The 55,354-nt window shown below is 75.0% G+C and carries 57 protein-coding genes and 1 tRNA gene (1 of these 58 running past the window's edge); 22 read left to right on the forward strand and 36 right to left on the reverse strand.

Annotated features, from left to right (window positions below; all coding sequences use genetic code 11):
- Window positions 1-157: 157 nt before the first annotated feature.
- Complete coding sequence (locus OF117_RS19475; protein WP_263554508.1) at window positions 158-2,773, forward strand: putative bifunctional diguanylate cyclase/phosphodiesterase; 2,616 nt, start codon at window positions 158-160, stop codon at window positions 2,771-2,773.
- A 27-nt stretch (window positions 2,774-2,800) separates the two neighbouring features.
- Here OF117_RS19475 and idi read toward each other — a convergent pair whose 3' ends face one another.
- The 6 genes from idi to paaA all read right to left on the reverse strand — a co-directional run bounded on the left by idi (window position 2,801) and on the right by paaA (window position 7,612).
- Window positions 2,801-3,343 (reverse strand): isopentenyl-diphosphate Delta-isomerase, encoded by a 543-nt coding sequence (idi, locus tag OF117_RS19480; protein WP_263554509.1) that lies wholly within the window; start codon window positions 3,341-3,343, stop codon window positions 2,801-2,803.
- A 273-nt stretch (window positions 3,344-3,616) separates the two neighbouring features.
- Window positions 3,617-4,693 (reverse strand): 1,2-phenylacetyl-CoA epoxidase subunit PaaE, encoded by a 1,077-nt coding sequence (gene paaE / locus OF117_RS19485; RefSeq protein WP_263554510.1) that lies wholly within the window; start codon window positions 4,691-4,693, stop codon window positions 3,617-3,619.
- 2 nt (window positions 4,694-4,695) lie between these two features.
- On the reverse strand, window positions 4,696-5,199 hold the full coding sequence (paaD, locus tag OF117_RS19490; RefSeq protein WP_263554511.1) for a 1,2-phenylacetyl-CoA epoxidase subunit PaaD: 504 nt from the start codon (window positions 5,197-5,199) through the stop codon (window positions 4,696-4,698).
- 5 nt (window positions 5,200-5,204) lie between these two features.
- On the reverse strand, window positions 5,205-6,116 hold the full coding sequence (paaC, locus tag OF117_RS19495; protein ID WP_263554512.1) for a 1,2-phenylacetyl-CoA epoxidase subunit PaaC: 912 nt from the start codon (window positions 6,114-6,116) through the stop codon (window positions 5,205-5,207).
- 126 nt (window positions 6,117-6,242) lie between these two features.
- Window positions 6,243-6,548 carry a 1,2-phenylacetyl-CoA epoxidase subunit PaaB gene (gene paaB / locus OF117_RS19500; protein ID WP_263554594.1) on the reverse strand — a complete coding sequence of 102 codons (306 nt, stop codon included), beginning with the start codon at window positions 6,546-6,548 and terminating at the stop codon, window positions 6,243-6,245.
- Between the two features lie 89 nt (window positions 6,549-6,637).
- Entirely contained in the window at window positions 6,638-7,612 is a 975-nt protein-coding gene (paaA, locus tag OF117_RS19505) for a 1,2-phenylacetyl-CoA epoxidase subunit PaaA (protein WP_263554513.1), read from the reverse strand.
- Between the two features lie 344 nt (window positions 7,613-7,956).
- Here paaA and paaK point away from each other — a divergent pair, with 344 nt between their 5' ends.
- Genes paaK through OF117_RS19525 form a run of 4 tightly spaced genes read left to right on the forward strand, consistent with a single transcriptional unit; the run spans window position 7,957 to window position 11,195 of the window.
- Complete coding sequence (gene paaK, locus OF117_RS19510) at window positions 7,957-9,291, forward strand: phenylacetate--CoA ligase PaaK (protein WP_263554514.1); 1,335 nt, start codon at window positions 7,957-7,959, stop codon at window positions 9,289-9,291.
- Entirely contained in the window at window positions 9,288-9,920 is a 633-nt protein-coding gene (locus OF117_RS19515) for a TetR/AcrR family transcriptional regulator (protein WP_263554515.1), read from the forward strand. The genes paaK and OF117_RS19515 overlap by 4 nt, the downstream gene beginning before the upstream one ends.
- Before the next feature lie 4 nt (window positions 9,921-9,924).
- Window positions 9,925-10,326 carry a thioesterase family protein gene (locus tag OF117_RS19520; protein WP_263554516.1) on the forward strand — a complete coding sequence of 134 codons (402 nt, stop codon included), beginning with the start codon at window positions 9,925-9,927 and terminating at the stop codon, window positions 10,324-10,326.
- A 38-nt stretch (window positions 10,327-10,364) separates the two neighbouring features.
- The gene (locus OF117_RS19525) at window positions 10,365-11,195 is read left to right on the forward strand and encodes an alpha/beta fold hydrolase (protein ID WP_263554517.1); all 831 of its coding nucleotides are present in this window, start codon (window positions 10,365-10,367) and stop codon (window positions 11,193-11,195) included.
- A 63-nt stretch (window positions 11,196-11,258) separates the two neighbouring features.
- Here the strand turns inward: OF117_RS19525 and OF117_RS19530 are convergent, their stop codons facing one another.
- The 4 genes from OF117_RS19530 to OF117_RS19545 all read right to left on the reverse strand — a co-directional run bounded on the left by OF117_RS19530 (window position 11,259) and on the right by OF117_RS19545 (window position 13,024).
- On the reverse strand, window positions 11,259-11,699 hold the full coding sequence (locus OF117_RS19530) for an SRPBCC domain-containing protein (protein ID WP_263554518.1): 441 nt from the start codon (window positions 11,697-11,699) through the stop codon (window positions 11,259-11,261).
- On the reverse strand, window positions 11,696-12,034 hold the full coding sequence (locus tag OF117_RS19535; RefSeq protein ID WP_263554519.1) for an ArsR/SmtB family transcription factor: 339 nt from the start codon (window positions 12,032-12,034) through the stop codon (window positions 11,696-11,698). The genes OF117_RS19530 and OF117_RS19535 overlap by 4 nt, the downstream gene beginning before the upstream one ends.
- Window positions 12,027-12,449 (reverse strand): SRPBCC domain-containing protein, encoded by a 423-nt coding sequence (locus OF117_RS19540; protein WP_263554520.1) that lies wholly within the window; start codon window positions 12,447-12,449, stop codon window positions 12,027-12,029. The genes OF117_RS19535 and OF117_RS19540 overlap by 8 nt, the downstream gene beginning before the upstream one ends.
- Before the next feature lie 119 nt (window positions 12,450-12,568).
- On the reverse strand, window positions 12,569-13,024 hold the full coding sequence (locus OF117_RS19545; RefSeq protein WP_263554521.1) for an ester cyclase: 456 nt from the start codon (window positions 13,022-13,024) through the stop codon (window positions 12,569-12,571).
- 100 nt (window positions 13,025-13,124) lie between these two features.
- On the opposite strand from OF117_RS19545, the gene OF117_RS19550 reads away from it, so the two are divergent.
- The 4 genes from OF117_RS19550 (at window position 13,125) to OF117_RS19565 (ending at window position 18,881) form a co-directional block, all read left to right on the forward strand.
- A complete protein-coding gene (locus OF117_RS19550) occupies window positions 13,125-14,495 on the forward strand; it encodes an MFS transporter (RefSeq protein WP_263554522.1) in 1,371 nt (456 codons plus the stop codon).
- 210 nt (window positions 14,496-14,705) lie between these two features.
- Window positions 14,706-15,812, forward strand: a complete 1,107-nt coding sequence (locus OF117_RS19555; protein WP_263554523.1) for an NAD-dependent epimerase/dehydratase family protein — start codon at window positions 14,706-14,708, stop codon at window positions 15,810-15,812.
- A 181-nt stretch (window positions 15,813-15,993) separates the two neighbouring features.
- The gene (locus OF117_RS19560) at window positions 15,994-17,019 is read left to right on the forward strand and encodes a chemotaxis protein CheB (protein ID WP_263554524.1); all 1,026 of its coding nucleotides are present in this window, start codon (window positions 15,994-15,996) and stop codon (window positions 17,017-17,019) included.
- Window positions 17,016-18,881 carry a CheR family methyltransferase gene (locus OF117_RS19565; RefSeq protein WP_263554525.1) on the forward strand — a complete coding sequence of 622 codons (1,866 nt, stop codon included), beginning with the start codon at window positions 17,016-17,018 and terminating at the stop codon, window positions 18,879-18,881. The genes OF117_RS19560 and OF117_RS19565 overlap by 4 nt, the downstream gene beginning before the upstream one ends.
- A gap of 7 nt (window positions 18,882-18,888) precedes the next feature.
- On the opposite strand, the gene OF117_RS19570 is transcribed toward OF117_RS19565, so the two are convergent.
- A complete protein-coding gene (locus tag OF117_RS19570; protein ID WP_263554526.1) occupies window positions 18,889-20,217 on the reverse strand; it encodes an ANTAR domain-containing protein in 1,329 nt (442 codons plus the stop codon).
- Between the two features lie 185 nt (window positions 20,218-20,402).
- Between OF117_RS19570 and OF117_RS19575 the strand changes: the two genes are divergently transcribed.
- Both OF117_RS19575 and OF117_RS19580 read left to right on the forward strand, forming a co-directional pair.
- A complete protein-coding gene (locus tag OF117_RS19575) occupies window positions 20,403-20,963 on the forward strand; it encodes an STAS domain-containing protein (protein WP_263554527.1) in 561 nt (186 codons plus the stop codon).
- 104 nt (window positions 20,964-21,067) lie between these two features.
- Window positions 21,068-21,661: a histidine phosphatase family protein gene (locus OF117_RS19580; protein ID WP_263554528.1), complete on the forward strand. Its 594-nt coding sequence runs from the start codon at window positions 21,068-21,070 to the stop codon at window positions 21,659-21,661.
- 17 nt (window positions 21,662-21,678) lie between these two features.
- Here OF117_RS19580 and OF117_RS19585 read toward each other — a convergent pair whose 3' ends face one another.
- On the reverse strand, window positions 21,679-22,791 hold the full coding sequence (locus OF117_RS19585; RefSeq protein ID WP_263554529.1) for an EAL domain-containing protein: 1,113 nt from the start codon (window positions 22,789-22,791) through the stop codon (window positions 21,679-21,681).
- 135 nt (window positions 22,792-22,926) lie between these two features.
- Between OF117_RS19585 and OF117_RS19590 the strand changes: the two genes are divergently transcribed.
- Window positions 22,927-23,547, forward strand: coding sequence for a TetR/AcrR family transcriptional regulator (locus OF117_RS19590; RefSeq protein WP_263554530.1), 621 nt, complete (start codon window positions 22,927-22,929; stop codon window positions 23,545-23,547).
- Window positions 23,548-23,585: 38 nt separating this feature from the next.
- Here the strand turns inward: OF117_RS19590 and OF117_RS19595 are convergent, their stop codons facing one another.
- Together OF117_RS19595 and OF117_RS19600 are read right to left on the reverse strand one after the other, a co-directional pair.
- Window positions 23,586-24,080: a DUF427 domain-containing protein gene (locus OF117_RS19595; protein ID WP_263554531.1), complete on the reverse strand. Its 495-nt coding sequence runs from the start codon at window positions 24,078-24,080 to the stop codon at window positions 23,586-23,588.
- 19 nt (window positions 24,081-24,099) lie between these two features.
- Complete coding sequence (locus tag OF117_RS19600) at window positions 24,100-24,330, reverse strand: DUF3618 domain-containing protein (protein ID WP_263554532.1); 231 nt, start codon at window positions 24,328-24,330, stop codon at window positions 24,100-24,102.
- An 86-nt stretch (window positions 24,331-24,416) separates the two neighbouring features.
- Between OF117_RS19600 and OF117_RS19605 the strand changes: the two genes are divergently transcribed.
- A tRNA-Leu gene (locus OF117_RS19605) sits at window positions 24,417-24,497 on the forward strand.
- A gap of 86 nt (window positions 24,498-24,583) precedes the next feature.
- Here the strand turns inward: OF117_RS19605 and OF117_RS19610 are convergent.
- Window positions 24,584-27,064: a serine/threonine protein kinase gene (locus OF117_RS19610; RefSeq protein ID WP_263554533.1), complete on the reverse strand. Its 2,481-nt coding sequence runs from the start codon at window positions 27,062-27,064 to the stop codon at window positions 24,584-24,586.
- Between the two features lie 133 nt (window positions 27,065-27,197).
- Window positions 27,198-29,492, reverse strand: a complete 2,295-nt coding sequence (locus OF117_RS19615; RefSeq protein ID WP_263554534.1) for an ATP-binding cassette domain-containing protein — start codon at window positions 29,490-29,492, stop codon at window positions 27,198-27,200.
- 386 nt (window positions 29,493-29,878) lie between these two features.
- Between OF117_RS19615 and OF117_RS19620 the strand changes: the two genes are divergently transcribed.
- On the forward strand, window positions 29,879-30,724 hold the full coding sequence (locus OF117_RS19620; RefSeq protein WP_263554535.1) for a neutral zinc metallopeptidase: 846 nt from the start codon (window positions 29,879-29,881) through the stop codon (window positions 30,722-30,724).
- A gap of 129 nt (window positions 30,725-30,853) precedes the next feature.
- Window positions 30,854-31,186, forward strand: coding sequence for a hypothetical protein (locus OF117_RS19625; protein ID WP_263554536.1), 333 nt, complete (start codon window positions 30,854-30,856; stop codon window positions 31,184-31,186).
- Window positions 31,187-31,204: 18 nt separating this feature from the next.
- On the opposite strand, the gene rdgB is transcribed toward OF117_RS19625, so the two are convergent.
- Entirely contained in the window at window positions 31,205-31,828 is a 624-nt protein-coding gene (gene rdgB, locus OF117_RS19630) for an RdgB/HAM1 family non-canonical purine NTP pyrophosphatase (protein ID WP_263554537.1), read from the reverse strand.
- Window positions 31,825-32,547, reverse strand: coding sequence for a ribonuclease PH (gene rph, locus OF117_RS19635; protein WP_263554538.1), 723 nt, complete (start codon window positions 32,545-32,547; stop codon window positions 31,825-31,827). Before rph ends, rdgB begins: the two co-directional genes overlap by 4 nt.
- A gap of 74 nt (window positions 32,548-32,621) precedes the next feature.
- Here rph and OF117_RS19640 point away from each other — a divergent pair, with 74 nt between their 5' ends.
- Complete coding sequence (locus tag OF117_RS19640) at window positions 32,622-33,026, forward strand: YjbQ family protein (protein WP_263554539.1); 405 nt, start codon at window positions 32,622-32,624, stop codon at window positions 33,024-33,026.
- A 119-nt stretch (window positions 33,027-33,145) separates the two neighbouring features.
- A complete protein-coding gene (gene bcp / locus OF117_RS19645) occupies window positions 33,146-33,643 on the forward strand; it encodes a thioredoxin-dependent thiol peroxidase (RefSeq protein WP_263554540.1) in 498 nt (165 codons plus the stop codon).
- A gap of 19 nt (window positions 33,644-33,662) precedes the next feature.
- Here bcp and nhaA read toward each other — a convergent pair whose 3' ends face one another.
- From nhaA to OF117_RS19685, 8 genes are all read right to left on the reverse strand, one after another.
- Complete coding sequence (gene nhaA, locus OF117_RS19650) at window positions 33,663-36,326, reverse strand: Na+/H+ antiporter NhaA (protein WP_263554541.1); 2,664 nt, start codon at window positions 36,324-36,326, stop codon at window positions 33,663-33,665.
- 183 nt (window positions 36,327-36,509) lie between these two features.
- Window positions 36,510-36,995 (reverse strand): DUF4262 domain-containing protein, encoded by a 486-nt coding sequence (locus OF117_RS19655; protein WP_263554542.1) that lies wholly within the window; start codon window positions 36,993-36,995, stop codon window positions 36,510-36,512.
- Between the two features lie 133 nt (window positions 36,996-37,128).
- Entirely contained in the window at window positions 37,129-38,091 is a 963-nt protein-coding gene (locus tag OF117_RS19660; protein WP_263554543.1) for a DNA polymerase domain-containing protein, read from the reverse strand.
- A 62-nt stretch (window positions 38,092-38,153) separates the two neighbouring features.
- Window positions 38,154-38,894 carry an MBL fold metallo-hydrolase gene (locus OF117_RS19665; protein WP_263554544.1) on the reverse strand — a complete coding sequence of 247 codons (741 nt, stop codon included), beginning with the start codon at window positions 38,892-38,894 and terminating at the stop codon, window positions 38,154-38,156.
- The gene (murI, locus tag OF117_RS19670; protein WP_263554545.1) at window positions 38,891-39,718 is read right to left on the reverse strand and encodes a glutamate racemase; all 828 of its coding nucleotides are present in this window, start codon (window positions 39,716-39,718) and stop codon (window positions 38,891-38,893) included. The genes OF117_RS19665 and murI overlap by 4 nt, the downstream gene beginning before the upstream one ends.
- Before the next feature lie 169 nt (window positions 39,719-39,887).
- Window positions 39,888-40,838, reverse strand: coding sequence for a PLP-dependent cysteine synthase family protein (locus tag OF117_RS19675; RefSeq protein WP_263554546.1), 951 nt, complete (start codon window positions 40,836-40,838; stop codon window positions 39,888-39,890).
- A gap of 49 nt (window positions 40,839-40,887) precedes the next feature.
- Window positions 40,888-41,166, reverse strand: a complete 279-nt coding sequence (locus OF117_RS19680; RefSeq protein WP_263554547.1) for a ubiquitin-like small modifier protein 1 — start codon at window positions 41,164-41,166, stop codon at window positions 40,888-40,890.
- A 222-nt stretch (window positions 41,167-41,388) separates the two neighbouring features.
- A complete protein-coding gene (locus tag OF117_RS19685; RefSeq protein ID WP_263554548.1) occupies window positions 41,389-41,862 on the reverse strand; it encodes a M67 family metallopeptidase in 474 nt (157 codons plus the stop codon).
- 101 nt (window positions 41,863-41,963) lie between these two features.
- On the opposite strand from OF117_RS19685, the gene OF117_RS19690 reads away from it, so the two are divergent.
- Window positions 41,964-42,317 carry a hypothetical protein gene (locus OF117_RS19690; protein ID WP_263554549.1) on the forward strand — a complete coding sequence of 118 codons (354 nt, stop codon included), beginning with the start codon at window positions 41,964-41,966 and terminating at the stop codon, window positions 42,315-42,317.
- A 27-nt stretch (window positions 42,318-42,344) separates the two neighbouring features.
- Here OF117_RS19690 and OF117_RS19695 read toward each other — a convergent pair whose 3' ends face one another.
- On the reverse strand, window positions 42,345-42,824 hold the full coding sequence (locus tag OF117_RS19695; protein WP_263554550.1) for a DUF2017 domain-containing protein: 480 nt from the start codon (window positions 42,822-42,824) through the stop codon (window positions 42,345-42,347).
- 11 nt (window positions 42,825-42,835) lie between these two features.
- The gene (gene clpS, locus OF117_RS19700; RefSeq protein WP_263554551.1) at window positions 42,836-43,132 is read right to left on the reverse strand and encodes an ATP-dependent Clp protease adapter ClpS; all 297 of its coding nucleotides are present in this window, start codon (window positions 43,130-43,132) and stop codon (window positions 42,836-42,838) included.
- A 24-nt stretch (window positions 43,133-43,156) separates the two neighbouring features.
- On the opposite strand from clpS, the gene OF117_RS19705 reads away from it, so the two are divergent.
- Window positions 43,157-44,452, forward strand: a complete 1,296-nt coding sequence (locus OF117_RS19705) for a nicotinate phosphoribosyltransferase (protein ID WP_263554552.1) — start codon at window positions 43,157-43,159, stop codon at window positions 44,450-44,452.
- Window positions 44,453-44,474: 22 nt separating this feature from the next.
- Window positions 44,475-45,047: an isochorismatase family protein gene (locus tag OF117_RS19710; RefSeq protein WP_263554553.1), complete on the forward strand. Its 573-nt coding sequence runs from the start codon at window positions 44,475-44,477 to the stop codon at window positions 45,045-45,047.
- Window positions 45,048-45,163: 116 nt separating this feature from the next.
- Here OF117_RS19710 and serB read toward each other — a convergent pair whose 3' ends face one another.
- From serB to OF117_RS19745, 7 genes are all read right to left on the reverse strand, one after another.
- On the reverse strand, window positions 45,164-46,549 hold the full coding sequence (gene serB, locus OF117_RS19715; protein ID WP_263554554.1) for a phosphoserine phosphatase SerB: 1,386 nt from the start codon (window positions 46,547-46,549) through the stop codon (window positions 45,164-45,166).
- 169 nt (window positions 46,550-46,718) lie between these two features.
- Window positions 46,719-48,476 (reverse strand): cytochrome c oxidase subunit I, encoded by a 1,758-nt coding sequence (ctaD, locus tag OF117_RS19720; RefSeq protein ID WP_263554555.1) that lies wholly within the window; start codon window positions 48,474-48,476, stop codon window positions 46,719-46,721.
- Window positions 48,477-48,581: 105 nt separating this feature from the next.
- Window positions 48,582-49,442, reverse strand: a complete 861-nt coding sequence (locus tag OF117_RS19725; RefSeq protein WP_263554556.1) for a putative RNA methyltransferase — start codon at window positions 49,440-49,442, stop codon at window positions 48,582-48,584.
- Between the two features lie 70 nt (window positions 49,443-49,512).
- The gene (locus OF117_RS19730) at window positions 49,513-50,031 is read right to left on the reverse strand and encodes a metallophosphoesterase family protein (RefSeq protein WP_263554557.1); all 519 of its coding nucleotides are present in this window, start codon (window positions 50,029-50,031) and stop codon (window positions 49,513-49,515) included.
- 34 nt (window positions 50,032-50,065) lie between these two features.
- Complete coding sequence (locus tag OF117_RS19735) at window positions 50,066-51,025, reverse strand: cytochrome c oxidase assembly protein (RefSeq protein WP_263554558.1); 960 nt, start codon at window positions 51,023-51,025, stop codon at window positions 50,066-50,068.
- Window positions 51,026-51,109: 84 nt separating this feature from the next.
- On the reverse strand, window positions 51,110-52,027 hold the full coding sequence (locus OF117_RS19740; protein WP_263554559.1) for a cation diffusion facilitator family transporter: 918 nt from the start codon (window positions 52,025-52,027) through the stop codon (window positions 51,110-51,112).
- Between the two features lie 135 nt (window positions 52,028-52,162).
- Window positions 52,163-53,188: a M23 family metallopeptidase gene (locus OF117_RS19745; RefSeq protein WP_263554560.1), complete on the reverse strand. Its 1,026-nt coding sequence runs from the start codon at window positions 53,186-53,188 to the stop codon at window positions 52,163-52,165.
- A gap of 285 nt (window positions 53,189-53,473) precedes the next feature.
- On the opposite strand from OF117_RS19745, the gene OF117_RS19750 reads away from it, so the two are divergent.
- On the forward strand, window positions 53,474-54,655 hold the full coding sequence (locus OF117_RS19750; protein WP_263554561.1) for an alcohol dehydrogenase catalytic domain-containing protein: 1,182 nt from the start codon (window positions 53,474-53,476) through the stop codon (window positions 54,653-54,655).
- A gap of 99 nt (window positions 54,656-54,754) precedes the next feature.
- Here OF117_RS19750 and OF117_RS19755 read toward each other — a convergent pair whose 3' ends face one another.
- Window positions 54,755-55,210 carry a MarR family winged helix-turn-helix transcriptional regulator gene (locus OF117_RS19755; RefSeq protein ID WP_263554562.1) on the reverse strand — a complete coding sequence of 152 codons (456 nt, stop codon included), beginning with the start codon at window positions 55,208-55,210 and terminating at the stop codon, window positions 54,755-54,757.
- A gap of 79 nt (window positions 55,211-55,289) precedes the next feature.
- Here OF117_RS19755 and OF117_RS19760 point away from each other — a divergent pair, with 79 nt between their 5' ends.
- Window positions 55,290-55,354, forward strand: the beginning of a protein-coding gene (locus OF117_RS19760; protein ID WP_263554563.1) for a cupin domain-containing protein. 430 nt of this gene lie beyond the right edge of the window; the window shows 65 of its 495 coding nt (coding positions 1-65); it begins with the start codon at window positions 55,290-55,292; its stop codon lies beyond the right edge, outside the window.

Raw genomic sequence — 55,354 nt, forward strand, 5'->3', positions numbered from 1 at the left:
CTCTCGTGGTCCGGTCTCAGCTGGTCCGGGCTGTCCTGGTCCGGGCTGTCCTGGAGCGGGCTGTCCTGGTCCGGCCTGAGCTGGAGCGGGCTCTCGTGGTCCGGTCTCAGCTGGTCCGGGCTGTCCTGGTCCGGGGCGACCTGGGCCTGACGCCGCCATGACGACGACGACGACGGACGGCGGCCTCGCAGGCCCCCGGCGCCTCCAGCTGGGCGTGTCCCAGCGGATCGCGCTGCTCACCGTGGCTGTTGCCGCGGCTGCGATGACGCTGTTCGTCGTCGTCGTCGAGCCACTGCCCGCAGCACCCACGGCCATGACCCTGCCGTGGGTGCTGTGGGCGGGGGTGTTCGCCGCCAGCGAGGTGCTGGTGGTGCACGTCCAGTGGAAGCGCGAGTCGCACACCTTCTCGCTGAGCGACCTCGTGCTCGCCGCCGGCCTGGTGCTGGCCGCCCCCGCGCAGCTGGTGCTCGCCCAGGTGGCCGGCGCCGCCGTCGCGCTGGTGCTGCACCGCCGCCAGCGCGGCCTCAAGCTCGCCTTCAACTCCGCGCAGTTCGCCCTGGCGGGCTGCATGGCGACGATCGTCTTCCACCTCCTGGGCGGCCCGCTGGGCGCGGAGTGGGCGTGGGTGGCCCAGCTGCTCGCCGTCTCGGTCTCCACGCTGACCGCGTCGGTCACGATCTTCGCGGTCATGACGATCGCCGAGGGCCGGGCCGACATCCGCCCGCTGCTCGGCATGCTGGGCTTCTCCCTGCCCTTCACCATCGGCGCCGCCGCCGTCGGCGTCGTGGTCGCCCGCACCTCGGTCAACGATCCGGCCGCGCTCGCGCTGCTCATGCTGCCGACGCTGCTGATCATCGGGGCCTACCGCGCCTACACCCATGCCCGCGAGCAGCAGGAGAACCTCAAGGTGCTGCACGAGGCGACCACGCTGCTGCACGGCGGCGACGTGGACGCCGCGCTCGGCGACTTCCTCGCGGCCGTGCGCACCGCCTTCCGCGCCGGCATGGCCGAGCTCGTGCTGGTCGGCGGGAGCAGCAGCGGACCGACCGTCAGCCGCGCCGCGGAGAGCGGGGAGCCGACGGTCATGGCGCCCCTGGACGACCACGTCGGCCAGCAGCGGCTGCTGCGGCTGGCCCGCTCCACCGGCGCGCTGGCCGCCCGCAAGGGCGGCGGCGGCAGCGGGCCGCTCGACCTCTACGCGGCCGACCACGGCTACAAGGACGCCATGATGGCGCCCCTGCGCACCGAGGACCGGGTGCACGGCCTGCTCCTGGTGGCGGGCCGGCTGGGTGACGTCAGCACCTTCAACCGCAGCGACGTCGCCCTCCTGGAGACCTTCGGCCGGCACGTGGCCACCTCGCTCGAACGCGGTCGCCTCGAGGAGACGCTGCGCCAGGTCACCGACCTCAAGGAACAGCTCCGCCACCAGACGCTGCACGACGCCCTCACCGGGCTGCCGAACCGGGTGCTGTTCCTCGACCGCGCCCGCCAGGCCGTCGAGGTGGCCGCCCGCACGCATGCCTGGCCCGCCGTCCTGTACATCGACCTCGACGGCTTCAAGCCGGTGAACGACCAGTACGGCCACGACGTCGGCGACGCCGTCCTGCGGACCGTCGCCGGCCGGCTGCGCGGCTGCCTGCGCCCGGCGGACACGGCCGCCCGCCTGGGCGGTGACGAGTTCGCCGTCCTGCTCGGCGGCCCGCTCGACCGGGAAGGCGTGCTGCGGGTCGTCGACCGCCTCCAGGCGCAGTTCGACGTCCCGGTCGACCTGGGCGACGGGCGGATCGCGGCGATCGGGGCCAGCATCGGCATCGCGCTCGGCGACCCGGACGTCGGCACGGCCGACGAGCTGATCCGGCAGGCCGACATCGCGATGTACGCCGCCAAGCGCGGCGGCGGCGGCGCGGTGTGGTACCAGCCCGGCATGGGCGACCCGACCTCGGCCCGCGAGGACGCGGTCGCCGAGCTGACCGCCGCCATCGCCGAGGGGCAGCTGCTGACCGTGTTCCAGCCGCTGGTCAACCTGCGCACGGGCCGCCCCAGCGGCGCGGAGGCGCTGGTGCGGTGGGCGCACCCGGACGGCATGCGCGGCCCCGACCGGTTCATCGCGTTGGCCGAGGAGACCGGGCTGATCGTGGAGATCGGCACGCTCGTCCTGCGCGAGGCGTGCCGCCAGGCGGCCCGCTGGGCGGAGGCGGAGCCGGACCGGCCGCTGACGGTGACCGTCAACCTCTCCGCCCGCCAGCTGGCCGACCCGGGCATCGTCGACGTGGTCACCGCGGCCCTGGCCGACGCCGGCCTCGACCCGCGCCGGCTGGTGCTGGAGATCACCGAGACCGTCCTCATGCAGGACCGCGACGCGGCGGCGGCGACGCTGTGGCAGCTCAAGGCGCTGGGCGTCCGGATCGCGATCGACGACTTCGGCACCGGGTACTCGTCGCTGGCCTACCTGCGCCGCTTCCCGATCGACATGCTGAAGATCGCGCGCGAGTTCGTCGACGGCCTGGGCCGGGACGAGCACGACGACGTCATCACCCGCGCCATCGTCGAGCTCGCCGGCACGCTGGGGTTGCTCACCGTTGCCGAGGGCATCGAGACCCACGACCAGCACACCATCGTCACCGCGCTGGGCTGCGACCTCGGCCAGGGGTACCTGTTCTCCAAGCCGGTGGGCGCCGAGGACGCGATGCGCGTGCTCACCGCCGAGCCGGCCGCTCCTCCGGCGCCGGTCGTGCGGGACGAGCCGCCGTCGCCGCTGCTGCGCGTGGTCTGACCGCGGTTCCCGGGCGCGGCGTCCGCGTCAGTTCCCCCGGTCGCCGTCGAGCAGGCCGGCCTCCTCGATCAGCCGCGCCTGCTCCCGGCACCACGGTGACCACGCCTCGCCCTCGGTCTCCTGGCGGTGGCGGAACCGGCTCCAGTCGAGCAGCTGCCACTCCCCCACCTCGGTCGGCTCGGGCGCGGGCGTGCCGGCGAAGCGGCCGAGGTAGACCGGGCAGACCTCGTTCTCCACCACCCCGCGGAACTCGGCGCGGTAGCGGTAGCCGGGCAGCGCCGGCCGCAGGTCGGAGACGCCGAGCCCCAGTTCGAAGGCGGCGCGCCGGGCGATGGCGGCGGCGTCGTCCTCGCCGGGCCCGGGGTGGCCGCAGACGGTGTTGGTCCACACGCCGGGAAACGTCTGCTTGCCCTCCGCCCGCCGGGTGACCAGCAGCCGCCCGCCGTCGTCGAACAGGTAGGCGGAGAAGGCGCGGTGCAGCGGGGTCTCGCCGTGGTGCACCAGCGGCTTGGGCATCGTGCCGATCGCCGTCCCGTCGTCGTCGACCAGGACGATCAGCTCCTCCGCCATCCCCCCATGGTGCCCTGCCGACCACGCCCCGGCACTCACGTGCGCCGCGTGCGATGTCGTCGTCCCGTCGCGGGGCCGGAGGCTCCCGACGGGACGGCGAGGACACGCTCAGCACGACCGGGGCACGGCACCCGGCCGCGGTACGGCGCGCGAGCCGCGTGCGATGTCGTCGTCCTGTCGCGGGGCCGGAGGCTCCCGACGGGACGGCGAGGACACGCTCAGCACGACCGGGGCACGGCACCTGGCCGCGGTGCGGTCCGGAGGACCGCCATGTCACTGGTCGAAGTCGACCGTCACCTCGTCGGTCACCGGCAGCGACTGGCAGGTGAGCACGTAGCCGGCCGCGACCTCCTTCTCGTCCAGCGCGTAGTTGCGCTGCATCCGCACCTCGCCGGCGGTCACCTTGGCCCGGCAGGTGCCGCACACGCCGCCCTTGCAGGCGAACGGCAGGTCGCCGCGCACCTTCTGCGCGGAGTCGAGCACCGGCACGTCCCGCGGCAGGGCGAGCGGGGTGGCCCGGCCGTCGAGGACGACGGTGACCTGGGCGGCGTCCCCGGGCACGGTCTCCTCGTCCCCGCGCACCGGTTCCGGCGGTACCTCGTCGACGTAGAAGAGCTCCTGGTGCACCTTCTCGCCCGGGACGCCGAGCTCGGCGAGCAGCGCCTTCGCGTCGACCACGAGCCCGTGCGGGCCGCACAGCCACCAGTGGTCGACGTGCACGACGTCGACGAAGGCGGAGATCAGCGTGCTCAGCCGCTCGCGGTCGAGCCGGCCGCTGAGCAGCTCGGCGTCGCGCGGCTCGCGGGAGAGCACGTGCACCAGCTGCAGCCGGGGCCCGTGGGCGTCCTTCAGGTCGGCCAGCTCGTCGGCGAACATCACCGTGTCGGTGCGCCGGTTGCCGTAGAAGACGGTCACCGTCGACTCGCCGTCGCGCAGCACGGTCGAGGCCAGCGACAGCGCCGGCGTGATGCCCGAGCCGGCGACGACGAACACGTGGTCGCCGGGCACGGACAGGTCGGCGGTGAAGGTGCCGGACGGCGGCAGCACCTCGATCGCGTCGCCCGGGCGCACCTGGTGCACGAGCCACGACGAGAAGAAGCCACCGGGCACCTCGCGCACGCCGACACGGGGCGGGCCGCCCACCGGCGCGCAGATCGAGTACGACCGCCGTTCGTCGCGCTCGCCCTCGACCCGGCGCAGCGTCAGCGCCTGGCCGGGACGGAACGCGTAGTCGTCGACCAGGTCGTCGGGGACGTCGAAGGTGACGGCCACGGCGTCGTCGGTGAGCTTCTCGACGCGGGCCACCGTGAGCGGGTGGAACCGCGGACGCCGGCGAGCGGGTGCGACCACGCTCAGATCTCCTTCACGTGCTCGAAGGGCTCCCGGCACGCCCGGCACCGCCGCAGCGCCTTGCACGCTGTCGCGCTGAACTCGCTGATCTCCTCGGTGTCGGGCGAGCCGCACAGCGGGCAGCTCGCCGTCCGCCGGGTCGGCCCCAGCGACAGCGGCAGCGGGCCGGCGTCGCGCACCGGCGCGGGGCCGGGCGGGGCGATGCCCGCCTCGCGCAGCTTGCGCCGGCCCTCGGCGGTGATCCAGTCGGTGCTCCACGGCGGCGACAGCACGGTGCGGACGTCGACGTCGCCGAAGCCCGCGGCGTGCAGCGCGTGCACGAGGTCGGCGCGCATCGTGCCCATCGCGGGGCACCCGGAGTAGGTCGGGGTGATCTCGACGACGACGGTGCCGTCGTCCGCGGTGCGGACGTCGCGCAGCACGCCGAGGTCGTCCAGGGTGAGCATCGGGAGTTCGGGATCGGTCACGGTCACCGCGACGCTGCGGGGATCCAGTGTGGTCGTCATCACATTCACCATGTCGAGGCGGGGTGCCGGCGCGCCAGCCCCTGCAGGGTGGACAGCAGTTCGGTCAGCGCCGGACCGTGCTCACCCGACCGGCCGGCGGGCTCGGCGTCCGGCGGCTCCGGCGGCGCGGTCAGGGTGCCCCGGGCGAGCACCTCGGCCAGGACCCGGCGCACCTCGTCCCGCACGGACGACGGGTCGACGGCCACCCCGGCCGCGACCAGCCGGCGCTCGACGCCGGTCGCGGTGAAGAGCTGCGCCGTGAGCGGCCAGATCGCGTCGACCGCCCGCTGCGCGCGGCGGTGCGACTCGTCGGTGCCGTCACCGAGGCGCAGCACCCAGCGGGCGGCGTGGTCGCGGTGGTAGGTGAGCTCGTTGACGCCCTTGGCCGCGATGGCGGCCACCACGGGGTCGCGCGAGCCGCGCAGGCGGGCGAGCACCGCGAGCCGGAACGACGACGCGACCAGCAGCCGGACCATGGCGTGCGCGAAGTCGCCGTCGGGCTCCTCGACCAGCGGCGTGCAGCGGAACTCGTCGGCGTCGCGGAAGTAGGCCAGCGCGTCCTCGTCCGGGACGGATCCCGTGGCAAGCGAGCGGGACCGGCCGAGCTCCCCCACCGACCCGGCGCGGGCCAGCAGCAGCCGGGCCTGGCCGAGCAGGTCGAGGGCGATGTTGCCGATCGCCACCTCCTCCTCGAGCTCGGGCGCGCGGGTGATCCACTCGGTGAGCCGCTGCGAGAGCACGAGCGCGTCGTCGCCGAGCATCAGGCAGTAGGCGCCGAGGTCGGCGCGGTCGACCCCCGGCGGCACGCTGGTGTCGACCCCGGCCAGCGGATCGTCGAAGCCGGTGCCGAAGACCCAGTGCCCCTCGTCGCCGTGGGCGTGGACCAGCGACTCGTAAGCCGTCTCCTCATGCACCACGACGGAACGCTCCTCGGACTCGGGACGGATGGCTGGAAGGCCGCCGTGCAGGGGCCCGCCGCGAGGGACGAGCGGTGGGGAGCACGAGGGTCCTTTCCGAGCGGCGGTGGGGGGAGAGGGGGTGTCTCACATGTGGGGGACGTCCTCGGGGATCTCGTAGAACGTCGGGTGGCGGTAGACCTTGTCGCCGCTCGGGCGGAACAGCGGGTCCTTCTCGTCGGGGCTCGACGCGGTGATGTCGGCGGCCCGCACCACCCAGATGCTCACGCCCTCGTTGCGCCGCGTGTAGAGGTCGCGGGCGGCGTGCACCGCCATCTCGTCGTCGGGGGCGTGCAGCGAGCCGACGTGCACGTGGTTGAGCCCGCGCTTGCCGCGGACGAACACCTCGTACAGCGGCCAGTCGCGCCGGGCGGCGCCCGGCTCCGGCTCCACCGGCACGTCCGGCCCCGTCGGGATCGCGCCGTGCCCGCCCTCGGCGGTGACCTCCGACGTCGCCGTCGTCCGGACGTCGTCGCCACCGGTCACGCCGCCGCCTCCCGCACGGCGTGCTTCCGGGCGTACGCGCTGGCCGCCTCGGTCACCCACGCGTTGTCGTCGCGGGCGGCCCGACGGCGGGCGATGCGGACGTCGTTCATCGGGCCCTGGCCGGAGATGACGCGCTTGAACTCGTCCCAGTCGACCGCGCCGAACCGCCAGTGCCCGGCGTCGGCGTCCCAGGCGAGCTCCGGGTCGGGCAACGCCACGCCGAGGAACTGCGCCTGCGGCACGGTCATGTCGACGAAGCGCTGGCGCAGCTCGTCGTTGGTGTGCCGCTTGATGCCCCACGCCATCGACTGCGCGGTGTTCGGGCTGTCGGCGTCCGGCGGGCCGAACATCATCAGCGACGGCCACCACCAGCGGTCGACGGCGTCCTGCACCATCGCCCGCTGCTCCTCGGTGCCCCGCATCATCGTCATCAGCAGCTCGTAGCCCTGCCGCTGGTGGAACGACTCCTCCTTGCAGATGCGGATCATCGCCCGGGCGTAGGGCCCGTACGACGACCGGCACAGCGGCACCTGGTTGCAGATCGCCGCCCCGTCGACGAGCCAGCCGATGACGCCGACGTCGGCGTAGCTCAGCGTCGGGTAGTTGAAGATCGAGCTGTATTTCTGCCGGCCTTCGATCAGCTTGTCGGTGAGGTCGGCCCGATCGGCCCCCAGGGTCTCGGTCGCCGAGTAGAGGTACAGCCCGTGGCCGGCCTCGTCCTGCACCTTGGCCAGGAGGATCGCCTTGCGCCGCAGGCTCGGCGCCGCCAGCAGCCAGTCGCCCTCGGGCTGCATGCCGATGATCTCCGAGTGCGCGTGCTGCGCGATCTGGCGCACCAGCGTCCTGCGGTACCCCTCGGGCATCCAGTCGCGCGGCTCGATGCGGTGCTCGGCGGCGATGGTCGCCTCGAAGTGCTCCTGCAGCGCGGTCTCGTCGGGCGCGGGCGGGCGGTCCGGCGTCGGCGCGGGCATGGCGGCTCCCTCGGACGGCGATCAATTACTGACCACTCGGTCGGTAATGCCGAGTGTGCCCCACACCCCACGCGGGCACAAGCGTCCGGCCCCACGTCCGCGGCGGCGCCTCGATCGCGGCCGGCGATCACGACGGAGGGTCGGCACTTGACAGCCACCGACGGCGCGAGTTCATTACTGACCGCACGGTCGGTATTCCGCCCGGCGGATGCGACGGGCCACGGCACCACGGACGGCGGAACGGGCGGTACACCGGCGGAACGGGCGGCACACCGGCGGGACCGTCGGCTCCCCGGCGGAACCGGCGGGGCACGACGGCGCGGTCGAGCGGACCGGAGGGATCCATGACCACCACGGCCAGCAGCGCGCGGCTCGGCGATGCACCCGAGCCCGGCCTCCTCGACCCCGAGGAGCGGATGGGCGTCGACGAGCTGCGCGCGCTCCAGCTCGACCGCCTCCGGCAGACGCTGCGGCACGTGCACGCGAACGTGCCGCACTACCGGCGGGCGTTCGACGCGGCGGGGGTGCACCCCGACGACTGCCGGGAGCCGGCCGACCTCGCGCGGTTCCCGTTCACCGGCAAGGCGGAACTGCGCGACAACTACCCGTTCGGCATGTTCGCCGTCCCCCGCGAGCAGGTGCGCCGGGTGCACGCGTCGTCCGGCACCACCGGGCGTCCGACCGTCGTCGGCTACACCGAGGCCGACCTCGACATCTGGGCCACCGTGGTGGCCCGGTCGATCCGCGCGGCCGGCGGCCGCGCCGGCGACGTGCTGCACAACGCCTACGGCTACGGCCTGTTCACCGGCGGCCTGGGGGCGCACTACGGCGCGGAGAAGCTGGGCTGCACGGTCGTGCCGGTGAGCGGCGGCATGACGCCGCGCCAGGTGCAGCTGATCACGGACTTCGGGCCGCGGATCATCATGGTCACGCCGACCTACATGCTCACCGTCATCGACGAGTTCGAGAAGCAGGGGCTCGACCCGCGGAGCAGCAGCCTGGAGATCGGCATCTTCGGCGCCGAGCCGTGGACCGAGCAGATGCGCCGCGAGATGGAGGAGCGCACCGGCATCCACGCCGTCGACATCTACGGCCTGTCGGAGGTCATCGGCCCGGGGGTGGCGCAGGAGTGCGTGGAGACCAAGGACGGCCTGCACGTCTGGGAGGACCACTTCTACCCCGAGGTGGTCGACCCGGTCACCGGCGACGTGCTCCCGGACGGCGAGGAGGGCGAGCTGGTCGTCACCTCGCTGACCAAGCAGGCGATGCCGGTCATCCGGTACCGCACCCGCGACCTCACCCGGCTGCTGCCCGGCACCGCCCGGCCGGGCATGCGCCGGATGCAGCGGATCACCGGCCGCACCGACGACATGATCATCCTGCGCGGGGTCAACCTCTTCCCCACGCAGATCGAGGAGATCGTGCTCCGCACCCCGGGGCTGTCCCCGCACTTCCGGCTGGTGCTGACCACCGAGGGCCGGCTGGACGCGATGACCGTGGAGGTCGAGGCGCGGCCCGACTGCCCGCCCGCCCGGCGGGCGGCCGCCGCCGAGGAGGTCGGCCGGGCGGTGAAGGACGGCATCGGCACGACCGTCGACGTCGTCGTCGTCGACCCGGACACGCTGCCGCGCTCGGTCGGCAAGCTCAAGCGGCTCGACGACCGGCGGCGGCGCGCATGACGACCGCGACCGGACGCCGCGGCCGCCCCGGCCACTCGCTGGAGACGCTGCTCGACGGGGCCGTGGCCGTGTTCAACGAGCGCGGCTACGAGGCGACGTCCATGGAGGAGCTGGCCGGCCGGCTCGGCATCACCAAGTCGGCGATCTACCACCACGTACCGAGCAAGGTGGAGCTGCTGCGGATGGCCCTCGACCGCGCCCTGGACGCGCTGTTCGCCGTCACCGCGGAGCCGGGTGCCACCTCCGGCCGGGCGATCGACCGGCTCGAGCACGTCGTCCGCGGTTCGGTGCGGGTGCTGGCCGCCGAGCTGCCCTTCGTCACGCTGCTGCTGCGGCTGCGCGGCAACAGCGACGTGGAGCGGTCGGCGCTGGAGCGGCGCCGCCGGTTCGACCGCATCGTCACCGACCTGGTCCGCGCGGCCGAGGAGGAGGGCGACGTGCGCCCCGACGTCGACCCCGCGCTGACCAGCCGGCTGCTGTTCGGCACGGTGAACTCGCTCACCGAGTGGTACCGCCCGGACGGCGACCTCTCCCCCGACGCGCTCGCCGACGCCGTCGTCGCCACCGCGTTCGGCGGCCTGCGCACGACGTCCCCCGCCGTGCCGGCCGCGGACGCGGCGGCCGGCTGAGCGCGTGCGCCCCCTGCCGGTCGGCGCCGAGGCCCGGCTCGACGTCGTCGTCACCGCGGCGATGACGGTGCGCTTCGCCGAGCTCGGCCCGGTGCACCCGGTGTACGCGACCTACGAGATGGCCCGCCACTTCGAGGAGGCCGGCCGCAAGCTGCTGCTGGCCCACCTCGACCACGGGGAGGCGGCCGTCGGCAGCGCGGTCGCGGTCGAGCACCGGGCACCCGCGCGCGTCGGGACCGCCGTCCGGGTGGTCGCCCGGTGCGCCGCGGTGCGCGGCAACCGGGTGCGGTGCGCCTGCACCGCGACCGACGGCGACGGCCGGCTGCTCGGCGAGGGCTCCACCGAACAGGTGGTGCTGAGCACCGACGCCCTCGCGCGCCTGACCGGAGTGGATCCGTGCGGGTGACATGCGCGTGACCGCCACGGATCCACTCCAATGGGGCGGTGGACACATATCGCCGTGACGGGTTGACCTTCGACGTCCGCGACGGCGGACCGCCGGACGGCGACACCGTCGTCCTGCTGCACGGCTTCCCGCAGGACTCGACCTCCTGGGACGGCGTCGCCCCGGCGCTCCACGCGCGCGGGCTGCGCACCCTCGCTCCCGACCAGCGCGGTTACTCGCCGGGTGCCCGCCCGCGCGGCCGCGCCGCCTACCGGATGCGCGAGCTCGTGGACGACGTCGTCGCCATGCTCGACACCGCCGGCCTCGAGCGGGCGCACGTCGTCGGGCACGACTGGGGCGCCGCGGTGGGCTGGGCGCTCGCCGCCGGGCGACCGGACCGCACCCGGTCGCTGACCGCCATCTCGGTGCCGCACCCGGCCGCGATGGCGCGGGCGATGGTGCGCAGCACGCAGGCCCTGCGGTCGTGGTACATGGGGCTGTACCAGCTGCCGGCGCTGCCCGAGCGGCTGCTGCTGGGCGGCGGGGGCGCGGGCCTGCGCCGGGGACTGGTGCGCAGCGGGCTGCCGGCGGCGGACGCCGACCGGTACGTGGCCCGGGTGCGCGAGCCCGGCGCGCTGACCGCGGCGCTGAACTGGTACCGCGGCATGCCGTGGAGCGCCGGGGAGCCGGTCGGGCGGGTCCGGGTGCCGACGCTGATGGTCTGGAGCACCGGCGACGCGTTCCTCGGGAGAGCCGCCGTCGAGGACACCGCCCGCTTCGTCGAGGGGCCGTACCGCCTGGAGGTGCTCGAGGCCCTGCCGCACTGGATCCCGGAGGTGGCGCCCGACCGCGTCGCCGAGCTCGTGTCCGCGCACGTCCGCACCACCTGACCGGGGGCGCGGCGAAGCGAGGGGCTTCCGCCCTACTGCGCCACCGCACGCCGGGTTTCCGTCCTACTGCGCCACCGCACGCCGGAAGTGGGGCAGCAGGGTCGTCCACCCGCCGAGGTTGCGCTCGCGCCAGGCCGCGCCGCGGCCGCCGAGCCGCTCCCAGCCCGCGTGCTCGATGTCGACCCGGGTGGCGCGCGCCCCGGTCGCGGTGAACCGGACGGTCACGTCGGTGGCGTCGGACCGGTCGGTGCGCAGGAACCAGAGGTAGCCGAGCGCGGACGGCGGCTGCCAGAGCACGACCTCGCCCCACTCGTGCTCCTCACCCGACGGGGTCCGCTCGTAGATCCGCCCGCCGGGCCGGCCCTCGAGCACGACCCGGCTACCGGGGTCGCCGGAGGCGGTGTGGTCGGCCGGCCACCAGGTGGCGATGCCCTCCGTCCAGACCGTGAACGCGTGCTCGACCGGGCAGGCGACCTCGAACGACAGCCGCAGCGGCTCGGTCACCGCCGCTCCCCGGGCGGGCGCTCCGGGAGGTTCCCGGCCGCCAGCCGGAACCGGGCCGCGGTGCCGCCCCAGACGCGCTCCAGGTAGTCCCGGACGGCGACGAGCCCCTCCTCCTGCAGCCGGTAGATGCGCCGGGTGCCCCGCGGCTCCTCGGTGACCAGCCCCGCCGACCTGAGCAGCCGCAGGTGCCGGGACACCGCCGGCCGGCTGACCGGCAGGGCGTCGGCGATCTCCCGGACCGAGCGGTCACCGGAGCCGAGCAGGCTCAGGATTCGCCGGCGGGTCGGGTCGCCGAGCGCCTCGAAGACCGCGTCCCCGCGCGCCGGCTCAGGCACCCGACTCGACGCGCCGCTTGAGCCCGGCGGCGAACTGGTCGAACGAGCCCTGCATGTCGGGCATCGAGCGCCAGACCAGCGGCAGCAGCGGGCCGGTGAACTCCTCGCGCATCCGGAACGTCGTCCCGCCGTCGGCCGGCGTGAGCGTGTAGGTGCGCACGCCGCGGAACAGGCCCAGCGGCATACCCCCGGTGAACGCGAAGCGGTGCGGCGGCTCGAAGTCGCTCACCCGCACCGGGAAGGCCCGCCCCGGCGCCAGCCTCGACCGGATCCGGACCTTCTCACCCGGCGCGATGCGGCCCTCGACCGCGTCGACGCCGGAGTCCCAGCGCGACCACCCGTCGCCGTCGACGAGCACGCGCCACACGTCGTCCGGCGCCGCCGCGATCGTCGTCGCCGCCTCGTAGTGCTCCACTCCGGACCTCCTCGGCCATCGGTAACTCGCGGGTTACCTTAGCGCCGCGGGGAGCGGTCTCGGCCCGGCGTCGGCACGACCGGGCGGCACGGCACCACCGCCGGTCAGGACGCGACCGCTCACGCCGGTCGGGACGGGACCGCTCCCAGCTGGCGCAGCAGCCCGAGCGCGTCGTACTCGGCCCAGGTCTCGACGATCCGGCCGTCCAGGATCCGCGCGATGCCGATCCCCGTCGCCGTCACCGCGGTGCCCGTTGGCGGGATGCCCTGGAAGCTGCCCGCGTGCCGACCGCGGCCGGTCACGCGGATCACCACGCGGTCGCCCTCGACGAGGACGTCCTCGACGGTCTCGGTCCAGTCCGGGAAGCCGGCCCAGAACGCCTGCAGCAAGGCGAGGTGCCCTGTCCGGTCCAGCCCGCCGGCAACGCCCGGGAAGTGCGCGACATAGTCCGGGGCCAGCAGCTCGTCCGCCCCGGCTGCGTCGCGACCGTTGACCACCTCCTCGAACCATCTCCGGTAGAGCGACGCGTTCCGCCGCGCGGCCTCCGGGTCCGCGGCCCCCACCCGTCCGGTCACGGCTCCTCCTCCCGTTCCGCGGTGTGTCGGGACGTGCTGACCTTCCCGCGGTGGCGGTCCACGTGACTACAGCCGGGGTCGCCGAGGTATGCCTGAGCGCATGAGCGACGACGGCCGGACAGAGGCCCGGCCGCTGCTGCGCCGCGCCGAGCGGCTCGACCGGCTGCCCTTCACCCGCGAGCACGGCCGGCTCGTGGTCGGCTCCGGCCTGGGCTGGGCGCTGGACGCCATGGACGTCGGCCTCATCTCCTTCGTCATGGCCGCGCTGGCCGTGCAGTGGGAGCTCACCCGCACCGAGCTGTCGTGGATCGGCTCGATCGGGTTCGTCGGCATGGCCCTGGGCGCCACGCTGGGCGGCCTGCTCGCCGACCGCTTCGGACGGCGCCAGGTCTTCGCCCTGACCCTGCTCGTGTTCGGTCTCGCAACCGGCGCCGCGGCGCTGTCCTGGTCGGTCGGGGCGCTCATCGTCTTCCGCTTCCTCATCGGCATCGGGCTCGGCGCCGAGCTGCCGGTCGCCTCGACGCTGGTCAGCGAGTTCGCGCCGGCGCGGGTGCGCGGCCGGGTCGTGGTCGCGCTGGAGGCCTTCTGGGCGGTCGGCTGGACGCTGGCGGCGCTGATCGGCTACCTGGTCGTCCCGCGCGGCGACGCGGGCTGGCGCTGGGCGCTCGCCCTCGGCGCGGCGCCCGCGCTGTACGCGGTCGTCATCCGGCGGGGCCTGCCCGAGTCGGTGCGCTTCCTCGAGCTGCGCGGGCGCTCCGAGGAGGCCGAGGTCGCCGTCCGCCGCTTCGAGCGGGCGGCCGGGGTCGACCCGGTGCCCTCTCCCCCGCCGGTCCGGACGACGGCGCCGAGCCCGCTGGCGCTCTGGGCGGCGGGCATCCGGCGGCGCACCGCCGCGCTGTGGACGGTGTGGTTCTGCATCAACTTCTCGTACTACGGCGCATTCATCTGGCTGCCGACCCTGCTGGTGGCGGAGGGCTTCTCGCTCGTCCGCTCGTTCGGGTTCACCCTGCTCATCACGCTGGCCCAGCTGCCGGGTTATGCGGCCGCGGCGTTCCTCATCGAGAGGTGGGGGCGCCGGCCCACGCTGGCCACCTTCCTCGTCGGCTCCGCGCTCGGCGCCGGGCTGTTCGCCGCGGCCGGCGGGGAGACCGCCGTGCTGGTCACCGGGATGGTGCTGTCGTTCTTCAACCTCGGCGCCTGGGGCGCGCTGTACGCGGTGACGCCGGAGGTCTACCCGACCGCGCTGCGGGCCACCGGGGCGGGCGCCGCCGCGGGCTTCGGCCGGATCGCGTCGATCCTGGCGCCGCTGTCGGTCCCGCCGCTGCTCGACCTGGCCGGCACCGGGCTGGTCTTCGGCACCTTCGCGGCCGTCTTCGTGGTCGGCGCGCTGGCCACCTGGGGGCTGCCCGAACGCCGGGGTGAGTCGCTGGACCAGGCCCCGGCCGTTCAGGTGCCGAACGCCATCGGGTGACGCGCTTCGTACAGCCCCACCCGGCCACCGCCGGGCAGCCCGATCGCGGTCAGCCGCCTCCGGCGTCGGCGTGCCGGAGCCCGAGCAGGTCCCGGAGGAAGGCGCGGTCGGCGTCGGCGTCGCAGCTGTAGAGGATGACGTGCGCCCCGGTGATCACGCGGTGCAACGTACGCGCGGGTTGGCCGGTCCCGGGACGGGTAGCGGCAGCCCATGGCCGAGACACCTCCCTCCCACCTGCGCGGGCTGAAGGTCGCCGTCACCGGCGCGAGCGGCAACGTGGGCACCGCGCTGCTGCGCCGGCTGACCGCGCCCGAGCACGGGGTGGCCGAGGTGCGCGGGCTGGCCCGCCGCCGGCCGCCGTCCGTCGCGCCCTACGACTCGGTGCAGTGGCACCTGGCCGACCTCGGGCAGAGCACCAGCGAGACGTTGCTGAGCTCGTTCGTCGAGGGCGTCGACGCCGTCGTCCACCTCGCCTGGGCGCTGCAGCCCGGGCGCGACCCGGAGCGGCTGGAGCGGGTGAACGTCGAGGGCACGCGGCGGGTGGTGCACGCCGCGACCGACGCGGGCGTGCAGCACGTCGTCCACATGTCGTCGCTGGGCACGTACGCCCCCGGCGCTCCCGGCCGGAAGGTGACCGAGGACTGGCCCGCCACCGGCGTCCCGTCCTCGCAGTACAGCCGGCAGAAGGCGGCCGCCGAGCGGATCGTGCGCGAGGTGCTCGCCCGGCACCCCGGCACGACGCTGACGATCGCCCGGCCCACGCTGGTGCTCCAGCCGGAGGCGAGCAGCGAGATCGCCCGCTACTTCCTGGGCCCGCTGCTGTTCGGCGCCGCGCGGGCGGTCCCCGCCGCGCTGGCGCGGCTGCTGCCCCTGCCGGCCCCCGGCATCGAGCTCGCCCTGGTGCACGCCGACGACGTCGCCGACGCGCTGACCCGCATGCTCGACCGGCGGGTGCCCGGGCCGTTCAACCTGGCCGCCGAGCCGCTCCTGGACGCCGCCGGCCTGGCCCGCGCGCTCCGCAGCCGGCGGGTCCCGGTGCCGCGGCGGCTGGTCCGGACGGGGCTGTCGGCGGCGTTCCACGCCCACCTCGTGCCCACCGAGCCCGGCTGGCTGGACCTGGGCATCGACTCGCCCGCCCTCGACAGCACCCGCGCCCGCACGCTGCTCGGCTGGGAGCCCGCGCACCGCGGCGACGAGGTGCTCGCCCAGTTCGTCGCCGCGCTCGGCCGCGGCGAGGGCGCGCCGGGTCCGCTGCTGGCCCCCGCGGGAGGCCGCACGCACGACCCGGCGGACAGTCCGGCCAACGTGCCCGACTGAGCCCGCGGAGGCGGACCGGGCTCCCTTCCCGGCGCCCGGGAAGGGAGGAGGCGTCACGGCTCCGCAGCCCCCGGGACGGAGGCCGGACGGAGCGGCCGACCCGGCGTGCAGCCGTCCTCGCCACGGTGGCGGAGAGGGAGGAGGGTGGAGGCCTGCATACCGGAACAGGATCGAGGCGGGCATGGCCCACAGGGACGTCGTCGTCGGCGGCGCCTCCGCCGGCGGCGTGGAGGCGCTGCGCGGCCTGGTCGCCGGGTTCCCGCCCGACCTACCCGCCGCCGTGCTGGTCGTGCTGCACCTGCCCTCCAGCGGTGGGAGCGCGCTGGCCCAGGTGCTCGACCGGGCCGGCCCGCTGCCGGCGCGTCCCGCCCGCGAAGGTGCTCCGCTGGAGCACGGGACCGTGTCGGTCGCCGTGCCCGACCGGCACCTGCTGCTGAGCGAGGGCGATCGGCTCACCCTGTCGATGGGACCGCGGGAGAACGGCCACCGGCCCGCGGTCGACGCGTTGTTCCGCTCCGCCGCGCACGTCGCCGGCGCCCGCGTCATCGGCGTCGTGCTGTCCGGGGCGCTGGACGACGGCGCCGCCGGCCTGGTGGCGGTCGCCGCGCGGGGCGGCGTCCCTGTGGTGCAGGACCCGGAGGAAGCCCTCTATCCGAGCATGCCGCGGTCGGCGGCCGCCGCCCTGAAGGTCGAGCACGTGCTGCCCGCCGCGGGGATCGGCGCGCTGCTGGGCCGGCTCAGCGTCGAGGAGGTCCCGGACGGCGGCGTCGCTCCGCTGCCACTACCGATGCGTCAGGAGAACGCAATGGCCGCGATGGACGACGACGCGATCGGCGGAGTGGAGCACCCGGGCTCCCCCGTGGCGATGACCTGTCCCGACTGCCACGGCCCGCTGTTCAGCATCCCCGACGAGTCGCTGCACCGGTACCGCTGCCTCGTGGGGCACGGCTGGTCGGCCGAGTCGCTGGCCATCCAGCAGAACAGCGCCGTCGAGGGGGCGCTGTGGATGGCCCTGCGCAGCCTCGAGGAGAAGGCGCAGCTCGCGCGGACCATGGGAGACCGGGCACGCGCATCCGGGCACGCGCTGACCGGCGAGCGCTTCGACGAGCGGGCCGCCGACGCGCACCGCGCCGCGCTGCTGATCCGCGACCTGCTCGAGCGCGCCACGCTGGGCGTCACCGACGAGCCCGCGGACGGCGTGGCATGAGCACCGGCGAGTACACGGACGACTCGGCGCTCACCGCGGTCGACCCCGACTTCGAGGAGCTGCTCGCCTGGCTGAAGGAGAGCCGCGGTTTCGACTTCACCGGCTACAAGCGGCCGAGTCTGCTGCGCCGGATCACCCGCCGGATGCACGACGTCGGCCTGGACTCCTTCACCGGGTACCGCGACCACCTGGAGCTGCACCAGGAGGAGTTCGTCGCGCTGTTCAACACCATCCTGATCAACGTCACCTCGTTCTTCCGCGACCCCGACACGTGGGCCTACCTCGCCGATCACGTGCTGCCCGAGCTCGTCACCCGCGGCCGGCCGATCCGCGCCTGGAGCGCCGGGTGCGCGTCCGGGCAGGAGGCCTACTCGTTGGCGATGCTGCTCGCCGAGCAGCTCGGTCACGAGGAGTACCGGCGCCGGGTCAAGATCTACGCCACCGACGTCGACGAGGAGGCGCTCACGGCCGCCCGGCTGGCGACCTACACCGAGGCCGAGCTCAAGGGCATCAGCCCGGAGCGGCTGGAACGCTTCTTCGAACGGGAGGGGACCCGCGCCGCGTTCCGCAAGGACCTGCGCCGAGGGGTCATCTTCGGTCGCAACGACCTGGTGCAGGACGCGCCCATCTCGCACGTCGACCTGCTCCTGTGCCGCAACACCCTCATGTACTTCAACGCCGACACCCAGCACCAGGTGGCCGAGCGGCTGCACTTCGCCCTCGAGCCGCACGGGGTGCTCGTGCTGGGCAAGGCCGAGCTGCTGCTGTCGCACTCGGCGCTGTTCGCGCCGGTCGACCTCTCGCGGCGGCTGTTCCGCAGGCGGCAGGACTTCGGCGGGAACGGACGGCGCGGCCGCGTCTTCCTCGCCGCCCGGACCGCGAACCACGAGGTCCGTCGCCCGGACGAACGGCTCCGGGAGCAGGCACTGCTCGCCGCGCCGTCGGCCCAGGTGGTCCTCGATGCCGCGGGCGTGCTGGCGCTGTCCAACATCGAGGCCGACCGGCTGTTCGGCCTGAACCCGCGTGACATCGGCCGGCTGTTCCAGGACCTCGAGCTCTCCTACCGCCCGCTCGAGCTGCGCACCCACATCGAGCAGGCGGCCACCGAGCGGCGCGTGCAGTGGATCCGCGGCGTCGAGGTGCACCGGCTCGGCGCCGATCCCGTCGTGCTGGACGTCCAGGTCACCCCGCTCGCCGACGACACCGGTGAGCTGATCGGCACCAGCGTGGTCTTCGAGGACGTCAGCCGCTACCGGTCGCTGCAGCGGGAACTCGAGTACGCCAACGAGCAGCTGGAGACCGCCTACGAGGAGCTCCAGTCGACCAACGAGGAGCTCGAGACCACCAACGAGGAGCTGCAGTCGACGGTCGAGGAGCTGGAGACCACCAACGAGGAGCTCCAGTCCACCAACGAGGAACTCGAGACGATGAACGAGGAGCTGCAGTCGATGAACGACGCGCTGCACTCCGGCAACGACGACCTGCGCGAGCACACCAGCCAGGTCGCCGAACGCAACGACCTGCTGACCGCGGTGCTGTCCAGCGTCCGGGCCGGCCTGGTGGTGCTGGACGGCGGTTACCGGGTGCTGACCTGGAACACCGCAGCCGCCGAGCTGTGGGGCGTGCGCGAGGACGAGGCCCTCGGCCGGCTGCTGGCCGACCTGGACATCGGGCTGCCGGTCGACCGGGTCAGCCCCGTGCTGCACGAGCTGACCGGGAGCGGCGCGCACCAGGAGGTGACCGTGCCTGCGGTCAACCGACGCGGCAAGCGGATCCGCCTCCGGGTGACGGCCAGCCCGCTGCGCGACCCGGCCGGCCGGCAGACCGGCACGGTTCTCCTCATGGACCCGCAGGCGGATTGAACGCGGCTCACAGCTGCCGCAGGAGCGCGTCGGTCGCCTCGCCCCGGACCAGCAGGGCTGCGACGTCGCGCAGCTTGACGTTGTGCCGGCTGGAGTAGGCGACGAGCCGGGCGAAGGCCGCGTCGGCGGTGCCGCCGTGGCGGGCCATGACCATGCCCTTGGCCTGGTCGATGACCGCCCGTGACTCCAGCGCCCGGTTGAGGTGCCGGCTGAGTTCCTGCAGGGATCTCCGCTCCTCCACGGCCTCGAACACGGCGCCCACGGCGACGACCACGAGTTCGCCGATGCGGACCGCATGCGCGGAGAAGACGTCCCGTCCGCGTGCGTAGACGTTGAGCACGCCCACGTGACGGTCCTGAACCGGGATGGGCAGCGCGAGGACGGACCGGACACCCGCCGTGTGCGGGTCCGCCCGCGCGAGACCGGGCCAGCGCGGATCCCCCGGCAGGTCGTCGCCGACGACGACGGAGCGCTGCTCGTAGGCATCGACGCACGGCCCCTCGCCGGCCTGCAGCTGCAGGCCGTCGAACTGCTGGGCGAGGGCGTCGTCGCTGGCCAGCCGTTCCGGCGCTCGGGGCGACCCGAGGGAGACCCCCGACGCGTCGGCGCCCGGGATCGCGGCCGTGACGACGGCGGCCAGGCGGCCGAGCAGCCGCTGCGGATCGCTGCTGTCGAGCGGTAGCAGGCACAAGCGGGCGAACGCGGTCGCGACCGCCTCCGCCTCCCCGACCGGCGGCTCGGGCGGCGAGGCCGCCGCGGGGGTCCGAGCGGTCGACGGAGGGCCCTCCGTCGTGACGCCATCGGGCCGCGCCGGCGCGGCCCGATCGGGGACGACGACCCACCGGACGCCGCCCTCCACGTGCATGCCGACGAGCTCGACCGGCAGCGGCGCGCCGCGGCGCGGCGCCAGCGTGACCCGGACCCGCTCCTCGGCTGCCCCGTGCACGAGCCGGCGGAGCGAGGACCGCAGCGCGGTGCGCTCGTCGGGCCGGACGAAGACGGGGAGCGGCTTGCCCACCAGGTGCACCGGCCGGATGCCGATCAGGTCGCAGGCCGCCGCGTTGGCCTCCAGCACGCCGCCCTGCGCGTCGGTGACCAGCACCCCGACGGCGAGCAGATCCGTCAGCCGCTCCCGCCAGCCCCGCTCGGCGGCCTGCCGGGCGAGCAGCACGTCGAGCTCGGCCCGCTGCGCCGTGATCTCCTCCTCGGCGACGCGCAGCTCCTCCTGCGCCACTTCCAGCTCGCCCAGGGCCGACAGCAGCTCGGCCGACCGGCCGGGTCGGGTGCGCCCGGTCCCGACCGGGTCGACCTCGCCGGCGCCCGCCGCACCCGTCACCTGTCCACTTTCCCGCGTCGTGCGGTCGCGCGGGGTCGCGGGTGCCACGGCACGGCCCCTCGGCCTCCTTGACCGCTCTGCGCAGTCGCGTCACCACTGGGTGTTGTGATTCGTCGGGGATGGGCCTACCGTCAGGACCGGTTCCGTCGAAGCGACGGCGTGGACCAGCGAGCTGAGGAGAAGGTGTGCCCCCGCTCAACGTCGCCCTCGTCCCGGGCCCGGACCAGGTCGTCGTCCGGCTGACCGGTGAGGCGGACCTGTCCACCGCCGCGCTGCTCGCCGACGCCCTCGCCCAGGCCGCGGGCCTGGGCACATCGCGCGTCGTGGTCGACGTCGCCGCGGCCCGGTTCTGGGACTGCTCGGCACTGCACGTGCTCGCCGACTTCACGGCCGACCTCGCCCGTGCCGCACGGCGCTGCCGCATCGTCGGCGCCTCTGCGGCCACGCGGCGTCTCGTCGTGCTGGCCGACTTCTCCGCAGCGCTGGAGCTCGACGGCCCGGTGGACGCACCGGCGGTCGCCCCGCCGACCGAGCCGCACCGCTGCCCACCGCCGGTCGTCCCGACGGCGCCGCCCACGGCGGGCACGCCGCCTCCCCCAGCGGGACTCCTGCGGCCTTCGGCGGCCGGACGTCGCGACGAGCGCGGGCACCGCCGGTCGCGGGTGCCCGAGCACCCGGCGCCGGCCCGCCGCCGCACCCTCGGCTCCCACCGGGGCAGCGCGCTCTCCCTGCGTCGCTGGCGCTGAGCCGGCGCCGCTCCCCCGGTCGTCCGGGCCGGTGACCGGTCGCCGGGCCGGGTGGCAGCGCGACCGCCCTCGCCGGGATGCCCCTGTGCCTGTTCGATGTCGCCATGGGTGGTGACCGGGGCCAGATCGTCGTCCTGCGGCACGGGCAGACCGAGTGGAGCCTCAGCGGCCAGCACACCGGCGTCACCGACCTGCCGCTGCTCCCGGAGGGCGAGGAGCAGGCGCGGGCGCTGGCCGCGGCACTCGCCGGGCACCGGTTCGTCGAGGTGCGCGTCTCCCCCCGGCAGCGGGCGGTGCGGACCGCCGAGCTGGCCGGCCTGCGGGTCACCGCGACCGACGAGGACCTCGTCGAGCTCGACTACGGCGGCTACGAGGGCCGGACGACGGCGGAGATCAGCGAGGAGCTCGGCCGCGAGTGGTCGATCTGGCGCGACGGCACCGTGCCCGGGCCGACGCCGGGCGAGACGTTGGCCGCCGCCGGGGGCCGGGTCGACCGGGTGCTCGACCGGGTGCGGGAGCGGCTGGACGACGGTGACGTCGCGCTGGTCGCGCACGGGCACGTGCTGCGGGTGCTCACCGCCCGCTGGCTCGGCCTGGAACCGGAGGCCGGGCGGCTGTTCGCCCTGCCGGCCGGCAGCTTCGGCGTCCTCGGGCACGAGCACGGTCGCCCCGTGCTCACCCGGTGGGGCCTGACCTGAGCCGACTTCCGCCCGGGTCAGCTCGCGTGCGGGACGGCGGGTTGCCAGCGGACGTCGGGCTCCGCGACGGACGGCCCGGGACGGGCCGGGCGGCCGAACAGCCAGCCCTGACCGAGGTCCGCGCCGAGCTCGGCGACCTGCTCGGCCAGCTGCTCGGTCTCGATGCCCTCCGCGACGACCACCGCGCCGAGCTCGTGGGCCATGTCGGCCACCGCCTTCACCACGGTGCGGGCACCGTCGTGCGGCAGCTGCTGCACCAGTCCCTTGTCCAGCTTGACCACGTCGGGCCGGACGGCGGCCAGCAGCGTGAGGCTCGACCAGCCGGCGCCCACGTCGTCGAGTGCAACCCGCCAACCCAGCGAGCGGTAGTGCTCCAGCAGGGAGACGAGGTGCCCGCGGTCGGCGACGGCGTGCGACTCGACCACCTCGAAGACCAGCTGGTGCGGCGGGACGCCGGTGTCGTGCACGACCCGCTCGGTGCTGGCCAGGCAGACCTGCGGGCGGAAGATCGACGTGGGGTTGAAGTTGACGTAGAGGTCGTCGTCGCCCAGCCACGGGACCGCGCCGGCGATGGCCGACTCGCGGCCGATGCGGTCCAAGCGGTCCAACCACCCGGCGGCCTCCGCGACGAAGAAGAGGTCGCCGCCGCCGACCTCCCGGCCGTCGACCACCCCCCGGAGCAGCGCCTCGTGGGCGACGACCCTGCGGTCGGCGAGCGAGACGATCGGCTGGTAGACCGACCAGAACTCGGCCTCGGCGAGCACGCCCACCTCGACGGTGATGCCGCGCCGGGCCAGCTCGACGGCGAAGGTCGGCGCCGTGAGCAACCGGGCGGTGAGCTCCGTGCCGTCGTCCGGTGGATCGGTGACCACCCGCAGCGCCTCGGTCTCGGCGGCGGTCAGGTCCCGGGCCAGCCGTTCGAAGAGCCGCTCGAGCCCGCGGCCGCCCCGGTCGTCGACGACGTCGAGCAGCGACGGGGCGGTGTACACGGTCAGGCCCAGGGCGTCGGCGGTCCGGGCGACCGCCGGGAGGACGTGACCGACGGAGGTGGCCAGCAGCGCCCGGGACGCCCGGCCGGGCACCTCCCAGTTGGACCGGCACCCGCAGGTGCCGCCGCAGATGGTTCCCACAGGCGCAGGATGACCCACGGTCGGGCGGCTGCGGAACAGGCGCGCGGCCGGGCCCGACGCCCGCTCGGGTGATGCCTCCGCGACCTGCGCGGATGATCCCACCAGGTCATCGCTTAAGTGTCTAAAGTCAGCGACATGAGCGCCGCCATGACCGAGACACCCCGTCCCAGCCGGGGCGGTCGCCCACGCGACCCGAGTCGCGACAGCGTGATCCGGGCCGCGATCCTGCAACTGCTCGCGGAGGTCGGCTACGGCGCGCTGACGATGGACGCGGTCGCGGCCGAGGCGGGGGTCGGCAAGGCGACGATCTACCGCCGGTGGCGCACCAAGCAGGACCTCGTCGTCGACACCATCGCCGAGCTCAACCGCGCCGAGATCACACCGCCCGACACCGGCTCGCTGGAGGGCGACCTCCGGTCGATGCTGCGCTCCCTGGTGGGGGTCATCAGCGGGCCGGCCGGTGCGGCGACCCTGTCGCTGCTGTCGACCGTGCCGCACCACCCGGCGCTGGCGGAGGCCTTCCGCGCCGGGCCGATGGGCGTGTGGCGGCACGGCTTCGACGAGGTCTGGGCGCGCGCGGAGCAGCGCGGCGAGGTGCGACCGGGTCTGTCCGGCTCGCTGACGGCGGAGGCGGCCAGCGCGCTGCTGGTGCAGCGCTGGCTGCTCACCGGCGAGCGGGTCGACGAGCTGTACGCCGACGAGGTGCTCGAGCAGGTGCTGCTGCCCCTCATCCGGGCCACCCACGCGCCGGGCTGACGCGGTCCGGCGCGGGAGAGGCCGCCGTCACCGGTCCGTCACCAGCCCCAGGTACCCGGCTCGCCCTTGAACGGGCCGACCACCTCGTCGGTGATCCACCCGCCGTAGAACTCGCCGGGCTGCGGTCGCGCCTGCTCGCCGTCGACCAGCGCCCGGTCCACCCGTCCCGGGTAGAAGGCGACGGCGCCGCGCAGCTGCTCGTAGCCGGGCGCAGGGTCTTCGTAGGACCACGCGACGGCGGGCAGTCGGCGTCCGTCGACGACGACGTCCCAGTAGGTCGCCTGCCCCTTCCACTCGCACCACGACCCACCGCCGGCGCGCTCGAGCACGCCGTCGGCGACGTCGTCGCGGGGCACGTAGTAGACGGGCGGGTGGCTGGTCTCGCAGACGCGCACCGCGCGGTCGGTCGAGGCGACGACCCGGCCGGCGACCTCGACGACCACCCGCCGCGGCGTGACCTCCGCCGACGGCGGGCGGGGGTAGTCCCAGACGGACTCCTGACCGGGGCCTGCGGGATCGCGAGAGGGGTGCACGCCGTCCAGTGTGCGCCGGTCAGCGGCTCCGGTGCCGGGCCTTCCGGACGGCGCCCACGGTCATGACCAGTCCGAGGACGCTGACCACGGCGATCCCGGCCGGCGACTGCAGGAACCGGAGCGCCGCCGCCTTGCCATCCCCCGCGAGCCGCTTCGGGCTGCCCCGGAAGGCGAGCGTGTCGAGCGTCGCGGCCAGCGACTCACGGGCGGCGTCGATCTCCAACTGGATCTCTCGAGGGTCGCGAGGCACGGCGACAGCCTGCCAGACGGCGCCGGATCCAGCGCATTCACGCCCTGACCGGCACCCGCCCGGGGGACTCCTAGACTCGGGCCGACGCGGGAGTGGTGTAACGGCAGCCACGCCAGACTTAGGATCTGGTGCCTTCGGGCGTGGGGGTTCGACTCCCCCCTCCCGCACCGTCGATCGCCGGTGGGAACCTCGGGCACGGACACCGGTGCGGTCGTCGCCGAGCGGGTCGCGGCCGATCCCGCTCCCGGCCCGGTCAGGGAGCCGGGCTGCACGACTCCGTCTGCGGTCCGGGGCAGGCGTGGGACGGCGTGGCCGTCGCCGGCTGCTGGTCGGTCGCCGGCTGCTGGTCGGTCGGCTGCCCGTCGGTCGGCTGCTCGCCCACCGGTGGCTGCGGCTCGACGGGTGGCTGCGGCTCGACGGGTGGCTGCGGCTCGGACGAAGGGTTCGAGTCCGACGTCCGGCCCGGATCCGAGGTGGGGCCCGGGTCGACCGGCGCACCCGGATCCGAGGACGGAACCGATCCCGGGGAACCCGTTTCCGGCGACCCGCTCGACCCCGACTCCGGGGATCGCCCCGGGTCCGAGGAGGACGACGGGTCCGGGGTCGAGCCCGAACCCGACGTCGGGCCCGAGTCGGGCGTCCCTCCCGGCGCCGACGATCCGCTGGACCCCGACGTCGACGATCCGCTGGACCCCGACGTCGACGATCCGCTCGACCCGCCGTCCGACGTCCGGCCGGGCGGCGGCGTCGTGGGGTCGTCGGGGTCGGTGCCCGTAGCACGCTGCGACGGCTCGTCGTCCGGCTCGTCGTCGAACGCGGGGTCGAACGGGACCACCGCGGCGGTCTGGCGGGCCGCCTCGACCACCTCGGGGGGAGCGGGACGGTCCTCCCCACCGTCGGTGCCCCGCGGCCGTTCGAGGACGACGGTGAGGTTGTGCTGCACGTCGACGACGACGAAGTTCTGCACGATGACGGGTGCCGGGCGCACCACCGCCACCGGTTTCGTCGCCAACGCCGGCCAGGGCTGCCCGACGTAGCGGACCGCGGGTCGGGCGGCGGGTGCGTCGAGCGGGTTGCCGCAGGAGCACCGCACCCGCGGTGTACCGCGGTCGTCGACGAGCACCGCGGTCCCGGCCTGCAGGACCGACTGGTACGCCTGTGCCCGGCCGCCCCGGAAGCCGTGGTTGGTGACCGCCGTGTCGGCGCGGAGGACGACCGGCGTGAGACCCGTCACGAAGGGGCGGATCTCGTCCCGCGGGATGCCCTGGGCGCGCGCCCAGGCCGCGCCCCGGTCCGGGTGCTGCTCGAGGAACGTGGCCAGGCCCTCCTGGTCGCACGCCTCGGCGCCCGATCCGCCGTACAGGCCCGCGGAGTCGCCGGACACCGGGCGCTCCGACTCGGCTCCTCCGGCTACCGGTGGACCGGCCGCCGATCCGCCGGCCGCCGGGGACGTGCCCGCGGACGGCGACGGTGTGGCGGGCGTGGCAGCGTCGGCCGGTGGCGGCACGAACGGATCGGCACCGGGCGAGCCCGCCGGCTCGGCCGTGACCGGGACCGGTTCGACGGAGCCGAGCAGATTCGCCCCGAGGGCCATGGCGCCCGCGGCGACCAGCAGCGCGGCCGCGACGAGCAGCGCACGCGTCCGGCGCCGCCGCCGGTGGCGGGGACGCGGGGACGAGTCGGGGCCGAGCAGCCACGGCGTCCCGGCGCGTGGGGGCCGGGGCGGCAGGTCGACCGACTGCGTGACCGGGACGGGACCGCCCGCCGCTCCCGGGGCGACGCCGGTGACCGGGGCGACGCCGGTGACCGGGGCGATGCCGGTGACCGGGGCGACCCCGGTGACCGGGGCGACGCCGGTGACCGGGGCGACGCCCGTCACCGCGCCGGTCCCCGGCGCCCAGCCCGACCGGCCGGACAGCGCCGCGGCGGCGGCGAGGGCCATCTCCCCCGCGCTCCCGTACCGGGCACGCGGGTCCTTGGCCATCCCGCGCACGACGACGTCGTCCAGGGTCGGCGGTACCGACGGCACGAGCAGGGACGGCCGGGGCGGCTCGACGGTGAGGTGGGCGTACATCATCGCGGGCAGCTCGTCCGCCCGGAACGGCGGCTGCCCCGTCAGCGCCTCGTGCAGCAGGCAGGCGAGGGAGTACACGTCCACCCGGTGGTCGGTGGGCCCACCGGTGAGCCGCTCGGGCGCGATGTAGTCCATCGTCCCGACCGTCGTCCCGGTGGTGGTGAAGGACCCGGTGCCGCCGACGGCCGCGGCCACGCCGAAGTCCGCGAGGTAGCAGTGCAGGCCGGTCCCGTCGCTGCTCAGCAGGACGTTCGACGGCTTGACGTCGCGGTGGAGGAGGCCGGCGGCATGGGCGGCGTCGAGCGCCGCGGCGACCTGGGTGACGACGTCGACGGCGCGGTCGGCCGGCAGCGGGCCCCGCTCCGCCAGGACCTTCTCGAGGTCGTCGCCCTGGATCAGCCGCATGTCGAGGTAGAGCCGGCCGTTGATCTCCCCGAAGTCGTGGATCGGGATGACGTGGGCCTCGGTCAGCTGCGCCGCCCGCTGGCACTCGCCCAGGAAGCGAGCGCGGAACCGGTCGTCGGCGGCGAACTCGGGCCGCAGCCGTTTCAGGGCGACCGCGCGCCGCCGCACGGTGTCGTAGGCGCGGTGGACCTCGCCCATGCCGCCACGACCGATGAGCTCGTGGACCTGGTAGGGGCCGAACGACTCGGGAGCCATGATCATCCTTCGACGGCGGAGGCCGGGCAGGGAGCTCCGCGGTCGGGTGGGTGGCGGGCACCGTGCCGGCACGGTGCCGCCGTCCGGCACGCGGCTGCCGGTGCCGCCGCCCGTGGGCCGCGACCGGAACGCGTCACCGCCTGCTCCGGCGACGCAGCGGCTCGTCCCGCCGCAACCCGAGGTGGACGGCCAGCAGCATCACCACGACGAGACCGGTCAGCACGAGGACGTCGGCGAGCCAGGTGGTCGCGCTGGGCCGCCACAGCGGGTCGTCGACCGGTGGGGTGAGCGTCCCGCCCAGCTCCATCGACACCGAGCCCATGGCGTACGCCCAGCGCGCGGGCACCGCCCACGACAGCTGGTCGAGCCCCGCGCGGCCGTCGAGCACGAACAGCCCGCCGGACAGCACCAGCTGCAGCATGACCACCATGACCAGCAGCGGCATGCCGCGGTCGGCGTTGCTGATCAGCGAGGAGATGACCAGGCCGAGCACCATCGAGGCGACCGTGACGGCGGCCACCACCAGCCCGATCTCCACCTCGCCCCAGGGCAGCAGGACCGGGTCGCGCGGGCCGGGCCTGCCGAGCATCGAGAGGGCGGCGAAGACTGCCACCTGGAGGAAGGTGACCACGGCGAGCACCAGCACCTTGGCCGCCAGGTACGCCCCACCGGACAGGCCGATCGCCCGCTCCCGCTGGAAGATGGACCGCTCCTTGACCAGCTCCCGGATCGAGCTGGCCGTGCCCATGAGCGCGCCGCCGAGCACCAGGACGAGCAGGAGCTGCGCCGGCCTCGGGTCCCCGACCTCCGCGGTCAGCCCCCGCGGGCTCGGTGTCGCGTGCGCCAGGCCGCTGAGCACGACGGGCAGGAAGGCGAGGAACGCCAGGTAGGTCCGGTCGGCCAGCAGCACGTCGAGGGTCCGCCGGGCGACCACGCCGAACTGCACCAGGCCGGCGCCGCTGCGCACCGGGCCGGCCGGCCAGGACCGGTCCCGCGAGCGGCCCGGGAGCGGGGACACCAGCCCGGCGCGGGGGCGGCTGCGCCAGTCGACGAGGGGGTCGTCCTCCAGCCGCAGGAACACGTCGGCGAAGGTCGCCACGCCGAAGTACCCGAGCGCCTCGCCGGGCGGCCCGTCGTAGGCGACCCGACCGCCCCGGGCGAGGATGACGAGCCGATCGCACGCGTCCAGGTTGAGGACGCTGTGGGTGACGACGACGACGGTCTGCCCCCGGTCCGCGAGCCCGCGCAGCGTCCGCATGACCTGCTTGTCCAGGCCGGGATCCAGCCCCGAGGTCGGTTCGTCGAGGAACAGCAGGGACGGCCTGGTGAGCAGCTCGAGCGCCACGCTGGTCCGCTTGCGCTGCCCGCCGGACAGGCTGCTGATCCGCTGGGAGGCCTGGTCCGCCAGCCCGAGCTCGCCGAGCACCTCGGCGATGCGCCGCTCGCGGTCCTCCCGCGGGACGTCGGTGGAGAAGCGCAGGCGCGCCGCGTGGGACAGCGCGCGGGACACGGTGAGCTGCGGGTGCAGGATGTCGTCCTGCGGCACGACGCCGATGCGGTGGCGCAGCTCGTCGTAGTCGCCGTACAGGTCGCGCCCGCCGTAGCGGACGACGCCGTCGTCCGCCGGCCGGGTGCCGGCCAGTGCGGCCAGCAGCGTGGACTTGCCCGCACCGCTCGGGCCGAGGACGGCGACGAGGCTGCTGCCGGGGATGCGCAGGTCGACGCCGTCGAGCAGCCGCCTGCCCTGCCGGGTGACGACCAGGCCCTCGGCCTCGATGTCGACGTCCCCCTGGTCGCGGTACTCCAGCAACCGGTCCCCGCGCAGCTGCAGCAGGGCGGGGCCGACGCCGATCACGTCGCCCTCGGCGACGTCCCCGCTGTCGACGCGACGTCCGTTGAGGTGCGTGCCGTTCGTGCTGCCCAGATCGCGCAGGTGCCAGCCGCGCGGTGTCCGCTCCACGACGGCGTGGTGCCGCGAGACCAGCAGGTCGTCGACGACGACGTCGTTGCCGGCCAGGCGCCCGATGCTGATCTGCGAGCCGGAGACGGAGTGCTGGCCGGTCCTCCGGGCGTGCGTGGGCGACGCCCCGCCCGGGCCGCTCGCGCCGGCGATCGGCGTGAGCGTCATCCGGACGCCGTGCACCGGGTGCCCGAGCTCGACCGAGGTGGGCGTGGTGACGAGGACCTGCGCCGACCGCTGCCCGTCGATGAACACGCCGTTGCGGCTGTGGTCGGTGAGCAGCCACCCCCCGGCGGCCGGCCCGACGGAGGCGTGGCGGCGGGACACCAGCCCGTGGTCGACGTGGACCTCGGCGTCGACGTCCCGACCGATGGTGAGCGACCCGCCCGGCGGGACCACCCAGGATCGGCCGCCGAGACGCACCACGAGGGGCACGGACGCGTCGCGCGCCATCGTCCCCTGGTCCATGCCGGCTCCCGTGTCCGTCCCCGCTGGCAGTCACCGGACGGCCCGCCGCCGTGCCACGGGCGACGGGTCCGGGAGCGGGCCCGTGTGCCTCCCCGTGGCACCGCACGCCCCGACATGCCCGACCGAAGGCGGGAGCATCGTCGCTCCGGTGCCGCGGGTCGATGGCCCCGTGCGCCGGATCGCTGGAACGCCCGGTGCGTCCCTACACCCGGTGACCGGAACGCGCACGTTCCGGAGTGCCGGGCGCTCCCTCCCCCACCCGGGGAGGCGCGTACCCCGCCGGAGGGTGGGGCGGATCCACCCCTGGGGTGCCTGGATGCGGCCGGTCGCGCGACCCGACGCTCCCCGGGTCGGTGCTCGACCGACCCGAGGAGAGGACGAACACGATGCAGTCCCCCACGCACCCCGGCCTCCGGGCCGTGCTCGTGACCGCCGCCGTCGCCGCAGGCCTGACCGTCCTGCCCGGCACGGCCGCCCCGGCTGCCGCCGCGACCGCGGACCCGGCGACCGCGGACCCGGCGGCCGCGGACCCGGCGACCGCGGACCTGGCGACCGCGGACCCGGCGGCCACGGCCGGCACCGCCCGGGATGCCACCGCCGCCAGCGCCGCGCGGGCGGGGTCGATGTGGGACTTCCTGCAGACGCAGCTGCTCGACGTGCACGAGTACTGGTCGCGGTTCCAGGGCGCAGCGGGCGGCCCGGCGACCTCCGTGGACTACGTCTTCCCCGTGCCGGGCGAGGTCTTCCCGACCAGCTGCGGCCCCTCGGACGACAACTCGATGTTCTACTGCCCGGCGGACGACCTCGTCGTCTTCTCCCAGGACGTCGCCATCCGGCTGTGGAACGGGGAGTACCAGGTGAACCCCGACGACCACGCGGGCAAGGTCGCCGGCGACTTCGCCGTGGCCCTGATGGTCGCGCACGAGTACGCGCACAACGTCCAGTGGGAGATCGGCCTCGGGACCGATCCCGCGGAGTTCCCGCTCATCGCCCTCGAGCTGCACGCCGACTGCTGGGCCGGCGTGTGGATGAACGACAGCTATTACGCCGGCCAGCTGCAGGGCACGGACGTCGAGGAGGCCGTCGCCACGATGGAGCGGCTCGGCGACTACGAAGTCGGGAACCCGACGACCCACGGCACACCGGCGCAGCGGGCCGCCGCGTTCCTCCACGGTTACGACTCCGGGGAACCGGTCGCCTGCGACGCCGTCCTGACCCACTCCTGGCTGTAGTCCTCGTCCCCCCGGCGGTGGCTCCCCCGGTTCCGCGGGGCTCCCGCCGTCCCTTCCCCGCCTCACCCCCGGGGGTGGAACCCGGGGACCGGGGTCGGGAACCGGTGTGGACCTGTCGATGCCCCTGGGGTGACGACGCCATCCCCGCCGGGCCGCGCGCTGCCGGAGGTGCTGCTCCGGGTCGCCGCCGTCCTCCGGCTGCCCGTGGACCGCGACGCCGTCCCGGTCGACCCGGCACCCGTGCCGCCCGGCTGGGAGCGGCAGGACTTCGACGCCGACCGCGACCGCGACCTCGACCCGCTCGAGTGGCTGGGCTTCCGGCCCGCGCCGCGCCTCGACCGGCCGCGGCTGTCCTGGTCCCGCCCGGCACGCTGGCCGGCCGGGGAACCGGCGGAGGCGCCCGGGGAGCCGGCCGACCCGCCGGCCGGCGAGCGCCCCGGTGGGCCGGCCGTTCCAGGATGAGGCGTCGTCGGGTGGTGCTCAGCCGGCCGCGAGCGTCGCGGCGACCACCGGGACGAGCGCCGCGAAGGCCTGGCCGCGGTGACTGCGCGCGTCCTTCTCCGCGGGGTCCAGCTCGGCCGACGTGACGGTCAGCCCCTCGGGCACGAACACCGGGTCGTAGCCGAACCCGTTGGATCCGCGCTTCTCGCGGATGACCCGGCCGCGCCAGGCCCGCTCGACGACCTGCTCGACCCCGCCGGGGGTGACCAGGGCGGCCGCGCAGACGAAGGCCGCGCCCCGCCGCTCGTCGGGCACGTCGGCGAGCTGGCCGAGCAGCAGCGCGGTGTTGGCGTCGTCGTCCCCGTGCCGCCCCGACCAGCGGGCCGACAGCACGCCCGGCATGCCGTTGAGCGCGTCGACGGCGATCCCCGAGTCGTCGGCCACCGCCGGCAGGCCGGTGGCCCGCGCCCCGTCGCGGGCCTTGAGCAACGCGTTCTCGGCGAAGGTCGCACCGGTCTCCGGCGTCTCGGGGAACGGCTCGACCGCGTCGAGCCCCACCACCTGCACGCCGGGGACGGCGCCGTCGAGCAGCCGCTGCAGCTCGGCCAGCTTGCCGCGGTTGCGCGTGGCCAGCAGCAACCGGACCGGTGCCGCGCTGCTCATCGGGCCAGCGCCTCCTGCTGGCGGCGGGTGAGGTCCGCGCACCCGGCGACGGCGAGGTCGAGCAGGGCGTCCAGGGTCGGGCGGTCGAACACGGCGGCCTCCGCGGTGCCCTGGACCTCGACGAACCCGCCCTCGCCGGTGCAGACGACGTTCATGTCGCTGTGCGCCCGCACGTCCTCCTCGTAGGCCAGGTCGAGGCGCGGCTCGCCGTCGATGACGCCGACGCTCACCGCGGCGACCGACTGCACCAGCGCCGTGGGCCGGGCCAGCTTCTTCCGCTCGCCGAGCCACGCGACGGCGTCGGCCAGCGCCACGTAGGCGCCGGTGATGGCCGCCGTCCGGGTGCCGCCGTCGGCCTGCAGCACGTCGCAGTCGATGGCGACGCTGTTCTCCCCGAGCGCCGCCAGGTCGATCGAGGCGCGCAGCGAGCGGCCGATGAGCCGGCTGATCTCGTGCGTGCGTCCGCCGATGCGGCCCCGGACCGACTCGCGGTCGCTGCGCGTGTGCGTGGCGCGGGGCAGCATGGCGTACTCCGCGGTGACCCAGCCCAGGCCCGAGCCCTTGCGCCACCGCGGGACGCCGTCGGTCACGCTGGCCGCGCAGAGCACGCGCGTACGGCCGAATTCGACGAGCACCGAGCCCTCGGCGTGGTCGAGCCAGTGGCGGGTGATGGTCACGGGGCGCAGTTCGTCGGCGGCGCGGCCGTCGGGTCGGGTCACGGGCATCGAGGCTATCCGCGGTGCAGGTGCCCGCTGGAGTGCGACCCCGGTGCGGCCCGGCGAGGATCGCGGGCATGCGATCGGAACTCCGAGCCGTCCGCACCGGCGGCGCGCCGGCGGTGGTGGACCTGACCGACGAGTGCGCCGAGTTCGTCCGCTCCGACGGCGACGGCCTGCTGCAGGTGTTCGTGCCGCACGCGACCGCGGGCATCGCCATCCTGGAGACGGGGTCGGGGAGCGACGACGACCTGCTGGCCCGGCTCGACGAGCTGCTGCCCCGCGACGACCGCTGGCGGCACCGGCACGGCAGTCCCGGGCACGGCCGCGACCACGTGGTGCCCGCGTTCCTGCCGCCGCACGCCAGCGTCCCGGTGCTCGAGGGCCGCCTCATGCTCGGCACCTGGCAGCGCATCTGCCTGGTGGACACCAACGCGGACAACCCGCAGCGGCAGGTGCGCCTGTCGTTCCTGCCCGGGTGAGGGACCCTGGGCGGGTGACGGGCGGGCCTGGGCCGGTGACGGGGCGGGCCCGGCCGGGTGACCGCCGGCGCGGCGCACCCCCCGCGCACCGGACGGACGCGCACGGCAGGATGCCGGGTATGAGCGAGACCGACAGCGGGACGACGGCCGCCGTCCGCCTCTCCCCCGGCGACCCGGCCCCGGATTTCACCCTGCCCGACGCCGACGGCAACGCGGTCTCCCTCGCCGACCACCGCGGACGCCGGGTGATCGTCTACTGCTACCCCGCCGCGCTGACCCCCGGCTGCACCACGCAGGCGGTCGACTTCACCTCCGCCGCCGGGGAGCTCGCCGAGGCGGGGCTGGACATCATCGGCATCTCGCCGGACCCGCCGGAGAAGCTGCTGCGCTTCCGCGAGCAGGAGGGTCTCGGCATCACGCTGGTCTCCGACGTCGACAAGCAGGTGCTGCAGGCGTACGGCGCCTACGGACCGAAGAAGCTGTACGGCAAGGAGGTCGTCGGCGTGATCCGCTCGACCTTCGTGGTCGACGCCGAGGGCCGCATCGAGCGCGCCGCCTACAACGTCAGGGCGACCGGGCACGTGGCCAAGCTGCGCAAGGACCTCGGCCTGGCCTGACCGTGCCCACCGGCGGTCGTCAGCCCGCGCGGTCGAGCAGCCGGGCCCACTCGTCGTCATCGGGGTTGCGGAGCAGAGTGCCGTCGCGGGCGACCACGACCGGCAGGTCGTCGGCGGTCACGCCGAGGGGGTCGAGCCGGCCGGCCGCGCCGTCGGCCGTGACGTCGACGACGACCGCGTCGAGCCCGCGCGCGGCCGCCGCGGCGCGCAGCCGCTCGGTCTCCGGCGCGTCGGGACGGCCGAGGATGCGCAGGTCGGCGGCCAGCTCGAACAGCAGGGAGCGGCGCACCAGGTAGGCGCGCAGCAGCAGGTCGGCGAAGGACGGGTCGGCTGCCTTGGCGGCGTGCAGCTGGGCGTCGTCGAGCCGCAGCACCTCCGCGTCCTCCACCACCGCCGCGGTGAGCGAGACGACGTCGCGGCTGAAGAGGTCCAGCTCGCCGAGGAAACGGTGGGCGCCGTGCACCGCCACGAGCCGCTGGCCGACCCGGCCGACGTCCTCGACGATCGCCACCCGGCCGGAGAGGACGACGAAGAAGTCGTAGCCGACGTCGCCCTCGCGGAACAGGGTCTCGCCGCGCGCGACCCGGCGCCGCTCGCCGAGGCGCTCCAGCACGCCGAGCTGGGCGTCGTCCAGCCTGGGGAAGGCGCCTCGGTCGTCGGGCGTCTCCGGCAGGCCGGCCGGCAGTTCCTCGGCCGGCGCCGGGGCGCCGCGCCGCGCCGGATCCCGGCGGGCGCCGATCAGGGGCAGCGCTGCGGGCGCGCCCTCGGCGGCCGGGCCGACGGCCAGGTCGACGCCCGGCTCCGCGGAGGCGAGCAGCGTCGCGGTCAGGCTCTGCGCGTCGAACGGCCCGGTGTGCCGCAGCCCGCCGACGAAGAAGGTGGGCGTGCCGGTCACCCCGCTCGCCTCGGCGGAGGTCAGGTCCTCCTGCACCCGCCGGGCGAAGCGGCTCTCGCCCAGGTCACGGGTGAAGCGGGCGAGGTCGAGGCCGACGGCCGCGGCGTGGTCGAGCAGGTCGGCGGGTGCCAGCCGGTCCTGGTGGTGGAAGAGCCGGTCGTGCATCTCCCAGAACCGGCCCTGCGCCGCCGCGGCCTCGGCGGCTTCCGCGGCCAGCCGGGCGTGCGGGTGCACGTCGACCAGGGGGGTGTGCCGGAACACGTAGCGGAGCCGGTCGCCGAGCACCTTCCGCACCTCGTCGACCGAGCCGGTGGCCCGGCCGCAGAACGGGCACTCGAAGTCGCCGTACTCGACCAGGGTGAGCGGTGCGTCCACCGGGCCGCGGATGTGGTCGCGGTCGGGGTCGACGGGCATGTCGAGCCGGGTCGGGCGGCCGCTGCCGTCGTCGCGGTGCCGCCGGTCGGCGATGCGGAACAGCAGCCACCCGAGCAGCGACGCCACCGCCGTCGCGGTGAGGACGCCGACGCGCGCCTGGTCGGCCGTCCGTTCGTCGTCGAAGGCGAGGTCGACGATGAACAGCGAGATGGTGAAGCCGATGCCGCTGAGCGCCGCCCCGCCGGCGACGTGCAGGAGGTGCACGCCGGGTGCCAGCTCGCCCAGCCGGGACCGGACGGCGAGCCAGGTGCCGAGCACGATGCCGAGCAGCTTGCCGACCACCAGGCCGGCGACCACGCCGAGCGTGATCGTCGAGGTCGTCGCCGCCCGCAGCGTCTCCCCGTCGAGCGCCACCCCGGCGTTGGCCAGGGCGAACACCGGGACGATGACCAGGCTGGTCCACGGCTGCCACAGCGCCTGGAGCCGCTCGGTCGCCGAGACCGAGCGGTCGATGCTCAACCGGGCGGCGCGGGCGTACTCGGCATTGGGGGACTGCTCGTAGGCGCGCAGCCGGCGGGCGGCGTCCAGGACCTCCTCGCGGCGCGCGGGGTAGGCGGGCGAGAACAGCGCGATGACGACCCCGGCGATGGTGGGGTGCACCCCGGACTCGTGCATGGCCACCCACACCGCGACGCCGACGACGAGGTAGGCCGGCCCGCGCCACACGGCGAGGTAGCGCAGCCCGACCATCAGCGCGAGCCCGAGCGCGGCCAGGCCGAGCGGGCCGAGGGCCAGGTCGTCGGTGTAGAAGAGCGCGATCACGCCGAGCGCGCCGACGTCGTCGGCGATGGCGAGGGTGAGCAGGAAGAGCCGCAGCTGGGCGGGGCAGGCGGGGCCGACGAGGGCGAGCACGCCCAGCAGGAAGGCGGTGTCCGTGGAGATGACCACCCCCCAGGCGCCCACTGCCGGGGCCCCGAGGTTGAAGCCGACGTACACCAGCGCGGGCACGACCAGCCCGGTGACCGCGGCGATCGCCGGCACGGCGGCCCGCCGGCGGTCGGTGAGCTCCCCCATGACCAGCTCGCGCTTGATCTCGAGCCCGACGACGAAGAAGAAGAACACCATCAGCCCGTCGTTGACCCAGTGCTGCAGGTCGAGGGCCAGCTCCGTCGCGCCCACGCGGACGGCGAACTCGGTGTGCCAGAAGGCGTCGTAGCTGTCGCCGACGGGCGAGTTGGCCCACGCCAGCGCCACGACCGTGGCGATCAGCAGCAGACCGGCGCTGCCCGCCTCGGACCTCAGCCGCCGACCCAGGGGCGCGACCCGCGACAGCAGCCGGGCACCGCCCGGGGTGGACTGCGCTCCGGTCACCGGCAGGCCGGACGGTGCCCTCGCTCCGGTGGTCGTCGTCACCGACGGTCCGGCCCGGGACGGCGGGCCGGGACGGCGCCCCCGTCGCCGGTCGCTCGTCGCCGCTCGCGCGCAGACACCACCGCAGCTCCCCGGGTCGTGCCGACCATGCTGTGGCACGCGCCAGGTCGGGCGCAACGCTCGGCCGGCGCCGCACCGGGGCACCCGCTCGCCGCACCGTGGCGATCAGGCACGCCACGCGCCCGGCCGCGGCTGGCAGTCCGGGCCGCACGGGTAGCCGGCCTCCCACGGGAAGGCGCCCTCCCCGTGCGTCCACGTCAGCTGGAACGCCGGCACCGACACCACGGACGGCCGCTGGTAGAAGCGGTTGGCCGCGAGCACGACGTCCCCGGGGTTGGGGCACTCCTCGACGAAGAGCCGGATCCCCCGGTCGTCGAGGACGAGCAGCTCGCCGGGCACGAGATCCCGCCCGTCGGCGACTCCGCCGGCCACCCGGTCGAGGACGCCGTGCGTGCTGCCGCAGTCGAGGCCGACCACGACCAGCTCGGCGTGACCGAGGCCGAACAGGCCGATCGTGTAGCCGAAGGAGGGTTCGTCGGGCCCGTCGCCCGCACCGACGTACTGCACGGCGAACCGGCTCGTGCGGATCACCTGGGCGAGGTGGGCGTCCTCCTGGTCGAGCCAGGCCTGGATCTGCGGATCGGTCGTCATGGGCGGCAGCGTGCGCCCGACCTCCGACACCGGGCGGACGCCGGACGGCCACCTGTGGACGGGCGCGAGCCCCTGTGGACGGCCGAACCGGTCCGGGAGCGCGGCTCGGGGCGCACCGGTCGGGGCGCACCGGTCAGGGCGGACCGGCCTGCCGCCGCGCCCGGGCCCGTCGCAGCCCGGCGTGCATCGCCGCCACCCGGGCCACCGGTATGCCGTGCCCCTCGGCCACCAGGTCGTCGGGCAGCCGCTGCGGTGCGGGCAGCGCGGCGGCCCACGGATCCCCGTCGCCGAGCCGCTCCCCCGCCGTCCGCACGGTCACGTCGCCGGGTCGGACGTCGGCCAGGTGGTCCCACGCCACCGGGGCCGACACCGGCAAGCCGGGCCGCACCCGCGGGCTGTAGGCCGCAACGAGCGTCGCGCCACCGGCCCGGGTCGAGTCGAGGAAGACCTTCCCCCCGCGCTCGTCCTTGACGTAGGCGGTGGTGGCGACGTCCGCGCCGATCCGCTCGGCCCGTGCCGCCAGCGCGCGCGTGGCCGCCGCGGCGTCCTCGAAGCCGGTGTCCCGGACCGGGACGACGACGTGCACCCCCTTCGCGCCGCTCGTCTTGACCGCGCCGGACAGACCGGCGTCGGCGAGCGCGCGCCGCACCAGGCCGGCGGCGGCGACCACGGAGTCCCAGCCGGCGCCCTCCGGCGGGTCGAGGTCGAGCACGATGCCGTCCGGGCCGTCGTCACCGACCCGCCAGAACGGCACGTGGAACTCCACCGCGCGCTGGTTGCCGAGCCACAGCAGCGTGCGGCGGTCGTCGCACAGCACGTGGTGCACCTCGCGCCTCGACGCCTCCGCCCAGATCGCCGTCGTCCGCACCCAGCCCGGCGCGCCCTTGACCACGTTCTTCTGCATGAAGGGCGCCTGGCCCGGTCGCACCCGGACCACCGACAGCGGCCGGCCGGACAGGCGGGGCACCAGCCGGTCGGCGTGCGCGTCCAGGTGGTCGACCAGCTCGCGCTTGGTCACGCCGAGACCGTCACCCAGCGGGGCGTCGAGCGAGGTCAGCCGGACGCCGTCCCGCTCCTCGTCCACCACGGTCGTCACGCTGCCGCGCCGTGGTCGTCGGGGCAAGTCACCCGACTGCGGATCCCCGCCGGGTCCCTTCCTCAGACGTCGTACGTCGCGCCCGGGCGGACCAGCTCGGTGTTCGGGAAGACCGCGCTCGCGGCCGCGAACTGCGCGTCGGCGTCCACCCACGGCGGCACGTGGGTCAGCAGCAACCGCGCGACGCCCGCCGCGGCGGCGTGCTCCCCGGCCTGCCGGCCGGTCAGGTGCAGCGCCTCGGGAAGCCCCGGCCCCTCCGGGAAGGCGGCCTCGGCGAGCAGCGCGTCGGCGCCCCGGGCCAGCTCGACGACCCGGTCGCACGGGCCGGTGTCGCCGGTGTAGACCAGCGACCGGCCGGCGGCGGTCAGCCGGACGGCGTGGCACTCGATCGGGTGCGCGGTGCGGGCGGTGCGCACGCCGAAGGGCCCGAGGGTGAACGCGCCCGGGCCCACGGGGACGAAGTCGAAGACGTCGTCGAGGGCGGCACCGTCGCCGTCGTAGGCCAGCGCCAGTCGCCGGTCGGCGTCGACCGGGGCGTACAGCGGCACCCGGCGGCCCGACGAGCGTCCCGAGTAGCGGTGCCAGACGACGAAAGGGGCCACGTCGAGGCAGTGGTCGGCGTGCAGGTGGGAGAGGTAGACCGCGTCGACCGCGTCGGGGTCGAGCAGCCCCTGGAGCGCACCGAAGGAGCCGTTGCCGAGGTCGAGCAGCAGCCGGAACCCGTCGTGCTCGACGAGGTAGCACGACGCCGGGGACGCCGGGCCCGGCGCGCTGCCGGAGCAGCCGACGACGGTGAGCCTCACGCCGCACCCGTGCGGGCGGCGTGCAGGACGGCCTCGACCTCCGGGCCGAGGAAGCGCCGGCCCAGGCGGGCGAAGGGTTCGGGGTCACCGGTGGCCAGGAACCGGTGCTCCGGCGGCGGGCCGTCGGGGTCGCGGAGCAGGTCGGCGCGGGTGAGCAGCCGGTAGACGTCCTTCGCGGTCTCCTCGGCGCTGGACACCAGGGTGACCTCGTCGCCGAGCACGAGGGAGATCACACCCGTGAGCAGCGGGTAGTGCGTGCAGCCGAGGACGACGGTGTCGACGCCGGCGACCAGCAGCGGGTCCAAGTAGGACTGCGCCAGCCCGAGCAGCTGCCGCCCGGAGGTGACGCCGCGCTCGACGAAGTCGACGAAGGAGGGACACGCGGCGCTGGTGACCGTCACGTGCGGAGCGGCGGCGAACGCGTCCTCGTAGGCACCGCTGGTGACGGTCGCCTGCGTGCCGATGACGCCCACGCGGCCGGTGCGGGTGGCCGCGGTGGCGCGGCGGACGGCGGGCAGCACGACCTCGACCACCGGCACGTCGTAGCGCTCCCGCGCGTCGCGGAGGGACGCCGCACTGGCCGAGTTGCAGGCGACGACCAGCATCTTGACGCCGCTGGCGACCAGGTCGTCCATCACGGCCAGCGAGTGCCGGCGGACCTCGGCGATCGGCAGCGGGCCATAGGGGCCGTGGGCCGTGTCACCGATGTACCGGATCGATTCGTGCGGGAGCTGGTCGAGCACCGCCCGCGCGACGGTCAGCCCGCCCACGCCGGAGTCGAAGATCCCGATCGGCGCGTCGGCGTCCGGGGCACCCGCTGTCATCGGGGGCGAGGGTAGTGGCCCACGTGCGGATCGCGCCGCGAGCCCGGTGAGGTGCTGGAACGGCCACCCTCCAGGGGCCCGCGCCGCCCGCCCGGTGAGGTGCTGGAACGGCCACCCTTCAGGGGCCCGCGCCGAGCCTGCGAGGCGTGGGGGGAAGGGTGGTCCTTCCTCAGGCCCAGAGCTGGCCCTCCAGGGCGGCGGTGGCCTCGTCGAGGGTGCCCGCGTAGGCGCCGGTGGAGAGGTACTTCCAGCCGCCGTCGCACACGATGAAGCAGATGTCGGCCCGCCGTCCGGCGGCGACCTCCTTGTCCGCGATGCCGAGCGCCGCGTGCAGGATCGCGCCGGTGGAGATGCCGGCGAAGATGCCCTCGCGCTCCACCAGCTGCCGGGTGCGGTGCACCGCGTCCTCCGGGCCCACCGAGAACCGCGAGTCGAGCAGCGTCGGGTCGTAGAGCTCGGGGATGAACCCCTCGTCGATGTTGCGCAGGCCGTAGACGAGCTCGCCGTACCGCGGCTCGGCCGCGATGACCTGCACGTCGGGCTTGTGCTCCCGCAGGTACCGGGAGACGCCCATCAGGGTGCCGGTGGTGCCGAGACCGGCGACGAAATGGGTGATCGAGGGCAGGTCGGCGAGGATCTCCGGGCCGGTGCCCTCGTAGTGCGCCTGGGCGTTCGCCGGGTTGCCGTACTGGTACAGCATCACCCAGTCGTCGTGCTCGGCGGCCAGCCCCTTCGCGACGGCGACCGCCTGGTTCGACCCGCCCGCGGCGGGCGAGAAGATGATCCGCGCGCCGTACATCTCCAGCAGCTGCCGCCGCTCGACGGAGGTGTTCTCCGGCATCACGCAGACCAGCCGGTAGCCGCGCTGCCGGGCCACCATGGCCAGCGAGATGCCGGTGTTGCCGCTGGTCGGCTCGAGGATCGTCGCGCCCGGCTTGAGCGAGCCGTCCTTCTCGGCGGCCTCGATCATCTTGATCGCGGCGCGGTCCTTGATCGACCCGGTCGGGTTGCGGTCCTCCAGCTTGGCCCACAGCCGGACGTCGGCGGTCGGCGAGAGCGACGGCAGCCCCACGAGCGGGGTGCCGCCGAGCGAGTCGACGAGTGAGGCGAATCGGGCCATGGCTGGGATCTCTCCGGGTCTGCGGACGGCGGGGCGGGGGCGTGCGCCCTCAGCAGCCCCCGGCCACCGCGGGCAGGATGGTCACCGAGTCGCCGTCCTTGACCTGGGTGTCGAGCGCGCCGGTGAAGCGGACGTCCTCGTCGTTGACGTAGACGTTGACGAAGCGGTGCAGCGTGCCCTCGTCGGTGACCAGCCGGTTCTTCAGACCGGGGTGCTTGGCGTCCAGGTCGTCGACGAGCGCGCCGAGCGTGTCACCGCTGCCCTCGACGGTCTTGCTGCCGCCGGTGTGGGTGCGCAGGATGGTCGGGATCCGGACCTCGATGGCCATGACGTGCGGTTCTCCTCGTGACGGGGTTCGGGATGTTCATCGGCGCGTGGCGCCGGTTGCTTGAGCGCGACGCCGGTTGCGCGAGCGTCGCGCCGGGTGCTCGAGCAGGCCAACGCGCGGGGGCCGTCGGCGATTCCGCGCTGCGGGTCCCGCGCGGTCGGCCCTCCTGCCGGGCCCCGGCGCGCGCGTGCGAGCGGCGGGGCCCTGCAGGAGGGTCCTGCGTCAGTCGTAGACGACGGTCGTCGGTGAGTGGCCGAAGAGGAAGGACTCCACGACCTCGACCTCTTCCTCGGTGACCTGGCCCTCGACGATGCGGAAGCTGCGGAACTCGACCTCGTCGTCCACCAGCCCGGTCTCGGCGCCGTGCTGCCGGGTGGAGACGAGCACGTAGTGCGCGTTCGGCTCGGCGGCCAGACCGATGTCGGTGCGCGACGGGTAGGCCTCGGTGGCCGTGTGCGAGTGGTAGATGACCACCGGCTCCTCGTCGCGGTCGTCCATCTCGCGGTACAGCGTGAGCAGGTCACCGGAGTCGAACTCGTAGAACGTGGGCGACCGGGCCGCGTTCAGCATCGGGACGAAGCGCTCGGGGCGGTCGCTGCCCTCGGGCCCGGCGACGACGCCGCAGGCCTCGTCCGGGTGGTCCTCCCGGGCGTGGGCCACGATGGCGTCGTAGGTCGCGCGGTCGATGCGCAGCACAGGGGGCAGTCTAGGCGGGCGCTCCGCGCCGCCCGCGGGCGCCGGTGTCCCGGTGGACTGCCCGCGAGCACCCGGTGTCCGGGGCGATACGGTTCGGCCTCGTGCTGGCCAAGCTGTTCGTCATCGCCGGCGTCGTCCTGCTCGCCGTGCCGGCGTTCGTGCTCGGCTGCCGCGGCGCGGGTCGGCGCAGCGGCCTGAGCACCGACGAGCGCGCCGACCGCACGTCCTACGCCCTGCTCGTCGCGCTCCGCGTGCTGACGCTGGCACTGCTGCTCGCGCTCTCGGCGCTGCTCCTGCTGTCGGGCGTCGGGGCGCTGGTCCGGGACGTCGATCTGCACGGCATGGTCTGGGTCTTCTTCGTCCTGGACCTGCTGGTCGCCACCTCCGTGCTGCTCACCTTCGGACGCCGGGAGCGCCGTCCGGCCCGCCGGCGGGCACCCACGGCGGCCCGCTGACCCCCGGCGGAGCTGCCGCCCGTGCGGTCACGCGCGGCCGCGGGCGGCGACGACCGCGTCGACCAGCGATCCCTGCAGCGCGGTGAGCCAGTAGTAGACGGCCAGCTGCTGCTCCTCCTCGCCGGTGACGTCGTCCGGGGGTTCGGTGTCCTCGGTGACGTCCAGGCGGGTGCCCAGCGCCAGGCGCAGGTCGTTGGTGCTGCGCAGCCACGCGCCGGCCTGCTCCACGTCGAGCCGCACCTCTCCCCCGCCGCTGGGCAGGGTCGCCCGCACGGTGGCCAGGTCGTCGGCCTTCCCCCCGCGCAGCGACGCCTCGGTCATCTCGCGGTAGTCGGCGGCCAGGCGCGGATCGCCGCGGTGCCCCTCGGGCAGCAGCCGGGCCAGCACCGGGTCGTCGCCGACGTCGTGGGTGTCGGCCGTGAGCAGCTGCTCGAGCTGGTCGAGCAGCAGGCCGACGATGCCGGCCTCGGCGGGTTCGAGCCGGGCGACGACCTGCCCGCCCCTCACGCGGAACGGCCTCACGAATCGCGCTGGTAGCTGGCCCACAGCCCGTAGGCGTGCAGCCGGCTCGTGTCGTGCTCCATCCGCTCCCGCGGGCCGGAGCTGACGATCGCCTTGCCCTCGTGGTGCACCTGCAGCATCAGCGTGGTCGCCGTCGGCTCGTCGTAGCCGAACAGCTCCTGGAGCACGAAGGTCACGTAGGTCATCAGGTTGACCGGGTCGTTCCAGACGATGGTCACCCAGGGGCGGTCGAGGTCGTGCGCCTCGTCGACCGTCGTGTCGGGCGTCCGTTCGGGCGCGAGCGGTCCTGCCACGCATTCCAGCCTAGGCTGCCGATCATGCCGACGACGGATTGCCCGACGGCCCCCGCCCTGCTCACCGACCGGTACGAGCTGACCATGGTGGCCGCCGCGCTGGCCGACGGGACGGCCCACCGGGAGTGCGTGTTCGAGGTGTTCGCCCGGCGGCTGCCGCACGGTCGGCGGTTCGGCGTGGTCGCCGGCACCGGCCGGCTGGTGGAGGCCCTGCCGCGGTTCCGGTTCGGCGACGACGAGCTGGCGACCCTCCGCGACCAGGGTCTCACCGACGAGCGGCTGCTGGCGTTCCTGACCGACTTCCGGTTCACCGGCGACGTCGAGGGCTACGCCGAGGGCGAGCTGTTCTTCCCCGGCTCCCCGGTGCTGACCGTGCGGGCGCCGTTCGCGGAGGCGGTGGTGCTGGAGACGCTGGTGCTGTCGATGCTCAACCACGACAGCGCGATCGCCTCCGCGGCGGCCCGCATGGTCTCCGCCGCGTGCGAGCGGCCGTGCATCGAGATGGGGTCGCGGCGCACCCACGAGGAGGCCGCCGTCGCCGCGGCCCGCGCCGCCCACCTGGCCGGCTTCGAGGCGACGTCCAACCTGGAGGCCGGACGGCGCTACGGCATCCCGACGCGCGGCACCAGCGCGCACGCGTTCACCCTGCTGCACGAGGACGAGGAGTCCGCCTTCCGAGCCCAGGTCGCCGCGCTCGGCACCGGGACGACGCTGCTGGTCGACACGTTCGACGTCGAGGAGGGCATCCGGACGGCGGTGCGCGTCGCCGGACCGGGGCTCGGCGCGATCCGGCTCGACTCGGGCGACCTGCCCACCCTGGCCACCCGGGCCCGGCAGCTGCTCGACGAGCTCGGCGCGAGGCGGACCCGGGTGATGGTCACCAGCGACCTCGACGAGTACGCGATCGCCGCCCTCGCCGCCGCGCCGGTCGACGGGTACGGCGTGGGCACCTCGCTGGTCACCGGCTCGGGGGCGCCGACCGCCGGCATGGTCTACAAGCTGGTCGAGCGCGACGGCGTGCCGGTGGCCAAGCGGTCGGAGGGCAAGCACTCGGTGGGCGGCTACAAGCGCGCCGTGCGCCGGCACGACGGCGGCACGGCCACCGCCGAGGTGGTCAGCAGCGAACCGATCGCCGCCCGGGCCGGCGACCGCGAGCTCGTCGTCCCGCTGGTCAAGGCCGGCGAGGTCGTCGACCCGGCCGACCCCGCCGAGGTCCTGGTCCGCGCCCGGGCGCACCACGAGACGGTGCGCGCGGCGCTGCCGCAGGAGGCCTGGGCACTCTCCCGCGGGGAGCCGGCGTTGGAGACGGTGTCGGGCTAGCGGACCCCGCAGGAGGAGCGACATGACCCGCGCACTCGTCGTCGTCGACGTCCAGAACGACTTCTGCGAGGGCGGCAGCCTCGCCGTGGCCGGCGGCGCCGCCGTGGCGACGGCCATCACCGAGCACGTCCGGACGGCGGCCGGCGACTACACCCACGTCGTGGCCACCCGCGACCACCACGTCGACCCGGGCCGCCACTTCTCCGAGCACCCCGACTTCCTGGAGACCTGGCCGCCGCACTGCGTGGTGGGCACCGACGGGGTGGAGCTGCACGAGAACCTCGACCGCGGACCGCTGGAGGCGGTGTTCGACAAGGGTGAGCACGCGGCCGCCTACTCCGGGTTCGAGGGCGCCGCCGACGGCGTGCCGCTGGCCGACTGGCTGCGCTCGCGCAACGTGGACGCCGTCGACGTCGTCGGCATCGCGACCGACCACTGCGTCCGGGCCACGGCCCTCGACGCGATCGGCCACGGCTTCGCCACCCGGGTGCTGCTGCACCTCACCGCCGGGGTCACCGACGGCACGACCGAGGCCGCGATCGAGGAGCTGGCGGCCGCCGGCGTGGACGTGCAGGGCGAGGTCCGCCGCGGCTGACCCCGCGGCGTGGTGCCCGGCCGCACGCTGCAGCGCGAGGTCGGGCACCGCGCGATGAGGCCGGGCACCGCGAGGTGAGGCCGGGCACCACGCGGTGAGGCCGGCGGCCCCCGGCGCTACACCGCGTCGAGCACCTCGTCGCGGGAGAAGCCGAGCACCTGCAGGACGGCGTCGAGATAGGGCTGGTTCAGCGCGGCGTGCGCCTGCTCCCGGACGACGGGCTTGGCGTTGAACGCGATGCCGAGCCCGGCGGTGTTGAGCATGTCCAGGTCGTTCGCCCCGTCGCCGACGGCCACCGTCTGCTCCAGCGGGATGCCGTACCGCTCGGCGAAGCGGACCAGCGCCCGCGCCTTGCCGGCGCGGTCGACGATCTCGCCCACCAGTCCGCCCGTCAGCCGCCCGTCGGCGACGTCGAGGGTGTTGGCCGCGGCGAAGTCCAGGCCGAGCACCTCGGCGAGCGGATCGGTGATCTGGGTGAAGCCGCCGCTGACGATGCCGCAGCGGAAGCCCAGCCGCTGCAGCGTGTGGATGAGGGTGCGCGCCCCCGGGGTCAGCTCCAGCGCCTCCCGCACCTCGTCGAGCACTTCGACCGGCAGCCCGGCCAGCGCGGCCACCCGGGCGCGCAGCGACTCGGCGAAGTCGAGTTCGCCGTGCATCGCCGCCGCGGTGATCCGGGCGACCTCGGCGGCCCGACCGGCCCGCGCGGCGAGCTCGTCGATGACCTCGCCGCGCACCAGCGTGGAGTCGACGTCGAGGACGATCAGCCGCTTGCTGCGCCGGGCCAGGCCGACCTGCTCGACGGCGATGTCGGCCCCGGCCGCCGCCGCGACCGAGGCCAGCCCGGTGCGCAGCGGGGTCGACTCGGCGCCGGACACGGTCAGCTCGAAGCTGGTGACGGGGTAGTCCGACAACCGCCGGATCGCGTCGATGTTGCCGCCGACCGCCGCCACCGCACGCGCGGCCTCGGCGACCGCGCCGGGCGGCACCGGGCGGCCGAGGACGACGACGTGGTGCGGCCGGCCCGTGGGCGCGGGTCCGGGCGGGCGCTCGGTGGCCGATTCGACCTGCACGCGCATGCCGGTCTCGGCCGCCACCGCGTCGGCCACCCCGGTCAGCCGGGCGAGCAGCGCGGCGTCGTCCTCACCGCCCGGGGCCGCCGGAGCGCCGGGGACCGGCGGTGCGCCGACCGAGGAGACCGGGGCGCCGTCCACGACCGACGGTGCGCCGTCCGGGACGGACGGGGCGCCGTCCGCGACCGACGGTGCGCCGACCGGAGCCGCCGTGCCCGGCGGCAGCGCCGCGACCACCACGCCGAGCACCAGGTGCCCGTGCACCACGACCTGCTCGACGTCGACCACCTCCACCGGCGGCCGGCTGGCGGCCAGCGCGGCGAACAGCCGTGCCGTGACGCCCGGCCGGTCCTCGCCGGTGACCGTCAGCAGGGCGCGCGGGCCGGCGCCGGTCCGGACCGACGGCGCGCGGGGGGTGGGATCGAGCGGCACCGCGACATCCTTCCGCACCGGGCACAGCTGCTCCCCGCCCGGCCCGGCCGTCGTCGGGGACGCCGCATCTCGGGCGTCCCCGACGATCCGAGGTCCCGCAGGCCCAGGTGCGCGAGGAATGCCCTCGGCGCCCGGGGATCGCGGGAGATGGCCGGGCCAGGGGCTCCGGTCAGGTGGGGTCGGGGTCGTTGTCCCCCTGGCGCGGGCCGGTGCCGGGCACGAGCTCGCTGACCCCGCCGTACGGGCCGTGCCGCTTGCCCGCGTGGGCCTCGTCCTCGAGGCGCTGGCGCAGGTGCGGGTAGTGCAGTTCGAACGCCGGGCGCTCGGAGCGGATCCGCGGCATCTCGACGAAGTTGTGCCGCGGCGGCGGCGACGAGGTCGCCCACTCCAGCGAGTTGCCGTGGCCCCAGGGGTCGTCGCGCAGGGCGAGCTTCCCGTACTTCCACGACCGGACGACGTTGTAGATGAACGGGATGGTGGAGGCGCCCAGGATGAACGAGCCGATCGTGGAGATCGTGTTCAGCGTGGTGAAGCCGTCGGTCTCCAGGTAGCTGACGTACCGGCGCGGCATGCCCTCGGCGCCCAGCCAGTGCTGCACCAGGAAGGTGGCGTGGAAGCCGATGAAGGTCAGCCAGAAGTGCAGCTTGCCGATGCGCTCGTCCATCATCCGGCCGCTCATCTTCGGGAACCAGAAGTAGATGCCCGCGTAGGCGGCGAACACAACGGTGCCGAAGACGACGTAGTGGAAGTGGGCGACCACGAAGTAGGTGTCGGACAGGTGCCAGTCGACCGGGGGCGAGGCCAGCAGCACGCCGGTGAGCCCGCCCAGCAGGAAGGTGACCAGGAAGCCGACGGCGAAGAGCATGGGCGTCTCGAACGTCAGCTGCCCGCGCCACATGGTGCCGATCCAGTTGAAGAACTTGATCCCGGTCGGCACCGCGATGAGGTAGCTGAGGAAGGCGAAGAACGGCAGCAGCACGGCCCCGGTGGCGTACATGTGGTGGGCCCACACGGCCAGCGACAGGGCGCCGATCGCGATGATCGCGAAGACCATGCCCTTGTAGCCGAACAGCGGCTTGCGGCTGAAGACCGGGATGACCTCGGTGATGATCGCGAAGAACGGCAACGCGATGATGTAGACCTCGGGATGCCCGAAGAACCAGAACAGGTGCTGCCACAGGATGGCGCCACCGTTCTCGTCGGTGAAGATCTGCGCGCCCACGTTGCGGTCGGCCAGCAGGGCCATCAGGGCGGCGGTCAGGATCGGGAAGGCGAGCAGCACGAGCAGGCTGGTGACCAGCGCCGACCAGACGAAGATCGGCATGCGGAACAGCGTCATCCCCGGCGCGCGCAGGCAGACGATCGTGGCGATGAAGTTGACCGCGCCGAGGATCGACCCCAGGCCGCTGACCACGAACCCGGCGATCCAGAGGTTCTGCCCGGCCCCGGGGCTGTGCGTGGCGGTCGACAGCGGGGTGTAGGCGAACCAGCCGAAGTCGGCGGCGCCACCGGGGGTCAGGAATCCCGCCATGACGGTGAGCCCGCCGAAGAGGAACAGCCAGTACGAAAAAGCGTTCAGCCGCGGGAACGCGACGTCGGGGGAACCGATCTGCAGCGGCATGATGATGTTCGCGAACGCGAAGAACAGCGGCGTCGCGAACAGCAGCAGCATCACCGAGCCGTGCATGGTGAACAGCTGGTTGTACTGCTCCGGGGAGAGGTACTGCAGGCCCGGCTGCGCCAGCTCGCCCCGCATCAGCATCGCCATCAGGCCGGCGGCGAAGAAGAAGCCGAACGAGGTGACCATGTACATGAGGCCGATGGTCTTGTGGTCGGTGGTCCGCAGCAGGTTCGAGAGCCGCGATCCCTTGTCGACCTCGCGAGCCGGGCTGGGGCGGCTCACGATCGGTGCCGGTGCGATCGTCACGTCGGCAGCTTAGACGGTCGCCTGCGGGGCTTCCCGGCGGCGCGGGAGGGCACGCCGCGCCCGCCGCCCATCCGGCGGACGCGCCGTCCCCGGTGCGGCGGCGGGTCAGGGCGCCGGGCGGTAGGTGCCGATGCGCACCGAGACGGTGACCGGCAGCGGCTCGGGCAGCGCGGCGACGGCCGCGGCCCGCTCGGCGCGGGACCGGTGGCGCGCGTGCGGTCCCATGCCGACCAGCGCGGTGACCGCCGCCCGGTCCAGGCGCAACTCCTCGCGGTGCGTCCGTTCGGCCAGCGGTTCCAGGTGCGGCTCCAGCGAGGCAGCGAGGCGCTCGGCCTTGTCCGGGTCGACGCGCAGCAGCCCCAGCCGCCCGACCAGCTCGGCCAGGTGGTCGGCGGCCGGCGTCACCACGACCAGCCGCCCCTCCGGCCGCAGCACCCGCGCGATCTGCGGCCCGTTGCGGGGGGCGAAGACCACCGTCACGCGGTCGAGCACGCCGTCCCGCACGGGCCACCGGGCCCAGCCGTCGCCGACGACGGCCACGGCGCGCGGATGCGCCCGCGCCGCCCGCCGGGCGGCGTAGCGGGAGGAGTCGAGGACGACGCCGACGGCTCCGGGCACCCGGTCGAGCAGGGCGGCGAGGTGGTGACCGGTGCCGCCGCCGAGGTCGAGGAGCGTGGCCGGCGCACCGGTGTCCGGCGCCAGGACGGCGTCGGCCAGCGCGCCGGTCAGGCCGGCGAAGTGGCCCGCGGAGAGGAAGGCCACCCGGTCGGCGACCATCTCGGCGGTGTCGCTGGACGGCGGCCGGGCGCCCGGCGGCAGCAGCGTCAGGTGCCCCTGGCGCGCCCGGTCGAAGGCGTGGTCGGCGGCGCAGCGCACTCCGGCGCCGCCCGCGTCGCGCATCCGGGCGCCGCAGACCGGGCAGGCCAGCAGCGCGATCGCCGCCGCCGGCCACGAGGACGCGGTCACGGCGTCGGCACCGGCGGCGGCACGGCGGCGGCACCGGCGGCGGCGCCGTCGTCGGCACCCGGAGGTGGGCTCACCGGCGCCCCGGCACCCGCGGCACCGCGTGGAAGACCACGTCGCGCAGCGTGCCGCCGTCCGCGACCGCCGTCACGAAGGTGCCGTGCGGCTGGCGGCGCCGGTCGGTCGGCGAGCCGGGGTTGACCAGCCGCAGGCCCGTGCCGGCCGTGGTGTCCCAGGGGATGTGGCTGTGCCCGAAGACGAGCACGTCGGCGTCGGAGAAGCGGGCGGCGCAGCGCGCCTCGCGGCCCTGCTTGCCGCCGGTCTCGTGGATCACGGCGAGGCGGACCCCCGCGATCTCGGCCCGGGCGACCTCCGGCAGCCGTTCGCGCAGCTCGCCGTGGTCGTTGTTGCCGTACACGGCGACCAGCCGCCGCGACCGCCGCTCGAACTCGTCGAGGAGGGCGACGTCGACCCAGTCGCCGGCGTGCACGACGACGTCGGCGGCCTCGATCGCCGCCCAGAGCGCGGGCGGCAGGTCGCGGGCCCGCTTCGGGACGTGCGTGTCCGAGGTGAGCACCAGCGACACCGCCACGGCCCCATGGTGCACGGGCGTCGGGCGCCCCCCGTCAGGCGCGGCGCTCGGCCATCGCGCGCAGCCGGGCGTTGTAGGCCTCGAGCTCGGCGTCGTCGGTGCGTTCCGCGGCACGGTCGAGCCGCTTCCCGCGGCGTTCCTCCGAGCGGGCCCAGGAGAAGAACACCACCGCCATCACCAGCACGGTGGGCAGCTCGCCGAACGACCACGCGATGCCACCGGCGACGCCCTGGTCGGCCAGCGGGTCGATGCCCCAGCCGGACGGTGGAGTGGCGAAGGTCCCGACGACCAGCGATCCGGCCATCATGATCGCGACGCCGAAGAAGGCGTGGAACGGCACCGGCAGCAGCAGTTCCAGCATCCGCCCGGGGTGGCCGGTCGTCCGCGGCCACGGGTCCTGCGCGACGATCGGGCCGAAGAACAGCAGCCCGGTGACGGTGAAGTGGGCCAGCATGAACTGGTGGCCCACCGGGTTGGCCATGAGCGCGTCGAAGACCGGCGTGAAGTAGACGCCGTACAGGCTCACGATGAACAGCGGCACGGTGAACAGCGGTGAGGCGACCATCCGCGCCGGCCGGCTGTGCAGCGCCTCGAGCAGCAGCGCGCGGGGGGTGCCGGCCGTCCCCCGCCCGCGCGGCAGGGCGCGCAGGGCCAGCGTGACCGGCGCGCCGAGCAGGAGCAGCAGCGGCGTGACCATCGACAGCACCATGTGCTGGGCCATGTGCACGCTGAACAGCACCATGCTGTAGCCGTTCAGCCAGGTGCCGGTGACCGCGAACAGCGAGAGGACGCCGGCGGTGAACGCCGCCGTCCGCCACCAGGGCCAGCGGACGCCGGACCGCGCCAGCCGCCCCGCGCCCGCGAGGTAGACGACCAGCGCCAGGACGCCGGCGACCGGCACGACCGACGTCGGCTCCAGGTGCGGCAGGAACATCCGGGCCCAGGTCGGCGGCTCGGCGGGGACCCACATCCCCGCGTGGTGCCCGTGCTCCACCGCCGTCCTCCCGCTCCGCCGCCCCGCTCGCTGCCGCGTCCCACTGTCCCACTCCCGGGGCGCCCCGGGACGGGGGTCCTCCGGTCAGTCGTGCACGCGCGTCTCGTGGGCGGCGTGGCTGACCGCCTCGAGCTGGAAGGTGCAGTGGCCGACGTCGAAGTGGGCGCCGAGGCAGGTGCCCAGCGCGTCGAGCACCCGGCCGCCGTGCCCGGCCTCCAGCGCCTCGTCGCTGACGACGACGTGCGCCGACAGCACCGGCGAGCCCGAGGTGATCGTCCACGCGTGCAGGTCGTGCACGTCGACGACGCCGTCGATGCTGCGGATGTGGTCGCGGACCCGGTCCAGGTCGACCCCTCGCGGGGTGGCCTCCAGCAGCACGTCGAGGGCCTCGCGCAGCAGGGTCCAGGCCCGCGGCAGCACCAGCGCGCCGACCAGGAGGGAGGCGACCGTGTCGGCGGCCGTCCACCCGGTCGTCGCGATGACCACGGCGGCGGCGATGACGGCCAGCGAGCCGAGGGCGTCGCCGAGCACCTCCAGGTACGCGCCGCGCACGTTCAGCGACTCCCGCCGGCCGGCACGCAGCAGCAGCAGGCCCACCAGGTTGGCGGCGAGGCCGACGGCGGCGAAGCCGAGCATCAGCCCGGAATCGATCTCCGGTGGGTCACCGATGCGGCGGACCGCCTCGACGACGACGTAACCGGACACCCCGAGCAGCAGCAGCCCGTTGGCGACGGCGGCCAGGATCTCGACCCGCTGCAGACCGAAGGTGCGCCGGGAGCTGGTCGGCCGCTGCGCCAGGGTGACCGCACCGAGCGCGAGGCCGATGCCCAGCGCGTCGGTGGCCATGTGCCCGGCGTCGGCGAGCAGCGCCAGGGACCCGGACAGCAGCGCCCCCACGACCTCGGCGGCGAGGACGGTGACGGTGAGCACGAGGACGACGACCAGCCGGCCGCGCCGTCCCGCTGCCGCCGTCCCGGCGCCGTGGTCGTGCCCGTGCCCCACCGCTCGCCTCCGTCCCGCGGGCCTGCCCGGGAGCCAGTCTCCCGCACCGGCACGGCCGGCCGGCGGCACGGCGCCCGGACGGCGCGCGCGGACGGCGCGCGGCCGGCGCCCGGACGGCGCCTCGGAAGGAGCGGGTCAGAGCTCCAGGCCGCGCTCGCGCAGCCACGGCAGCGGGTCGATCGGCGGCCCGTCGAGGCCGCCGACGCGGACCTCGAGGTGGAGGTGCGGGCCGGTCGACTGGCCGCGGTTGCCGAGCAGGGCGATGGTGTCGCCGGCCTTCACGACCTGGCCGGGCGTGACGAGGATCTCGGACATGTGGCCGTACACGGTGACGTCGCCGTTCGCGTGCTGGACGTAGACCACGAGCCCGTAGCCGCTGGCCGGGCCGGCCTCCAGCACCACTCCGTCGGCCACGGCACGCTCGGGCGTGCCCATCGGCGCGGCGATGTCGATGCCCGCGTGCAGCCGCCCCCACCGGGGCCCGAAGCGGCTGGTGAGCCGCCCGCCGTCGACCGGAGCCGCGATCTTGGGGCGGGCCGCTTCGGCCGCCGCCGCGGCCGCCGCCTCGGCGGCTAGCCGGTCGGCCTCCGCCTGGGCCTGGGCCGCCACGGCCTGCTCGGTCTCCCGCTGGGCTCGGCTGGCGGCCAGGTCCCCCAGCCGCTCGGTGGCGACGGCGTCGGGGATGGCCGCGGCCGGCCCGGACTGGATGCCCAGCTGCTCGGCCACGCTGACCGACCGGCTGACCGATGCCGCCGTCTCGGCCTGGGCGGCCGGTCCGACGGTGGTCGACGCGGCCACCCCCAGCGCCCCGACCAGGGCGGCGGCGAGGTACAGGGCCGGCCGCCGGCGGCCCGACGGCAGCCGGCGTGCCCGGCGCGGTGCGGCGGGCGCCCCCTCCGCGGCATCCTCGCGAACGGCCGGGCCGCCCGCGCCGGAGCCGGCGGCGTCCGGTGCGGTCCGCGGGTGCGGCACCGGCCGGCGGACCTCCGCGGTGCCGCGCGTCCCCTCGCGCGGTGCGGCAGCGGCGCTCCCCGTCGTCCTCTCGGCCGTCCCCGTGGTCCGGCGGGACGGCGTCCCGGAGGCCTGGACGAGGGACGTCGACGACCCGGGCTCGGGTGCCTCGCCCTCGCGCGGGAGGCGGTCGGTCGGGGTCGGGCTCATGCACCTGGCTTCCGTCGGCGGACATCACGACTTGCCCCCGGGGAAGAGGAGCGGGGCCCATGTAAACATGGCGTGACCATTTCGTGATGTGCATCCACAGGTACCGACCAGCAGTTCTGTGACGTGGACCACCAGACATCACGACTGTGGTTCGCCCGCAGGTCGCTGTTCGTTCACGCTGCGTCAGCGACGCGCCGTCCCGCCGCGGCGGGCGGCGCGATGGACATCACGGCCGGGCAGTGCCCCCTCGGAAGAGCCGAACCGTCGCAGTCCGAGGGGAACCCCATGCGCGCAGTAACCTGGCACGGCCGAGCCGACGTCCGCGTCGACACCGTGCCCGACCCGGTCATCACGGACCCGACGGACGTCGTCGTCGAGATCACCTCGACCGGCATCTGCGGGTCCGATCTGCACCTGATCGAGGTCATGGCCCCCTTCATGACCGTCGGCGACGTCATGGGGCACGAGCCGATGGGCGTCGTCCGCGAGGTCGGGCCGGAGGTGACCGCGGTGCGGCCCGGTGACCGGGTCGTCGTCCCCTTCAACATCTCCTGCGGCACCTGCTGGATGTGCGAGCAGGGCCTGCAGTCGCAGTGCGAGACCACCCAGAACCGGCAGCAGGGCTACGGCGCCTCCCTGTTCGGCTACACGAAGCTCTACGGGCAGGTGCCCGGCGGCCAGGCCGAGTACCTGCGCGTCCCGTTCGGCAACACGCTGCCGATCAAGGTGCCCGACGGCCCGCCCGACGACCGCTTCGTCTACCTGTCCGACGTGCTGCCCACCGCCTGGCAGGCCGTGCACTACGCCGCGGTGCCGCAGGGCGGCACGCTGCTGGTGCTCGGGCTGGGGCCCATCGGGGACATGGCCACGCGCATCGCCCGCCACCTCGGCGTCGAGAACGTCTACGGCGTCGACACGGTGCCCGAGCGCCTCGCCCGGGCTCGTGCCCGCGGGGTCGAGGTCATCGACTCGACGAAGCAGGACGACGTCGTCAGCGCCGTCCGCGACGCGACGGCCGGGCGCGGTCCGGACGCCGTCATCGACGCGGTCGGCATGGAGGCGCACGGCTCCCCGGTCGCGACCATCGCGCAGAAGGCGTCGGCGATCGTGCCGGACGCGGTCATGGAGAAGGTCATGCAGGTGGCCGGGGTCGACCGGCTGGCCGCGCTGAACACGGCGATCGAGGCGGTCCGGCGCGGCGGCACGATCTCGCTGTCCGGCGTGTACGGCGGCGCCACCGATCCGCTGCCGCTGTCACGCATGTTCGACAAGCAGGTGCAGCTTCGGATGGGCCAGGCGAACGTGTGGCGCTGGGTGCCCGACATCCTGCCGCTGCTCGAGGACGGCGATCCGCTCGGCGTCGACGACTTCGCCACCCACCGGGTGCCGCTGGAGCAGGCACCCGAGGCCTACGCCAACTTCCGGGAGAAGAAGGACGGCGCGGTGAAGGTGCTGCTCAAGCCCTGACACCGCAGGGGCATTGGAAGCTTTGCCGCGCTCTCCCGGCCAGATCAGGGGAGCAAAGCTTCCAATGCCGCATCCGGGCGCCGACGCAGCCGACCGCGTTCAGCGGAGGTGCTCGGCCGCGAACCGGCGGACGAGCTTCGTCAGCGAGGAGCGCAGCGCGCGCGCTTCGGCTCCGCCGAGGTGGTCGATCCACTGCTCGTCGAGATCGCGCAGCGCCCCCCGGGCGACGTCGACCAGCTGCTCGCCCTTGGCGGTCAGCGCCACGAGCTTCGCCCGGCCGTCCGCCGGATCGGGCCGCCGCTGGAGGTAGCCGCGCTGCTCCAGCGCCGCGCACAGCTCCCCCATGGCCTGTTTGGTGATCCGCATCCGGGCTGCCATCTCCGTGATCCTCGAGCCACCGGGGTCGAGTGCGTCGAAGACCGCGCCGTGCGCGCGGGTGACATCGGTGTAGCCCGCGTCCTTCAGTGCACGGTCGATCGCGTCGGGCAGCACTCGGTTGACGACGTCGACCAGCAGCGGCAGCGGGTAGGCGCTGAGTCCCTCCGAATCCATCATCCAGTAAGGCTCCTTGACTAGTCGGTCAGGACACCTTACCTTGCTACTAGACAGGGATCCTTACCGATTGGAGCCGGCCATGCCGCCCGTCGCCCCCACCCGAGCCCACCACCGGCGAGCCCGCCCGGGCGCGAGCTGGTGGTA

It is taken from the genome of Geodermatophilus sp. YIM 151500, from assembly GCF_025716945.1.
Lineage (GTDB): Bacteria > Actinomycetota > Actinomycetes > Mycobacteriales > Geodermatophilaceae > YIM-151500.

What these genes read in the sequence shown, in the direction of transcription:
- OF117_RS19475 (WP_263554508.1), top strand. Translation starts at nt 158, where the DNA reads ATGACGACGACGACGACGGACGGCGGCCTCGCAGGCCCCCGGCGCCTC.
- idi (WP_263554509.1), bottom strand. Translation starts at nt 3,343, where the DNA reads ATGGCGGAGGAGCTGATCGTCCTGGTCGACGACGACGGGACGGCGATC.
- paaD (WP_263554511.1), bottom strand. Translation starts at nt 5,199, where the DNA reads ATGACGACCACACTGGATCCCCGCAGCGTCGCGGTGACCGTGACCGAT.
- paaA (WP_263554513.1), bottom strand. Translation starts at nt 7,612, where the DNA reads ATGCCCGCGCCGACGCCGGACCGCCCGCCCGCGCCCGACGAGACCGCG.
- paaK (WP_263554514.1), top strand. Translation starts at nt 7,957, where the DNA reads ATGACCACCACGGCCAGCAGCGCGCGGCTCGGCGATGCACCCGAGCCC.
- OF117_RS19515 (WP_263554515.1), top strand. Translation starts at nt 9,288, where the DNA reads ATGACGACCGCGACCGGACGCCGCGGCCGCCCCGGCCACTCGCTGGAG.
- OF117_RS19550 (WP_263554522.1), top strand. Translation starts at nt 13,125, where the DNA reads ATGAGCGACGACGGCCGGACAGAGGCCCGGCCGCTGCTGCGCCGCGCC.
- OF117_RS19555 (WP_263554523.1), top strand. Translation starts at nt 14,706, where the DNA reads ATGGCCGAGACACCTCCCTCCCACCTGCGCGGGCTGAAGGTCGCCGTC.
- OF117_RS19560 (WP_263554524.1), top strand. Translation starts at nt 15,994, where the DNA reads ATGGCCCACAGGGACGTCGTCGTCGGCGGCGCCTCCGCCGGCGGCGTG.
- OF117_RS19565 (WP_263554525.1), top strand. Translation starts at nt 17,016, where the DNA reads ATGAGCACCGGCGAGTACACGGACGACTCGGCGCTCACCGCGGTCGAC.
- OF117_RS19580 (WP_263554528.1), top strand. Translation starts at nt 21,068, where the DNA reads ATGGGTGGTGACCGGGGCCAGATCGTCGTCCTGCGGCACGGGCAGACC.
- OF117_RS19590 (WP_263554530.1), top strand. Translation starts at nt 22,927, where the DNA reads ATGAGCGCCGCCATGACCGAGACACCCCGTCCCAGCCGGGGCGGTCGC.
- OF117_RS19610 (WP_263554533.1), bottom strand. Translation starts at nt 27,064, where the DNA reads ATGGCTCCCGAGTCGTTCGGCCCCTACCAGGTCCACGAGCTCATCGGT.
- OF117_RS19615 (WP_263554534.1), bottom strand. Translation starts at nt 29,492, where the DNA reads ATGGACCAGGGGACGATGGCGCGCGACGCGTCCGTGCCCCTCGTGGTG.
- OF117_RS19620 (WP_263554535.1), top strand. Translation starts at nt 29,879, where the DNA reads ATGCAGTCCCCCACGCACCCCGGCCTCCGGGCCGTGCTCGTGACCGCC.
- rdgB (WP_263554537.1), bottom strand. Translation starts at nt 31,828, where the DNA reads ATGAGCAGCGCGGCACCGGTCCGGTTGCTGCTGGCCACGCGCAACCGC.
- OF117_RS19640 (WP_263554539.1), top strand. Translation starts at nt 32,622, where the DNA reads ATGCGATCGGAACTCCGAGCCGTCCGCACCGGCGGCGCGCCGGCGGTG.
- bcp (WP_263554540.1), top strand. Translation starts at nt 33,146, where the DNA reads ATGAGCGAGACCGACAGCGGGACGACGGCCGCCGTCCGCCTCTCCCCC.
- OF117_RS19655 (WP_263554542.1), bottom strand. Translation starts at nt 36,995, where the DNA reads ATGACGACCGATCCGCAGATCCAGGCCTGGCTCGACCAGGAGGACGCC.
- murI (WP_263554545.1), bottom strand. Translation starts at nt 39,718, where the DNA reads ATGACAGCGGGTGCCCCGGACGCCGACGCGCCGATCGGGATCTTCGAC.
- OF117_RS19675 (WP_263554546.1), bottom strand. Translation starts at nt 40,838, where the DNA reads ATGGCCCGATTCGCCTCACTCGTCGACTCGCTCGGCGGCACCCCGCTC.
- OF117_RS19680 (WP_263554547.1), bottom strand. Translation starts at nt 41,166, where the DNA reads ATGGCCATCGAGGTCCGGATCCCGACCATCCTGCGCACCCACACCGGC.
- OF117_RS19705 (WP_263554552.1), top strand. Translation starts at nt 43,157, where the DNA reads ATGCCGACGACGGATTGCCCGACGGCCCCCGCCCTGCTCACCGACCGG.
- OF117_RS19710 (WP_263554553.1), top strand. Translation starts at nt 44,475, where the DNA reads ATGACCCGCGCACTCGTCGTCGTCGACGTCCAGAACGACTTCTGCGAG.
- OF117_RS19745 (WP_263554560.1), bottom strand. Translation starts at nt 53,188, where the DNA reads ATGAGCCCGACCCCGACCGACCGCCTCCCGCGCGAGGGCGAGGCACCC.
- OF117_RS19750 (WP_263554561.1), top strand. Translation starts at nt 53,474, where the DNA reads ATGCGCGCAGTAACCTGGCACGGCCGAGCCGACGTCCGCGTCGACACC.
- OF117_RS19755 (WP_263554562.1), bottom strand. Translation starts at nt 55,210, where the DNA reads ATGATGGATTCGGAGGGACTCAGCGCCTACCCGCTGCCGCTGCTGGTC.